A 57,671-nucleotide genomic window follows, 5' to 3' on the forward strand; every position below is an offset into this window, starting at 1 on the left:
ATCATGTTGTTGCGGCTAGCCAATAGGAAACTCGGATGTCAGATAATAATCACGCACTTAAACAAGCAGGCTTAAAAGTTACGCTTCCGCGTCTTAAGATTCTGGAAGTATTACAACAGCCTGACTGTCAACACATTAGTGCTGAAGACTTGTATAAGAAACTAATCGATATTGGTGAAGAGATTGGCCTGGCAACGGTTTACCGCGTTCTAAACCAATTTGATGATGCCGGCATTGTTACCCGTCACCACTTTGAAGGTGGCAAGTCAGTCTTTGAGCTTGCAACTCAGCACCACCATGATCATCTAGTTTGTCTTGATTGCGGTAAAGTTATCGAGTTTTCGGATGAGGTGATTGAACAGCGTCAAAAAGAGATCGCCGCCAGTTTCAATGTCCGCCTGACAAACCACAGTCTATACCTATATGGTCACTGCATGGAAGGTAACTGCAGCGAAGACTCAAGTTTGCACGATCGCAAATAATATAACGATAAGCCTTCACAGAATTAACGACTTAGTCGCTCAACACTAAGTAAAAAAAACCAGCCAATTGGCTGGTTTTTTTACATCTATGGCTTGCCAACACTGAGTTGGCTAAGGACATTTAGTCGCCAATTTTGGCCCAAGTATCACGTAGGCCAACCGTACGGTTGAACACTAGGCTTTCAGCCGATGAATCTTTGCTGTCAGCACAGAAGTAACCGGTACGTTCAAACTGAAATGCTTTTTCCGCTTCTGCCATTTTTAGCGCCGGCTCAACAAAACCGTTCTTCACTGTCAGTGACTCAGGGTTGATCGTCGAAACGAAATCATCTGCCGCTGCTGGGTTAGGAACAGTAAACAGGCGATCGTATAGGCGGAATTCAGCTGGCAAACCTGCTTCTGCAGATACCCAGTGGATTACGCCCTTCACCTTACGACCGTCAGCAGGGTTCTTGCCAAGGGTGTCAGCATCATACGTACAGAAGATAGTAGTAATGTTGCCATCTTCATCTTTTTCGATGCGCTCAGCCTTGATCACGTAAGCTCCGCGTAAACGGACTTCTTTGCCTAACACCAGACGCTTGTACTTCTTGTTTGCTTCTTCGCGGAAGTCTTCACGCTCGATGTAAACTTCACGGCTAAACGGTACTTGGCGCTCACCCATTTCAGGGTCATTCGGGTGATTAGCAACAGTCAGCACTTCGGTATCACCAAAGTTTTCAATAACCACTTTCACCGGGTCTAAAACTGCCATCGCACGAGGGGCGTTGGTGTTTAGATCATCACGAATACAAGATTCAAGTGAGCCCATTTCAATCGTGTTATCTTGCTTAGTTACACCGATACGCTTACAGAATTCACGGATTGACGCTGACGTAAAGCCACGACGACGCAAACCAGAAATTGTCGGCATACGTGGATCATCCCAGCCCGATACTAGGTTATCTGTCACAAGCTGGTTCAGTTTACGCTTCGACATCACCGTGTATTCAAGATTCAGACGACTAAACTCGTACTGGTGAGGCTGGCAGTCAATGGTGATATTTTCCAATACCCAATCGTACAGACGACGATTGTCTTGGAATTCCAGCGTACAAATAGAGTGGGTAATGCCTTCCAACGCATCCGAGATACAGTGCGTGAAGTCATACATTGGGTAGATACACCACTTGTCACCCGTCTGGTGGTGATCAGCAAAGCGCACACGGTAGATAACCGGATCGCGCATTACCATAAATGGTGATGCCATATCGATCTTGGCGCGTAGGCACATCTTGCCTTCTTCAACCTCACCGTTCTTCATTTTCTCGAACAGTTCAAGGTTTTCTTCGACGCTGCGGTCACGGTACGGGCTTGGCTTGCCAGCCTCCACCAAGGTGCCGCGGTATTCTCGCATTTGCTCAGGACTTAGCTCATCAACGTATGCTAAGCCTTTATTAATTAATTCAATAGCAAACCCGTATAGCTTGTCAAAGTAGTTAGATGAGTAACAAATCTCACCGCTCCACTCGAAGCCCAACCAGTTAACATCGTTCTTAATAGACTCAACGTACTCGATGTCTTCTTTCTCAGGGTTGGTATCGTCGAAACGTAAGTTACATTGACCCTGATAGTCCTGAGCAATACCGAAGTTCAAACAAATAGATTTCGCATGACCGATGTGCAGGTAACCATTCGGCTCCGGCGGGAATCGGGTATGTACGCTTGTATGTTTGCCACTTGCTAAATCCGCATCAATGATCTGGCGGATAAAGTTAGTTGGACGAGCTTCAGATTCACTCATCAATTTGACCTCGTGTGCTTACAGGATTTTGGAACTCTCTATGATCCATAAATATGGGGCACGACTCAACAAATAGTATGCATTGTTTGTCGATATGTATAAAAAAACCCCGCTATTGCGGGGCAATATAATCTTATAGCCCCAAAATCAGGAGGCCAATAACAACATTCCACTCAGGAATCCACAACGGACGAAGGATTACCTGAACTGAAACTACCTGAGCAGCTTCTGAATATACTTCGGGGAAAGCATATTCAAAAACCGGCGAGAGCAAACTCCCGCCAGGTATCGTTATAGTGTCACGACGCGACTGTAGCGCTGGCCATCAGCACTCACGGCTCTTACAGAAACCACACCAGAAACAACTGGCTGGGCACTATCGTCATATGTCGACCAGTTCTCACCGTTATCCGTCGAATACTGAAGTTCAAGCCCCGGCATACTGATATTCATCTGCAGCTTGCCATTGGCCACCCTCGCCCCGGGTACAGGTACACGGTATCGAATACCGGCCGCATCCAACTTAACGAGTTCACGCTGGCCAAGCACATTAGCAAAGCGCTCCCACTCAGCCTGGATAGCTTGCTGGTTTACACGCTGGGTCTGCTGCGAATACTCGACACCCGGTTGATAATCCAATTCCCACTCAGCTTTGTGCCATGCACGCTCGGCAGCCGCCAGCACACGGGGGAAGACCATATACTCATACTGCTCGTCGGTACGTACAGTTTCGCTCCAAAGCTGGGCAGACAAACCATGGAAGCCGTTAAACTCGGCAGTGCCTTTGCTTGCAAAGCCATTACCATCACGGTCTAGCGAGGTTTCAGCATTCTGCGGCAAGTTTTCCGGTGCAAAACCAAACATCTTGCGGGTGTCGGTCGCACGGGTGGCCCAATAGTATCCGCGCTCTTGCGGATCCACTTCATACGGCATGTCCATGTAGACGTAGTCTGGATTAGAAACAATCAGATCAAAACCTTTCGCCGCCCAGTCATAGGCTGACGCACCACCGCCCCAGTACAGCACATCCCAGAAGTTCACACGTACGTTGTCAGTTGCAAACGCACTGGCATCTTCCGAGTACTTCAAACCGTCCTGCCATGCCTGAAAGTTAGCAATACCATGCTCATTGACAAGCTTGCTGACCTTCTCGGCAAAATAGCTTGGCAGGTGTTCATAGTCCGCCACAACGCCTTCAGAGATCGCCTGCTGACAGATTGGGGATTTGGCAAATGGCTTATCTTGCTGCGACAAGTCCAGATCGCCTTTCCATTCGACCTTATCGGTGGCATTGATGTCCTGAAAGCCTGCTCCCAGCTTGATGTTTTTCGCCTCATCGCCACCAAAGTGCCAAGTGTTCAGCGGCATCCCCGCCGCCTTGTGCATGGCTGCCATTTCGGTGATCACTTTGTCTACAAAGTTGAGGGATGAATCCATACACGGATTGATAAAGCTTCGTTTGTCATAGAACTGCACCGTAGTCACATTCGAGGTATCCTGCGGATCCATCAGACGATACTGGTTCGCTGCGGCCAGATCACCCGTTTCAGCCAGACGCTTATAACGCGCTTCCATCGCAACAACCGCCGCCCTGGAATGTGCTGGCATATCAATTTCCGGGATCACTTCAATGCCGCGCGCTTTAGCGTAGTTCAGGATATCGAGGTAATCTTGTTTGCTATAGAAACCCGAGCCGAAGTTGTCTGACTCAGGTCCTGAGCCCAACTGCGGCAGCAGACATTGGGTTTCGGACTCGTCGTGACAACGCTTGCCACCGATCTCTGTCAGTTCAGGCAGGCCAGGAATTTCCAGGCGCCAGCCTTCATCATCCGTCAGGTGAAAGTGGAACTTGTTCATCTTGTACGCCGCCATCTGATCTAGCGTACTTAAAATGGCCTCTTTCGAGTGGAAGTTCCGGCCGACATCAACCATCACCCCGCGGTAGTCAAAGCGGGGAGCATCAACCACTTTCAAGGTTGGAATACGCTGTTCGGCCCCCGAGCCAATCAGTGACACCAGTGACTGGAGGCCATAGAAGGCGCCGTGGTAGTCATAACCAACCACGGTGGTTTCACCATTGCGCACATCAAGTACATAAGCACCTGATACTTTGTTGCTTTTGCTAAAACGCTGCGGGTCAAGGATCAGCTTAACCGGGTACTGGCCCTGAATATTAATTCCCAGTGTTGCCATGCGCGTCGTTGCTGAATCAAGCATTGCCGTTGGGATCGCCTTGTTATCAATACTGATACCGTTCGCCAGTGACACTGAGTCACCTGTCAGTGTAGTGCTTTGCGGCGTAGGTACGATTGTTCCAGCCAATTCTTCTTTGGCAATCAGCTCGACATCGCTGTTCTTTTCAAAGCGAGACTGGGCCGTTGCCAGCACATTATTATCGGCTGGGGTACGCTTCCAGTTCTGCCCGGCAATGGGTGTCAGATAAGCCGACGGGTCTTCAGCATCGGTGCTAACGATCGTTTTAGGCTGAGCCTCCCCGGCAACCACATAGGCGCGAGGCATATAATCATTTTCAAACAGGGTCCAATATTCACCAATGTACGGAATGACAACCGTTTCGCCTTCAGCAAAACCGTCGAACTTTTCAGTCGGCTCAAGCGTGTGCAGATCCCCTGTTACGTGAGTCACTTTAAACTGATCGTTCTGAACATCGAGGATCATACGGATGCTATGAAAGTAAATCTTCCAGTCATTACTGGTGACTGCCGGGCCATCATTAACCAGTGTCAGGTTAATCAAATCACAGGATGCCCACTCCGCCTCAAGTTGCTGACACTTCAGCCCTTCATTGGCTCCATGGTTAGTAACCACCTCATAATTAAGATCAAGATTCGCAGCAAGGTTATCGACGACCTCCTGCTCCCCCATCGTCACCTGGTTTGACGTACAGCCTGTGGCAGCTAGAGCTACCAGCGAGGCTAGCAGTGTTAGCTTGAATTTCATGAAACGCATTCCTTGTCTCCCAAAACCCTATATCAAGGGTGAAAATACAAACAAAATATTAATCTGAACCGCTAGCAAGTAATTGAGCTAACTCAAACAGCTGACGCAACAGCCCCGTATCAGGTGAAATTTTAGCACCAGAAAAAATGACAGTTCGGGTTGGAGTGTTTGCCCTTGGGCTTTGCATGTCGACCGCTAACCGATGCAGATGATTATCCAGTCAAATCCGGGAAGGTAACCGGCCTCACTTGGAGGCCGGTTGTATTGCAATAACTTAACGGTTAAGTCATTAAGGCAATTTTACAGAAGATAGGTCTTCTGAAGCTGGGATTTTTTTCATTTCGCCAGCAACGATTTCAGCTAGTGGGCCTAGGATAACCTGCAGGTTGTTTGAACCAAGCTTAACCACACCCATTGCACCTAGCGCTTTCAGTGTCTTCTCATCAGCCAGGCTGCTGTCTTTCAGAGTCAGACGTAGACGCGTGATACATGCATCGATGTTTTCAAGGTTACCGTGACCGCCAAGCGCCTTCAGGTACTGCTTCGCCAGCTCACCCGTTTCCGCAGAACCTGACACAGCTGAACCTTCATCTGCTTCGTCGTCTTCGCGACCAGGCGTTTTCAGGTTGAACTTAACGATAACCGTACGGAAGATCGCGTAGTAAAGGCCGAAGAATACCAGACCCTGTACAATCAGCATGTACCAATTAACAGCTAGTGGGTTACGAGTAGACAGAACCATATCGACCAGACCCGCAGAGAAACCGAAACCCGCAATCCACTGCATTGACGCTGCAATGTATACCGATAGGCCAGCAAGTGCTGCATGTACTACGTATAACGCAGGCGCCAGGAACATGAATGCAAATTCTAGTGGCTCTGTCACACCAGTGAAGAATGATGCGAAACCTGCAGCGATCATGATAGATGCTACTTTTTCTTTGTTCTTCGCTTTAGCGGTGTGGTACATCGCAAGTGCTGCACCAGGTAGACCGAACATCATGATAGGGAAGAAACCAGCCTGGTACATACCTGTAACACCTACAGTCGCTGTACCTTCAGCAATTGATTTCGCGCCGCCAAGGAAGTTAGGAATATCGTTAATGCCCGCAACATCAAACCAGAATACAGAGTTCAGTGCGTGGTGAAGACCAACAGGGATAAGTAGACGGTTAAAGAACGCGTAAATACCAGCACCTAGCTCACCCAAGCCCTGGATTCCTTCACCAAAGTTCACAAGACCACCGTAAACGGCAGGCCAGATGTACATCAGTACGAAAGCAATAAAGATACCTGCGAAAGAAGTCAGGATAGGAACCAAACGCTTGCCCGAGAAGAATGCCAAGGCTTTGTGAAGCTCTACAGCAGAAAAACGATTGTAGATTTCGGCAGATACGATACCAACCAGGATACCTACAAATTGGTTATTGATTTTCGCGAAAGCTGCTGGAACAGCACTTGGGTCAATACCTTGAATTTGTGCAACAGCACCCGGAGAAAGCAGCGTTGTAACAACTAAGAAACCAACAAAACCAGAAAGTGCTGCTGCACCGTCTTTGTCTTTAGACATACCATACGCAACACCAATTGCGAACAGCACTGACATATTGTCAATAATAGCGGCACCAGCTTTAATCAAAAAGGCTGCCAGTGCGCTGTTTGCACCCCAACCATTCGGATCAATCCAGTAACCAATACCCATGAGAATTGCTGCGGCAGGCAGTGTGGCGACGGGCACCATCAATGCTTTACCTACTTTTTGAAAATATCCAAGAATATTCACCCTTAGTTCCCCCTATGGTTTTTCTTAGATGCAGTGCAGATAACTTATTTTAGCTATCCGATTAAGTTACCTGCAGTTTAAGAAATTAATTTCGCCCCGCAAATTAAAACCTCATCAATTGTGATCTTTATCACCTGATTAGCTAACAATAGAGCGATTTTGCTAGCTCGATCATAAAACTTATTTTATTATCCAAAACAAAGGCAATATGCCGCTAAGATTTTACTGTATTTACTACTTGGAATGAGGTGTCACCGTGAGACTAATCCCGCTGAACGAAGCTAAAGATGTAGGTTTGTGGTCTGCTCGCTATATTGCTGATCGTATTAACAAATTCCAGCCAACAGCAGACCGTCCTTTTGTATTAGGTTTACCAACAGGTGGCACTCCACTGGCAACATACAAACGCTTGATCGAGCTTTATGAAGCTGGAGAAGTAAGTTTCAAGCATGTTGTTACCTTCAACATGGATGAATACATCGGTATCCCTGCGGATCACCCTGAATCATACCGCAGTTTTATGTACAATAACTTCTTCAAATTCATTGATATTCAAGAAGAAAACATCAATTTGCTGAATGGCAACACCGATGACCACGAAGCGGAATGCCAACGTTACGAAGAAAAAATTAAGTCTTACGGCAAAATTAACCTGTTCATGGGGGGGGTTGGCAACGACGGTCACATCGCCTTTAATGAACCGGCATCATCGCTGTCTTCGCGTACTCGCATCAAAACACTGACTGAAGACACACGTATTGCCAACTCGCGTTTCTTTGAAGGTGATATGAATCAAGTACCAAAATACGCCCTGACCATTGGTGTTGGTACGCTGCTGGACTCTCATGAAATCATGATCCTCGTAACAGGCCACAACAAAGCCCTTGCTCTTGAAGCGGCGGTTGAAGGCTCAGTCAACCACCTATGGACCGTATCAGCTCTTCAGCTACATCCGAAGTCACTTATTGTTTGTGACGAACCATCGACTCAAGAGCTGAAAGTTAAGACGGTTAAGTACTTCCAGGAACTGGAAGCTGAAAACATTAAAAACCTTTAACAGAAGGACTTGTTCATGTACGCGCTTACCAATTGCCGCATTTTTACCGGTAGCGATGTGCTGAATAACCACGCCGTCATCATTGACGGCGTGAACATTCACGCTGTTTGCCCTGCTGCCGAATTGCCACAAACCATTAAAACCCTTGACTTGGATGGTGCTGACCTGACCCCAGGTTTCATTGACCTACAGCTCAACGGCTGTGGTGGTGTGATGCTCAATGATGAAATCAATGCCGATACCATTCATACCATGCACCGCGCTAACCTAAAATCGGGTTGTACAAGCTTCCTACCGACCCTGATCACCTCGTCTGACGAAGATATGAACGCTGCCATTGCCGCAGCTCGCGAATATCATGATAAATATCAGAATCACTCCCTCGGTCTGCACCTTGAAGGCCCTTACCTAAACGTGATGAAAAAAGGGATCCACTCTGTTGACCATATCCGCCGTTCTGATGATTCAATGATCAAAACGATCTGTGACAATGCAGATATTGTCACGAAAGTCACACTGGCCCCGGAACTAAACTCACACGAGCATATCGAGCAACTTGCCGAAGCCGGTATTGTTGTCTCTGCCGGGCACACCAACGCCACTTATGTCGAAGCGCGCAAAGGCTTTGAGGCGGGCATCAGTTTTGCCACTCACCTGTTCAATGCGATGACCCCGATTGCCGGCCGTGAGCCTGGAATGGTGGGGGCGATCTACGATACGCCTGAGGTTTATACCGGGATTATTGCTGACGGTTTCCACGTCGATTACGCCAATATTCGTATCGCACACCGCCTGAAAGGCGAAAAACTTGTTTTGGTTACCGATGCAACTGCACCTGCAGGAGCAGACATTGATCACTTTATTTTTGTCGGTAAGAAAGTATATTACCGTGATGGTAAGTGTGTTGATGAGAACGGCACACTTGGTGGTTCGGCATTGACGATGATTGAAGCAGTTCAAAACAGTGTCGAACATGCAGGTATCGCCCTGGACGAAGCGATTCGTATGGCTACCCTTTATCCTGCGCGCGCCATTGGCGTGGATAAGAAACTGGGAGCCATCAAAAAAGGCATGGTTGCTAACCTGGCTATTTTTGATCGTGAATACAATGTCCGGGCGACTGTTGTTAACGGTGAATACGAGCAGAACTAAATATGACAGGCGGACAAATTGGTAATGTAGATCTGGTTAAGCAGCTTAACAGTGCAGCTGTTTACAGACTCATAGACTTGCAAGGCCCTATTTCACGTATACAGGTTGCAGACGTAAGTCAGCTTGCTCCTGCAAGCGTTACTAAAATCACCCGCCAATTGCTTGAGCGCGGCCTAATTAAAGAGGTCGCGCAACAGGCTTCTACCGGTGGTCGACGTGCCATTTCGCTGACTACGGAGTCAGCTCCTTTTCATTCAATTGCCATCCGTCTTGGACGTAACTACATTGAATTGACCCTTTTCGACCTGAGCGGCAAGCATATTGCCAGCGCAGCACATCAGTTTAACTACACAAGCCAGCAAGAGCTGACCGATGGCCTGCTTGGCCATATCCGCCAGTTCATCGCTGAAAACCAAAACGTCATGCGCGAGTTGGTCGCATTCGGGATTACCCTACCGGGCTTGATTGACCCTGAAAACGGTATCATCGAATACATGCCGCATATTGAGGTTGATAATTTCCCACTGTCAGAAATCATTAGCGAAAAATTCGGCGTTTCCTGTTTTGTCGGCAACGATATCCGTGGCCTGGCCCTTGCAGAACACTATTTCGGAGCCAGCCAAGACTGCAGAGACTCTATTCTCGTCAGTGTCCATCATGGTACCGGTGCCGGGATCATTGTTAATGGTCAGGTATTCCTCGGCTTTAACCGTAACGTTGGCGAGATTGGCCATATCCAAATCGATCCACTCGGTGATAAGTGCCAGTGCGGCAACTTTGGCTGCCTGGAGACCGTCGCTGCCGATCCAGCTATCATCAAGCATGTTCAGGCGCTGCTTGACCAAGGTTACCCTAGCAGCTTGCTAGAGCTGGAAGAAGTCACCATGCCAGCCATCTGTGAAGCCGCTAACAAAGGGGACGAACTCGCGAGCCAGGCACTAATCAAGGTCGGTAACCAGCTAGGCAAAGCGCTGGCGATGACGATTAATTTATTTAATCCGCAAAAAATAGTCGTTGCTGGTGACATTACCCAAGCGAAGGACGTCGTCTTCCCGGCAATTCGTCGCTGTGTTGAAACCCAGTCATTGTCGACCTTCCATAAAGATCTTCCCATTGTTGAGTCGGAGCTATATAACCAGCCAACAATTGGTGCATTTTCAATGATTAAGCGCGCAATGCTTAACGGCGTATTACTGCAGCGTTTACTTGAAGACTAACTTAAGTATCGAATAAACAAATTTAATCACCGCTATAACTGATTAATTCATAAGACTTAAAAGGGGGCATGTACCAGACAGGTACATGCCCCTTGTGTTATATTGCGCGCAAAATTATACCGATCCCAACCACTATCTAACCATTCAGATAATTAGTGGATTAGGTATTAAGAATCCACTCCAAACGGCTACTCTATTGAGTATTTATAGAAAAGGATCGTTGGCCTCAGCATGGAACTCATTTTTATCATAGCCGCCTTTCTGGCCGGTTTTATCGCCTTGAGCTGTAAGCTACCACCATTGGTCGGCTTTCTCGTCGCAGGATTTGCCCTCAATACCGCAGGCTATCAGTCAACGGAAACCCTAACGGTTCTGGCCGATCTAGGTGTCACCCTGCTGCTTTTCTCGATTGGCCTCAAACTGGATGTTAAAACACTCCTCACCAAGGAGATCTGGGGCGGGGCAACTCTGCACAACTTGTTATCAACCGGCCTGTTTACTCTCGCCCTACTCGCCCTGAAGCAGCTTGGGCTCGGGATGCTCAGTGACCTTGATATCATGCAACTGGCGCTGCTTGCTTTTGCCCTCTCTTTTTCCAGTACCGTTTTTGCCATCAAAGCCCTGCAGGAAAAAGGCGAGCTCAATGCAACCTACGGTACGCTGGCGATCGGTATACTGGTGATGCAGGATATCTTTGCGGTGATCTTCCTGACCGTATCGACCGGCAAGATCCCCGAGATCACCGCGCTGGCATTATTCGCACTACCACTACTGCGCCCGTCGCTGTTTAAGATCCTCGACAAAGCCGGCCACGGCGAAATGCTGGTCCTGTATGGTATCTTCCTCGCACTGGTTGCCGGAGCCGGGCTGTTTGAAACTGTCGGAATGAAGGCTGATCTGGGCGCGCTTATTCTGGGAATGATGCTTGCCGCCCACCCTAAAGCCTCTGAGCTTTCCAAAGCTCTGTTTAACCTAAAAGAACTTCTGCTGGTCTGTTTTTTCCTTAACATTGGCCTCTCTGAAGAACCGACCCTCAATGGCTTCCTAATGGCAATCTTGCTCCTGCTCTTACTGCCGGTGAAAGGGATTCTGTACTACGTCATCTTCAACCTCTTCCGCTACCGGGTCCGTACCTCTTTGCTAGGTACCCTGACCTTGTTCAACTACAGTGAGTTTGGTCTGATTGTGGGTGGCCTTGCCTACAATATGGGCTTGCTGCCTGGTAACTTCCTGGTTGCGATTGCAATTGCCGTGTCTATCTCTTTTCTTATCGCAGCACCGCTGAACAATATCGGCCATCGCCTGTACAAGGACGCTTCCAAATGGCTGAAAGAGTTTGAACCGGAAAAACTTAATGCCAGTGACCAGTTAATCGACCTCGGTGATAAAAAAATCATGATCCTGGGCATGGGACGAATCGGCTCTGGCGCATACGATGAACTGGTTGATCGCTATGGCGAACAGGTTATCGGAATTGAAACCCGTGAAGATTCGGTACAAGGCCACCGAGCAGAAGGGCGTAATGTTATCCACGGTGATGCAACGGATCCCGACTTCTGGGCCCGTGTTATATCGCGCCATAGCACCGAACTCATTTTGTTGGCAATGCCGCACAGCCAGGCCAACACCTTTGCCCTTGAACAGATCCGTGAGCGCCACTATCAAGGCAAAATTGCAGCAATTGCAAAATACACCGATGATGAAGAGCTGCTAAATGAGCTCGGTGTCGATGCGGCCTTTAATATCTACAATGAAGCCGGAAGTGGTTTTGCCCGCCATGTTTGTGAACACCTAACCCCGTCAATCAAACCCAAATAGTCTCCTCTCTTCATCATTCTTCGATAACGGCAGCTAAGGCTGCCGTTTGTTTTTTTGTTTAAAAAAGTACCCAACATTAGATTTAATTCAGATAAACCCACTTTTATTAAATAATATTCACCGCCAAGCCTTTTCTTCAATTGAATGAGGATTTTTGGTTGCATTTAATTACTGAATACGCAATTTTAACAATTAAGAGCGGGATGACGAATAAATGAGCAGAAGATCTAGTTATCTAGGCACTAGATACCCATAGCTCGGTTTAGCCCCTAAATATTACAGATAGTAAAAAGTTGTTGGAGTGGAAGTATGTGTTCAGTATTCGGTATTTTAGACATCAAAAGTGATGCAGCGGCATTGCGTGAAACAGCGCTGGAAATGTCTAAAAAAATGCGTCATCGTGGTCCTGACTGGTCAGGTATCTATTCGTCAGACAAAGCTATTTTGGTGCACGAGCGCCTGGCTATTGTCGATCTAAACAGCGGTGAGCAACCTCTTTACAACGAGGACAAGACACATGCATTGGCAGTTAACGGTGAAATCTACAACCACAAAGAGCTAGAAGCTGAATTCGCACCTGACTACCCTTTTCAGACTCAATCTGACTGCGAAATCATTCTGGCACTTTACAAAGAAAAAGGCCCAGAGCTACTTGATTACCTAAACGGTATTTTTGGTTTCATCCTGTATGATGCCGAGGAAGATGCCTACCTGATCGGCCGTGACCATATCGGTATCATTCCGCTCTACCATGGCCATGACGAACACGGTAACTACTATGTCGCTTCAGAAATGAAGTCTTTGGTACCTGTTTGTAAAACTATCAGCGAGTTCCCTCCTGGCCACTTCCTATGGAGCAAGAAAGGCGAGCCTGTGCGTTACTACAAGCGTGACTGGATGGAGTTTGACTCGGTCGCCGAGGCAAAAACCGATAAAGTTGCCCTTAGCAACGCATTAGAAGGTGCCGTAAAACGTCAGCTAATGACCGATGTGCCATACGGTGTTCTACTATCTGGCGGCCTGGATTCCTCGGTTATTTCGGCTATTACCAAAAAGTTTGCAGCCCGCCGTATCGAGGATGACGAGCAATCTGAAGCCTGGTGGCCAACACTGCACTCATTTGCCATCGGCCTTGAAGGTGCCCCCGATCTAAAAGCAGCCAAAGTCGTCGCTGACAGCATCGGTACGGTTCACCACGAACTAACCTACACCGTACAGGAAGGCCTAGATGCCATCCGTGATGTGATTTACCACATCGAAACCTACGACGTCACCACCATTCGTGCTTCAACGCCAATGTACCTGATGTCACGTAAAATCCGTGCGATGGGAATCAAAATGGTTCTGTCTGGCGAAGGTGCTGATGAGGTATTTGGTGGTTATCTATACTTCCACAAGGCACCAAACGCCAAAGAATTCCATGAAGAAACCGTTCGTAAGCTACTGGCTCTGAACATGTTCGACTGTGCGCGTGCCAACAAGTCAATGGCCGCCTGGGGGATTGAGGCTCGCGTTCCGTTCCTGGATAAAGAGTTCCTGGAAGTGGCAATGCGCTTAAACCCTGAAGACAAAATGTGTGGCAACGGCAAAATGGAAAAACATATCGTTCGCGAATGTTTCGGTCACTACCTGCCAGAATCGGTTGCATGGCGTCAGAAAGAACAATTCTCTGATGGCGTTGGTTACAGCTGGATTGACTCGCTAAGAGACGTTGCGGAAGCAAAAGTTACTGAACAGCAGCTTGAAACCGCGAAGTTCCGTTTCCCGTACAACACGCCGACAACCAAAGAAGGCTATATGTACCGCGAGATCTTCGAAGAGCTGTTCCCATTGGCTGATGCAGCCAAATGTGTACCGGGCGGCCCGTCTATCGCCTGCTCAAGCGCCAAAGCCATTGAATGGGACGAAAGCTTCAAGAACAGCGCCGATCCATCAGGCCGTGCAGTTGCTGCCGTTCACAACGAAGCCTATGAGCAAAAAGCCTAACAGCGAAATTAACCACAGAGTGTAAATACCAAGCGAGAGCCATTAGCTCTCGCTTTTTTATATGTTCCGAAATAATCAGGCCCCTATTACCAACGCAACCTGACTTACCCTTCGATTAGCTTTCTCGCCCCCTGAGCATCACCATACAAGGAGAAGCTGGGAGGGAGTCAATCCCCCGAAAACAAAAAACCGCCTTTCGGCGGTTTTCTCTAATACAGGTTCACTTAATCGTTATTTTCAACACCAGTTCATTCAAAAGCTCTTTCGATACTGCTACTGGGCGAACTGACAAAGAAAATGAAGATTAACGCTCCCAGTATGCTTCTTCCAGGCTATCTTCACGCTCTGGCAGACCACGGGACAAACGTGGCGAGTGCTGTGCCAGCACCTCATAGCTCACGCGGTTTGAATACAGACAAACCTGAGAGAATGAGGAATAGGTCAAGAAGTTATGCTGATGCTTACTCGACTTAGGCACATTCTCTTTGTGGTAGCGGTTAGCCGACATATCGTGTAGCAATGCAGACAGTGCACCATCACCCGCACCATTCGTATTCTTGATTCGCTCTGGTCCACCCATGTACGGAGCAATATGAGAGTATACCTTCAGCGGATTCTCACAGTCGCTTTTCAGCATTGGACGGCTGAACTCGTAGCGGTTGAACTCTGGGATCTCGCCAGGTAGCAGCGGCAGACTCGTTTCGCGTTTCGCTTCGTCTTCGGTATAGCCCGCCGTATACAGACCAACTGGTCCGGCAGTACAAAGTACCAGGTCTACCCACTCCAGTGTTTTCTCTGAAGCAACAAGCGGATCAGCTTCGCCGGTCAGGGCTTCGGCTTCATCTTCATTCATCGCAACAACAGTAACGTGATCACGCAGGAAGTCACGCCACCACTGAGGATCATCCTCAATCACGAACTTGGTACCCAGGGTCAGAACAACTGGCACATCATGCTTTTTAGCATATTCAATTGCACGCATTGTTGCTTCAGGCATCGGGTCACCTTCTTTGCAACGCACAAGATATGCCGTCAAAACAAGCGCTGAGGCGTTCTTGAACACTGCCTCAGGAATGCTGCTCGGATCCAGCTGGTTCATACGGCCTTCGTTGATAGCGAAAGTACGCTCGCCCTCTTTCGAGATCAGTGCAAAGCAACGACCAATAGGACCGTGTACCGGCTGAAGGTGATTCATATCCATACGGCTAGAGGTATTGCAAAGATAACGGTATGCATAGCTACCAATCTCGATATCTTTACTCATGACACCAAGCAGTACAGATTTATCATCTGCAAGTACTGAATAGTTGTGCAGGGTGTTACCGATGGTACCACCAGCAAACTCATGGCTGATCAGATCATTTTCTTTCAGCTCTTGGTAAAGCGCTTCGGCTTTCTCGTCAGTAATCACCAACGAGTGGCCTTTACTTAGCTCATAGCGTTCCAGGAATTCATCATCGACACACGCTTCGATATCAACCAGAGTCTGGTCAATACCCACAACATGGGTACGTGTTAGACGCTTTTCTTGTTTAGCTTGACTCAGAAGGGGATCGCGCGCATGTACAGGAAAGTAATGCTTAGATTTTCGTTGGCCTGGAAATTTCATGTCAATGAGCTGTCTGTTGAGAAATTTTTGCGAATTCTATCACAGAATATAGAACATAAAAGAAAAAGCTCTCACACTTTTTGAGAGCTTCAACTTTTTTTTGAGGAAAGTTCTGATTACAGTCTTTACAGCTTTTACCAACCCTGGCTATGTTGGCTAACCAACTCGGCCATCATTTTGATATGGGTAGGGTTATCATTGAGACACGGGATCAAATTAAACTCTTGACCGCCAGCTTCAATAAATGTTTCCTTGCACTGCTCAGCAATTTCTTCCAGTGTTTCGAGGCAGTCAACAGAGAAAGCCGGACACATAACATCCAGGCGCTTCACCCCTTTCTTGGCCAATTCCGCAATTGTCTGCTCCGTGTAGGGCTTCAACCACTCTTCACGCCCGAAGATCGACTGGTAACTCATACTCATTTGTTCGCGAGGCATATCTAGCTTCTCGGCCAACAAAGCCGTTGTACCATTACAGTGCTGCGGGTACGGATCACCATTATCGGCGTAACGCTTGGGAATACCATGATAAGAACACAATAGGTAATCCGGTTTACCGTGTGTTTCCCAGAAATCAGTCACTGACTCAGCCAAAGCGCCAATATATTCCGGGTGATCAAAATACTGGTTAATAAAACGCAACTCCGGAATATCAGCCTGCTTTTTCAGTACCTTCGCGACTTTATCGAAAACCGCAGCGGTCGTCGTTCGGGAATATTGCGGGTAGAGCGGCAGCACCAAAACTTTATTGCAGCCCTGCTGTTTCAGGCGGTCCAAGCCAGAGAAAATACTTGGGTTGCCATAGGTCATTCCAAGCTCGACCGGCAATTTCAGTGTTTCAGCCAACTGCTGTTGCTGGCGGCGGGAATACACCATCAGCGGGGAGCCGTCCTCCATCCATACAGACTGATAGAGCTTAGCCACCTTGGGAGAGCGAATCGGTAAAATAATGCCATGCAAAATTGGGCACCACAGCCAGCGAGTCATATCGACTACCCGCTTGTCATGCAAGAACTCAGATAAAAAACGTTTGACTGCGGCTGGCGAGGCTTCATCCGGAGTACCAAGGTTTACCAGTAATACGCCATACTTATTGTTTTTTTCGCTCATACTTTCCTTCGCGTTTTTTGTAATGCGCCGACCTGTCAACTTTATCAGCTTTCAAAAAACATGCCTATAAAAAACGGGTTAGCCCGAAAGCTAACCCGTCATCATGTTTTTGCCGTATCTTTCAGCGATTAAGCCAGTGCTTTTTCCAGCTCTGCGCTCACTGCTGCAACAGGCTGAGTACCGTCAAACTTCAGGTACTTCGTGTTACCAGCTTCAGCTTCTTTACCATAGTAAGCAATCAGTGGAGCTGTTTGCTCATGGTAAACGCCTAGACGTGCACGTACGGTTTCTTCTTTGTCGTCATCACGAACAACTAGGTCTTCACCTGTTACGTCATCTTTACCTTCAACCTTTGGTGGGTTGTAAATATTGTGGTAAGTACGACCAGAAGCCAGGTGAGCACGACGGCCCGCCATACGTTCAACGATAACATCGTCAGCAACGTCGAATTCGATAACATAATCAACGGCAACACCAATTTCTTTCAGACCGTCAGCCTGAGGAATTGTGCGTGGGAAGCCATCTAGTAGGAAGCCTTTTGCACAATCTTCTTCAGCAATACGCTCTTTAACCAGGCCAAGGATGATATCGTCAGACACCAATTGACCAGCGTCAATAACTGATTTCGCTTGCTTACCTAGCTCAGTACCCGCTTTGATAGCAGCACGTAGCATGTCACCAGTTGAAATTTGTGGAATACCAAATTTCTCCATGATGAATTGTGCCTGAGTACCTTTACCTGCACCTGGAGCGCCCAGAAGGATGATGCGCATCTTGATCCCCTATTGAATAAAATGGAGTTTTGCAAAGAAGGTGAAAATACACTGATTAGCCCGCAGCCGCAAGCCCGGTACTCAACCGGGCTTAGATTACATGCTTTATCAGAATACTATTTGAAGCTGGGATAAGAATCGATTAGACCTTAGTCGTTTCTCATCCCGGCATTTTATGCCAGCAGCTTATTGACCGCAGCCAGGAACTGAGAAGGATCTTCCATCGAGCCTCGTTCAGCCAGCATTGCCTGACCTAGCAGCATCTCAACCCAGCGACCGAATGCTTCTTCATCAGCTTCGTCAGCCATCTTGTTAACAAGCGCATGTTCCGGGTTAAGTTCAAGAATATACTTCACTTCCGGCGCATCATGACCAGCAGCAGCCAGCAGTTTGGCCATTTGCGTCCCCATCTCGTTCTCGTCAGTCACGACTACGGCAGGGGTGTCTTGCAGCTTGAATGTAGTACGGACATCTTTGACGCGATCACCCAGATAGGTCTTTGTACGCTCAACCACCGACTTGAAAGCTTCTTCTGTTTCTTTGTGCTTCTCTTTCTCTTCTTCGTTTTCAAACTTAGACAGATCCAGATCCGCTTTCGTGATCGCCTGGAATTGCTTGCCGTCGAATTCCGACAGGTGACCCATCAACCATTCATCAATACGATCATGCATAAGGATCACTTCCAGGCCTTTGGCACGGAACTGCTCCAGGTGCGGGCTGTTCTTCGCGGCAACAAAGCTGTCTGCGGTCAGGAAGTAAATTTTATCCTGGCCTTCTTTCATTCGTTCGACATAGTCAGCCAGCGAGACTGATTGCTCAGCTGTATCGTTGTGCGTCGAGCTAAAGCGCAGAAGGTTAGCAACCTTTTCGCGGTTGGCAAAATCTTCCGCCGGGCCTTCTTTCAGTACCTGACCGAACTCGTTCCACAGCGTCTGGTATTTCTCAGCATCATTTTTCGCCATGCGGTCCATCATCGTCAAAGCACGCTTGGTACACGCTTTGCGAAGTGCCTGAGTCACCTTGTTATCCTGCAAAATTTCGCGGGATACATTCAGAGGCAGATCATTTGAATCGATCAGGCCGCGCATGAAACGCAGGTACGACGGCATAAACTGCTGGGCATCATCCATAATGAAAACACGCTGTACGTACAGCTTCAGGCCATGCTTGCTATCGCGATTATTAAGATCCCATGGTGCTTTCGACGGGATGTAAAGCAGGCTGGTGTAGTCCTGAGTACCTTCAACACGGTTATGGCTCCATGCCAACGGCTCAGCGAAATCATGAGAGACGTGGTTGTAGAACTCTTTATACTCCTCGTCAGTGATCTCTGACTTGTTTCGCGTCCAAAGTGCCTGGGCCTTGTTGATCTGCTCCCACTTAGAACCAGTTTCCTTTCCTTCCTCATCACGTACCGCTGTCAGGATATGAACAGGGATACCAATATGATCCGAATACTTACCGATGATATCGCGCAGGCGGTGCTCATTGAGGAACTCTTTCTCGTCTTCACGCAGGTGCAAGATAATTTCGGTGCCACGACTTGGCTTCTCAATATCTTCTACCGAGTAGTCACCTTCACCGCTCGAGTGCCAACAAACAGCCTGGTCTGCAGGGACGCCAGCTGCACGCGTGTTGACGGTAACAGAATCGGCCACAATGAATGCGGAATAGAAGCCGACACCAAACTGACCAATTAACTGAGAATCTTTCGACTGATCTTCGTTCAGCTTGGCAAAGAAATCTTTCGTGCCAGATTTCGCAATCGTACCCAGATGCTCAATCACATCATCACGGGTCATACCAATACCATTATCATGAATGGTCAGGGTACCCGCCGCTTCGTTGAATGACAGCTTTACGCCTAGCTCTGCATCATTCTCATATAAATCAGGCTGCGACAGCGCGCGGAAGCGTAACTTATCAGCAGCATCCGAGGCATTAGAAATCAACTCACGTAAAAAAATCTCTTTGTTAGAATACAGTGAGTGGATCATCAGATGTAAAAGTTGCTTTACTTCCGATTGAAAGCCACGTGTTTCCTTATTTTTATGGGTGTTTTGCTCGCTCATTTCAACTCCGTAACTCGTCGTATTACGTAATCCATAACAATTCAGTATATAGATATGGTCAAACCCCGTGTTTTCAACCTAAAATACGGCTTTTATATGCTTTAGATATTTTCAGCCTGTTCTTTTTATAATTTTATATTCAGATAGGATTCAGGGAATTTATGATATACAGACAGCTCAACTGTACCCTTGGTGCTAAAAATGAATAAAACATCAAATAAGTATTTGATAGGTCAAAGATTCCTTTTTGACCCCTATGACAATAGCCTAATCGACCAATTAGAAAGCGATGAGCTAACCCGCCTTGGCAGCAATGAAAGCCGAGCATTGAGCCTACTTATCGAAGAGCCAGGGGCTATCATCACTCGTACCCGCCTACATGATTATGTATGGCGCGAGCAAGGCTTTGAAGTAGATGATTCCAGCCTTACCCAAGCGATCTCAACGCTGCGTAAAGCTTTAAAGGATTCAACCAAATCACCAGAGTTTATCAAAACGGTACCCAAGCGCGGCTATCAAATGATTGCTGACGTAGATGAGTTTGCTGACAGTCCAACCGTTAGTGAAGAGCCTAAAAGCAGCCAGGATACTGATATCCTGGCGCCTGAGCCAAACAGCCCAGAACAAGGGTTGTCACAACAGAGCCTTGGCAAGATATCAAGCTCAGCCGCTCAACTTGAGACGAAAAACAAAGCGACTGGAAATCGTTCCAAGTCCAATATGACACTTTTTAGCGGGTTGGCGATCCTTTTAGCATGTTTGTTACCCATACTGGTCAGCATGACCTTTCCACCCAAATCAGCGGCTTTTGAACCATTACTGACCGTAGGCGGTGTGCAGGTGCTGACCCCAAAAAACCACCCTGCTATCGTGCAATGGAAACCGATGATTTCGAGCTGTGTAGAAACCTACCTTGAATATCACCAAGGCGATGCCCGTCCAATGGAAGTGATTACAACAGGCGGTCAAAGCAGCCAGTTATGGCTCAATTACATTCACGAAACCTCGATGCCGGGTGAAAACGTCACTCTACGTTTGCTTACTAGCCAAGAGGACAATAGCAAGCTATGTCAGTAAAAAACAATCACGCGAATATGCCTACATTCATCAGAAAATATTGGGCATTTATCGTGTTGGCAATATCCGTCATTTTCAGCACTTGGCTCTATTTTTCCAGCGACTACAAGCAAGAGCAGTTGCTGATGTCACGTGAATGGCAATCAACCTCTGTCAGCCGTATTGAGCCAATGCAGCTTGATCAGAGTCAGTTAGGGATGTTGCGCCGAGTAGAACAAAGCAGCCATGTGGTATATCTGCCGAATAAAACCTATTCCAGAATCACCTTGCTAAAACTGTTCAGTGATAACGAACAACCCCTAACACTACATATTTCTGAATCCGGCAAATGGGATATTAGTGGAGGCTATCTGCTGACAGAGCCGCTGGAATTCAAAGATATTACTTCGGGGCGAAATGAAGACTTTCAAAAACGTCACCTAACAATTGTTAAACAGGTGTTCCGCATGGATGCCCAGCAGAGTCGTCGTATTGACGTTATTAATGAGAAGTCACTGCTGCTCACCAGCCTGACCTACGGCTCGAATATTCTTTACTCGTTGTAGAGCGACAATTTGTTTAACAGCCTGCTTGAGATAAACCGCACTTTTAGGAGTGTGGTTTATTTTTTGAGGACGAGAAGAACCTGATTTCTAGGACAAGCTGAAAAGCGGTTCTAAATTTTAAGCTTCAACAAAGCAAACTTTCACAAGCCAAATTAACAAAGAATGCTCCTCCCTCTTTTCAAGGGGTGGGAAAAAAGCTGGCTTTCCTAGGAACAAGGCTCTAGCTCCCTGCTCTTAACAAAAAAAGGGGGGAAGCGTACCGCTTCCCCCAAAACAATGAACATTCCTATATATTCAAATAATTAGAAGTACACTCGCATACCGATAGTGAATGCACTGTCATCATTACCAGCCACTTCGTCATCGAAGCTCATGTCGGCATATTCAGCGTAAGAAACTACGCTGTCATTTAGCCAGTAATCGGCACCAATAGTGTACTGATTAAGCTTGTCATCTTGTGTGTCATAATCTACGTAGTCATACACACCGTACAGACCGAAACCTGATGGCAGATCGTAGCGAGCCATCGCACCGATACCGGTTTGCTCGTCACCAGCGAAGTCATAGTCAGAGTACATTGCAGCCAAAGATAGGCTCTGGATGTTATATGTTGCGTTCAATGTCCACGATGTATCATCATCGCCACCGTATGTGACATCTTGCTTGGTACGCTCTGAGTAGGTGTAAGTACCCGATAGACCTAAACCAAAGTCAGATTCCCAAGCCACACCCACAGCATATGCCTGATCAATTCCTAGCTCGCCGTTATCTGGGTTTGAAGCACCCGTTTGATCGATGCCTTCGTCACCAGTGTGGTATTGCGCCATCATGGTAAGGCCGTATGCCGCCATGTCGTACTTGTACTGAATACCGTTAGTCAGACGATCCGTTGCCGACCAGTCGTTCTTGATGTTAGCTGTACCACCGTATTCCCAAGTGATATCGTACTGGCCAGCAATGCTATCCTGTACTGCCGACATACGGCCCATACGGAACTCACCGAAGTCACCGCCGATAGCTACAGAACCGAACTTCAGGAAGCTGTCATCGTCATTGCCGTCACCGTCTTCAGGGATGATATTCAACTCTGTTAGAACATCACCATTGATGTACACATTGTTGTCTAGGAAGTAGGTGATGCCTAGGCCAAGCTCAGTACCTTCACCTGTAAACGTACTGTCTGCCCCCATGAAACCGTTATCAGTGGTTTCGTAACGAGCACGTAGGTTACCGTATGCGTTAACTGAAAGATCGTCTGATTTATAAACTTCTGCTGCCATCGCCGATGCGCTGGCAATTACTGAGCCGATTACGACTGCTACTACTGTCTTTTTCATGTCCACTCCTAATTACCTGAACACTCTCTTCATGAGAGATGTGTCAGGTGCTGGTATTTGTATTTTTTATCCCTTGCCCTGGTTATCTGACTACCTACCTTTACCCGCTATCATTAACGAAAAAGGGTTTATCGATAACGTCCCTGGCATTTCAACTCTATCCGAGATGGCAATATTAAATACCGAATAACAATGAGTTATGAAGAAAAACAGCCTTAAATATTATTTATATAGTTATTGTTAGAAAATAACCTGATATGAAAACTAAATGTATCTGCAAATTACTAAAACACCTAAAAACCAATACGTAAGCCACTGAATTAAAATGTTTAATAAATTAAAGGCAAAAAAATACCAACTTTCAGATAAAACTGTCAGTTGGTATTTTAATGAACTCAATTTATATCGGATCAGCTCGATAGGTTTAGTAGAGCTTATGGCGTCCAGCAATTGAATGGGATAATGTCGTCCCGTCAACCAGCTCCAACTCTCCCCCAACAGGTACACCGTGGGCAATACGAGTCGCAGGTACATCATATTCACTACAAAGCTCGGCAATATAATGAGCCGTTGCTTCTCCCTCGACAGTAGGGTTCGTTGCCAAGATAAGCTCGGCAATCTGCTCGTTTTGCAGCCGAAACTCCAACACGTCAAGGCCGATATCCGACGGACCAATCCCATCAAGCGGTGATAGGTGCCCCATCAAGACAAAATAACGCCCAGAAAACTGTCCCGTAGACTCTACTGCCACAATATCTGCCGGGCTTTCGACCACACAGATCTGGCCGTTTTCCTGACGACGAGGATTGGCGCAGATTGCGCAAATTTCCTCTTCCGTAAATGTACGGCAGCTCTCGCAATGACCGATTTCCGTCATCGCTTTGCTCAGGGCGTCTGCCAGTTGCAGGCCTCCCTGTCGATTACGCTGCAACAAATTGAAGGCCATACGCTGTGCCGACTTGGGGCCAACCCCAGGCAGACAACGTAAGGCCTCCATTAGTTGTTCCAGCAATAGACTGGTACGCATTGATTAGAATGGCATCTTGAAGCCAGCTGGTAGGTTCATACCACCTGTTACACCGGCCATTTTTTCTTTCTGAGCTTCTTCGATACGACGTGCTGCATCATTGAACGCCGCCGCGATCAAATCTTCCAGCATGTCTTTGTCGTCTTCCATCAAGCTATCATCAAGCTCTACACGACGAACACTGTGGCTACCAGTCAGAGTCACTTTAACCAGGCCAGCACCAGATTCACCGGTTACTTCCATGTTTGCGATCTCTTCTTGCATCTGTTGCATGCGCTCTTGCATCTGCTGCGCCTGCTTCATCATGTTCGCCATACCGCCTTTACCAAACATATACTCTCTCTCTATTGGTCTGGTTAATCTATAAGGGTCTCACGCTTTCTTCATCCAGCGCAGCAGCAAACCGCTGGCAGATAAAGTTCACGTTGGGATCACTCAACAAACTATGTTTTGCCTGATCCAGTTTTTGCTGATAAATCGCCTCTCGCCATTCTAATGGTGATCGGCCTTTATCATTAAATTCAATCATCAGCTCTATCTGTGTTTCAAATAATTCAGACAAAGCCTGTGCCAGCTGTTCGCGGGCTTTTGGCGTATCTAGATGCTTCTGCGACTGGCGTAAAAACAAAGTCACCTTGTCGTCATCGCGTTCCAGCGCTGAATTAAGAGCCAGCTGCTGAACCATACGCCCTACATTTAGCTTAGTTACTAAATCTGACCAACTATCCTGATTTGCCGCTTCTTTGACAAGTAATTTCGCCATCTCTGGCGTTTTTTCATGCTCCAAAGCCCGCTTTAACGTACCCGGCGCAACTTCCTGCTTCGCATCTTCTGCCTTAGGTTGAGCCATCGGCTTCCACTGATATTCTTCATCTCTCGGCTTGGTTGCCTGTGAAGCAGTGATTCCCGGCGCTGGCATCGCTGATACTCCATGATCTGAAGCAGACTGACCGGTATGCTTGGTGGCAATTCGGTCTAGTACATTGGTTGCGACTTTTTTAGCTGGCGCCGATTCAATCTTTTTTGCTGAGGATGATCCCTCACTGCCGCGCTTATTCTGACTTCGCAGCTTGTTTCTGGCAGCCAACAAGCCGGACGCTGCCGACGCAGGTTGCGACGGTGCGGCTGGTTGAGCAGCTGGCATCTGCTGTTGCTGCACTGGAGCCGGCGTGTCATAGCCTGCCGGTACCTGCTGGGGCATTTCAGACGGTGTCATCGGCATCGAGGGTGCAGCAGGCTGCTGGTAATGTGGCTGAGAATAGTTCCCTTGCTGCGGTTGCGCCTGCGGCATTGACTGCGAAGCCGGTTGTTGTTGCTGTACAGGAGCAACTTGCTGAGGCGGAACCGAGGCCTGCTGTTGTCCATTGCTCATCTGAGCTTTCAGCGCCTGCACGCGTTGCATGCCTTGTTGGCCTTGCTGCCCTTGCTGCCCTTGCAACGAGCGGCTTTGAGCGGCAGGCTCTGTTGCCGGTATTGCAACAGCCTGTGGTGTGATCCCCTGTCCCGAAAGCGGACGGAATGCCAGCATTCTCAGTAATACCATTTCAAGGCCAGTACGACCATCCGGCGCAAAGGCCAGGTCCTGCCGACCTTGCAGGGCAATTTGATAGCACAGCTGAACTTCCTGCGGAACCATTTCTTTGCTCAGTGCGATCACGCGTTCGGCATCGGGTGCGGTCTCGTCTAATGAGGCCGACAACGCCTGATACATAGCAACCCGGTGCAACTGAGCTGCAAGTTCCCGTAGCAAACTATCCCACTCAACGCCCACACCGGCCAGCTCTTCTAGGCATGCCATTGCAGACTGGGCTTCGCCCTGCGCCATCGCTTCCAGCAGATAAAGTGCTTGTTCGGTATTCAGTGTGCCAAGCATCGCTGAGACAGTATCGGCAACAACCTGGCCATTACCCAAAGCAATAGCCTGATCGGCCAAACTAAGCGCATCACGCATACTGCCTTCTGCCGCTCTCGCCAATAAGCTCAATGCCCTTGGCTCGTGTTCGACCTGCTCCTGGGTCAATACGTTCTCAAGCTGAGACTGAATTTGCGTGTTATCTAGGTGCTTCAGGTGAAACTGCAGGCAGCGCGACAGAATAGTCACCGGCAGCTTTTGCGGATCCGTGGTTGCCAGAATAAATTTGACGTATTCCGGTGGCTCTTCCAGCGTTTTAAGCAGGGCATTAAAGCTATGACGAGACAGCATGTGTACTTCGTCAATCAGGTAGACCTTAAAACGGCCACGGGCAGGCTTATACTGAACGTTATCAAGCAACTCACGGGTATCTTCAACTTTGGTCCGCGACGCCGCATCGATCTCCAGCAAATCAACAAAACGCCCTTCATCAATTTCTCGGCAAGTCTCACACTGTCCGCATGGCGTTGCCGTGACCCCCTGCTCACAATTTAGCCCTTTGGCAAAGATACGGGCAATGGTGGTTTTGCCCACCCCTCGGGTGCCACTAAACAGATAGGCGTGATGAAGACGGTTATGGGCAAGCGCATTGGCCAGTGCCGTTAATACATGGGACTGTCCAACAACATCGTCGAATTGATGCGGTCGCCATTTCCGAGCCAGAACCTGATAACTCATGTTTACAAACCTTACAGAATCAAGAGCTCAATGCTAGCACAGGGAGGAAATTTGAGCGAGAGGGCGCCACCATGAGCGCCCAATCATTAGCCAGATAGAACTAGCTAAGAGAATTAGTGACCGTCGAAGTCACAAATGCTGTAAACATTCAGGCCGATAGCTTCCAGACGGTCAGCACCGCCAAGCTCAGGCAGATTGATCACAAATGCCGCATCTTCAACAACACCACCAAGGCGGCGAACCAACTTAGTCGTTGCTTCAATCGTCCCGCCGGTTGCCAGCAAATCGTCAACCAGAAGAACGTTATCGCCTTCGGCGATCGCATCGGTATGGATCTCTAGCGTATCCTGACCGTATTCAAGCTCATAGTCTTCGCCAATCACTTCACGCGGCAGTTTGCCCGGCTTGCGCACTGGCACAAAACCAACACCCAGCTCTAGGGCTAGCGGCGCACCGAACAGAAAGCCACGAGCTTCGGTACCAATCACCTTGGTAATGCCTTTGTCACGATATTGCTCTAGCAGAACCTGCATGGTTGCACGATAGGCTGATGGGTCTTCCATCAGGCTGGTTACATCGCGAAATAAAATGCCAGGCTTTGGGTAGTCCGGGATAGATTTAATACTGCTCTTGATCAAAGCTAGTTTTTCTTGAGTCATAATCGTTTTCCGTGCACCAGTTTACGCAAGTGCTGTAGAGCTAATCAAAAAAGCCTGCTTACAAACGCTGTCAGCAGGCCATAAATTCCAATAGCAAATAGTATTGATTTTCACCGACTGGAGCAACTAATACCACGGGATCTTTGTCATGAATCAAAAGATCCCATCACCAGAAAAACCAGGAAAGGCCTTATACCAAACTAAATAATTATCTGGCCTATCAGCGAGATTGTTCAGTTTGGTATTACAACAACTACTTACTCGACGGTAAGTTTGAGGTAGTCGATACCGAGGGTAATTCAATGACTGGCAGGCGGTTAAACCAAAACAATAAAATGCTTGCAATCACAATCAACATAACTTTGTGCCAAAGCAGCGGTACTAAGTAGATAGAGAGCAGAAAACTGAGGACAATAGTGCAGTTTGCTCGGCGCTTTACGGTCGATGAGACCCCGCCATGTTGGTGCCAGTTTTGTAAAATAGGACCAAAGTGAGGGTGATGATGAAGCCAGCGGCTGATGCGAGGAGAACCCCGCATAAAACAGGCACTGGCTAATAACAAGAAAGGGGTCGTCGGTAGCAAAGGTAAAAATATACCTATGACGCCGAGGGTGACACATAGCCAACCACAACCTAACAGTAGGACTCGCTTAATGAAGATGTTACTCTCCCCCTTTCATTGAACTAGGGATAACATACCACTAATAGTTGGAACATCAACTAGTGCGCGATGATCCCCAACCAAGTTAAACTTGCCGGTAGTGTTGGTAATGCAAGTGCTATCAGAAAACCAACAAAATACTTAACGTTGTACGGGTCTTTAAAACCGTGCTCCATGGTATGCTTCCTTTATAGGGCGTGTAAACGACTGACTGTTTGAAGCTTCATTGGCTCCAAATCATGATACCAAGCTGAGCAATTATCTGTTCCAATCAGAGCGATGCTAGCCGCTTGAGAGCAACCCAAAGTGATGAAGATATAGTCGTTCTACATCAAAGCAATTTGGGGTAGGTATCGAGCGGCTAGCACGCTCCCGAAGGGCGAGTTGTAAAAGCACAGCTACTGTGTTGCTTGATTTTGATGGATATGAACACACCTGCAATCAAGCGCCTTGTATCTGAGCCTTTTCAATCTCGCTGATAGGCCAGATAATTACTCAGTTTGGTATTACACCCACTATATAGGATTAAGAATGCGACAAAAACCGATGGAAATTATGGGTATTAAGCCTATTACTCTATAAAGGTTTGATTCAAATCACAATCAAACAACGAAACCGTTTTAGACTAAAATTATCACCAATAAAGATAATATAGAGATATGACAACGTCAGAGATTACTTACCAGCAACTAAAGACGCATTTAGAGCAAGAGCACGGCCAGCTAGCCAAAGAGCTTAAGCACGAAATGTTGCTCAATACCCTTGTTCCTTCAGCAACGGCAATAGAACAGGCCGATCTCAATGAGCTGATCATGATGGCAAAATCTTCATTTATTCCAAACTTGTTTGATTTAGCGATGAGAGTGGAAAAAGTGGATGCCGCCGTTTGCTCAATTAAGCTGGGTATGTATGGCCTGTGCGTTGACTGCGACGAAGAAATTGAGCTTAACGAACTGCAGGCAGATCCGGCACAGCCGCGCTGTCATTCTTGCCGTGAACACAGCCGTTATCATCATGACTGATTATTTCATCTAACGCGGGACAAATCTCTGTAGATTACTCATTGCCCCGCATTAACTCCGGATTGGTGATACCGGATGATCGCCGATCATTGCGCGTCTTGAGCTTTTGTCCACTGATGAAACGCTGCTTTTTCTTCCGCATTCGCCTTGCTATACCAAAGCTTAAGTTGTGCTAAGGCATCACCGGTTATTTTCACTTCGCCCTGCTGGGTAACTTCAACAGCCGCCTGTTTCAGATCAACGGCATAGCCTTGCTCAAACGTAATGCCCTGCTGGCGGTTATAGTCTGCGACTAAGGCTTCCATATCGCTAAATGCGGCAAAGCCCTTCCCCTGAAGTTCAACATACTCAAGTTTACGAGAAGCCCCACTGGCCAATTCAAGCATCCATTCAGGGTTGCGTTCAAAGTACGCCTTGGCCTGAGTCAATGTCGATAGACGTGGCAATACAATGGTGGCATCTTCACTGGGTACATCAAGCTCAAACAAGTATGGGCGGGTGGTATACATTTTCGTCTTTGAACCACTTTTCAGCTCACCCTCATAGCGCACAACCACCTGGTGTTTACCTTCAGCCAAATCCAGGCTTTCGGTTGGTGACCAAAATGACGACTCGACTTTCTTACCATCGACAACAAGCAGCTTGATATTCTCGCCAGTCGACAGAACCGCAGCCTGAAGGCTCAACGGCATTGCAAGCAAACCTGCAATCACTAACTTGTTCATTCTCTTCCCTATTCAATAATAAATCCAAAGTCTAAAATAACAAAAAGCCGCCCAAAAGGCGGCTTTTTCAAGAAGAATTCTTAGATTAAGTCAATCTTAGAATAGTACTTCCATACCAACTAGGTAACCTACATCTAGGTCAGTTGCATCGCTATCAGCCCAACCTAGCTCACCGTATACTTTCACGTTGCTGTGTAGCTTGTGAGTAACGTTAGCGTAAACGTTGTCAACAGTGTTGTCATCGTCGTCAGCACGGTTGTAACCTAGAGCAAATGTGTTTTTACCCATGGTGTAAGAACCAGCAAGTTCGATTAGGTCAACATCAGTAAGAGTCGCGCCAGCAACTTTCTGCTCAACGTTACCGTAAGATGCAGCGAATGCGAATGCACCCATTACGTACTCACCTTCAAGGTTGAAACCATCAATTTCAACTTTGTTAGCTACAGTTGATGCGCTCTCAGCTGTGTAGTAGTAACCACGTACGTCGAAATCAGCAAAACGAGCACCTAGGCGCGCATCTGTGATTGTACCGTTCGTGTTTAGGAAATCTGAAGCTGGCTCAGCACCTTCAGCATCTAGGTCGTGAGAAACACCGAAGTAGAACTGACCGTTATCGAATACGTACTTGATAGTTTCAGAACCTTCAGTACCCGCTAGGAAGTCTAGCTGCTCGAAGCCTAGCTCGTAGTCTTTACCGATACCTGCATCATCAGAGATAAGTAGCTGACGACCGAAAGTTAGCGTACCGAAATCAGCGCTGCCAAGACCAACCCATAGTTCGTCGTTTGTTACTTCACTTTTTTCGAACGCAAAACCAATACCACCAACAGCGTTTAGCTGGCTAGTAACTGCGATAGTTGTATTTAGCTGTAGGTCACCATCATCTAGGTGAATACCTGCATCGTCGTTTGACTTGTCACTTTGGATTGGCTGTAGGTATTGAACTTCAGCTGCTGCTGAAAGGTCAACAATTACGCCGTCTGCATCATATAGGTTGATACCTGCTTGTGCAGAACCTGCTGCTAGAACTGATAGTGCTAGAAGAGTCTTTTTCATGATATCCACTGCCTTTTCTTATTTAGATTGGAAATCCTATTCCGGAATTCCTTTTCTTTATAACCCCTCCGACTGTTATCCCTTTAAAACATAAAGAAAGATAAAAATCGCAGGTAAGTAATTTATGGACTCATCCTGACAGAATATTTATCTGCATGTCAAATTAGCTAAAAGAGAGCTCAAAAAACCTCAAACAAATTACCTTTCAACAACTTAGGTAAACAGCAGAACAAATAACCACCACAAAAAACATCGCAAATGACATTCATTCTCAAAAAGCCACTACCAACAAACCAACACAAAAAACTAAAAAAAAAGCAAAAAAACACAAGTACCAGCATAAAACACTATTACCCATGGGGTTGCGTGGTTAATCCCTTGTTTATAAACAACTCATTATACCTCTGGTGCAAGGTTCAATTTAGTTTCGTGACCAACATCTCATTTTTTTTAATTAATTCATCAGAACACGCTACCGCTCACATTTAGATGTTCGTGCTATAATGCCCAGCCTTGTCCTTACGAAGTTTCAGATATGTTACACAGTCAGATAAAAAGTGATATCAAACAATGCTATGAGAACTTGGGAAACCAACTAGATAACTTCATTCCCAGACGAGCACAGAACTATCTTGTAGCAGAGATCGCCAAAACTCTGGCTGGTGAATACCACCCAAAACACCGTATGCTGGTCGCAGAAGCAGGTACCGGGATCGGCAAATCACTTTCCTATCTACTCGGCGGGATCCCGTTCGCGTTGTTCAATAACAAAAAAATCCTAATATCGACTGCGACCGTAGCGCTGCAAGAACAGCTGATCAACAAGGACCTACCGCTGTTCAACCGAATTTTCCCTAAAGAGTTCAGCTTTATCTTAGCCAAAGGCCGGCAACGATACTGCTGTACCCATAAACTGGAAGCTTGCTGTATTACCGATACAGATCAACAGGTTGCACTTTGGGAAGAAAAACCTAAAAAGTCCGATTTAGATCTTTTGAAGCGAATGCTTAAAGCCAGCGAAGCCCAAAAATGGGACGGAGACCGTGACAGCTGGCCAACATCGATACCTGATCGTGTCTGGCAACAAATCGTGGCAGACAAGCACAGCTGCCATGCCGGATTGCCTAAACACCGTAGCTGTCCATTCGCCAAGGCACGTGAACACCTTGAAAAAGCCGACGTGATTATTGCCAATCATGCATTGCTAATGGCCGACATCGAGCTTGGTGGTGGAATTATCCTGCCGGAGCCCGAGCAAACCATCTACATTATTGATGAGGCACACCACCTTCCTCAGGTTGCACGGGATTTCTCATCCGCTGCAGCAAGCCTGAAAGGCGCGGCCAACTGGCTGGAAAAACTCAATCAATCCGTCAGTAAACTGGCAGAACTGGCTGACTACAAAAAAGCCGGCCGTTTTCAGACCACGCTCAGCGAAACCATTACCCACCTGATACCGTCACTGCGCCAAATCGCAGCCAGTGTCGACCCTGCACAGTTTAGCCAGGATGGTATATACCGCTTTGAGCATGGTGAACTCCCCGACTGGTTGGTTGAGGAAGCTAAAGGCTGCAAAGAAGCCAGCAAAAAGGCTCTACAGTCACTCGGTAAGATTCATGATTTGATTTCAGAGCGAATTAAAGAAAACGAAATCATTCCACGGCTGGGTGAGCAGGCCCTTGCCGAGTCCGGTTTCTATTTACAGCGACTAGAAAATCTCGAAAAAGTCTGGACATTAATGGCCCAGCCAAACAACGACAAAGGCGCCCCGCTTGCCCGGTGGATAGAAAAAAATCCTGACCGAGAAGGCGACTATATTGTTGAAGTATCTCCACTGGAAGTTGGCTACCGGTTGGATCAACTGCTCTGGAGTCGTTCTGCCGGCTCGATTTTAGTTTCGGCGACTCTACGAGCACTGAACCAATTTGACTATTTCTGCCGTCAGGCCGGTATCTTTGAGAAAGACAGTACACGCTTTTTGGCGCTGGCCTCACCGTTTGATTATCAGAATAATGCCCGGTTGGTTATTCCGGCAATGCCGCTTGAACCTCAAGCCGATAAGTTCACCGATCTGCTGATTGACACACTACCCGAATATCTGGAGGGCGAAAAATCCAGCCTCGTGTTGTTCTCTTCCTACTGGCAGATGAATAAGGTTGCCGATGAAATACGCCCGCTAGCAAAGAAAAACAAGTGGGAACTGCTGGTTCAAGGTGATGAATCTAGAAATATCACTCTAAAAAAACATAAAGAGAACTGTCAAAAAGGTAAAACGAGCATCCTTTTTGGTACAGGAAGCTTCTCTGAAGGTCTTGATCTACCTGGTGACTTACTCACCAACCTGATCATCACCAAAATTCCGTTTGCCGTTCCGACATCTCCAGTAGAAGAAGCACATGCCGAATATATCGAAAGCCGTGGCGGTAATCCCTTCCTTCAGATATCCGTCCCGGAGGCCAGTAAAAAACTGATCCAATCCGCTGGGCGATTACTGCGTAAAGAGCAAGATTCTGGTAGAGTCGTGCTGCTTGACCGTCGGGTGATCAGCCGCCGTTACGGTAAAGCACTACTTGACTCACTGCCACCTTTTAAACGTGTCATTGAATACCCTTAATTAAGAAAAACGATTAATGATAGAAATGATTGAACCAAGTATGTTGATCGTACTTGGTCTTGTTGCTTTTGCTGCTGGATTTATTGATGCCGTTGCCGGTGGCGGAGGGATGCTTACCGTCCCTACCCTGCTGTCTATCGGTCTACCGCCACATATTGCCCTGGGTACCAACAAATTAGCAGCTACATTTGCTTCTTCGACGGCAGCTTGGACTTATTATCGTAAGCAGCTGTTTTCTCCATCGTTCTGGCGCGCTTCATTTATCGCAACCTTAATTGGTGCCATTACCGGAACCCTTGTTGTAGATCTGATCAGTACTGATTGGCTGGAAAAAGTATTGCCGCTAATCATATTGGCTGTCGCGATATACACCGTCTGGCATCCCCACCCTAAAGGCAACTCACATAAACTGCCCAAGCCTTGCCGTCGGCTGACACGTAAACAGTGGTTACAGGGGACGTCATTAGGATTTTACGATGGGCTGGCCGGGCCGGGCACCGGCGCTTTCTGGACGGTTTCAAATATGGCGCTTTATCGACTCGATATCCTGATGGCATCGGGGCTTTCCAAAGCAATGAATTTTACCAGTAATCTGACATCGCTGATCACTTTTGCCGTTCTCGGCCACATCAACTTTGCCTTAGGCTTAACGATGGGCGTATGCTTAATGCTCGGCGCTTTTATTGGTGCCCATTCCGCGATTCGCTTTGGTGCCAAATTTATCCGTCCAGTCTTTGTTACTGTCGTCATTGTGCTTGCCGTCAAACTCGCGTGGCAAGCCTGGTTCTGATCTGAGATAAACCGATACCGGATTTGATAACGATGCCCGATCTCAAACGTTTAGAAAATATCCTTGACCAACTGGCCACCGATGCAGCCCAAACAGACCGCAAGCGCGGCGAGGCTGCTCGGCCACTGTTCGACGAGCAGCTTTTCTTCTGCCGCAGTAAATTACTTACCCCCTGCGTGGCAGAAATACGCGGTGAAATCAGCGCACTCAGAAACGAACGCAAAGCCGGAAAACTTCAGGCATCGCGAACCCAACACATCTGCGAGAAAATCATCGCGCAAATACAGGCCATTCAACGCGAGCTAGCTACCCAGCAAATCCGTAAGAATGAGCCCAAGCGAAAGCAGGGCTGGAAGCGGCCAATTCATGAGATGTATCAAGATTTGGCTCAGCATCAAGACTGGGAAAGACGTCTGGCAGCCATGCAACGCGATAAGGAAATGATGATCAATCGCTGTACAACATTAGTCGAACAGCAAAATCTGCAAAAAGAAGTATTGGCACTCGAAGGAAGATTGTCTCGCTGCCGTACTGCACTGGCCAAAATTGAAAAAGAGATCAGCCTTCGAGAGCGAAAAGGATAACGGATGCTGCCACTGGTTTATCACCCAATTTATTCTCAGTTGGATTTACCGGCGGATCACCGCTACCCCATTTCCAAGTACCGACGATTGTATCAACACCTCACAGAGGTTTTAAAGATAGAGCAGCAAGCCGATGCCTTGTTCTATCAACCAGAAGCGATAACCGCTGCAGACTTAAAAAGCCTCCACCAGCCTGATTATATTGACGCGCTGTTTAGTAATACCCTGCCCGCAGCAAAAATGCGTCGTATTGGTTTTCCGTGGAGCCAACAACTTATAGACCGTACGCTGACATCCGCAGCAGGTACCCGCCTGGCCGTAGACCTTGCCTACGAGCATGGGATCGGACTCCATCTTAGTGGGGGATACCACCATGCGCATCACGATTTTGGCAGTGGCTTCTGTTTAGTCAACGACCTTGCTTTCGCAGCCAGACATGCCCTTACCCTTGACGGTATCGACAAAGTGATGATCATTGACTGTGATGTTCACCAGGGTGACGGTACAGCAACCCTGCTGAGCGACGATGACGACATCATTACCTTCTCGGTTCATTGCGATAAGAATTTTCCGGCCCGTAAGCCCGATTCCGATATTGATCTGGCACTGCCTAAACAGACGACGACAGAAGATTACCTAACGGCATTTGAAGCGATCCTTAATCTGGCCCTGGCTCAACACCAACCCGACTTCATTCTCTATGATGCCGGTGTCGATATTCACCAAAACGACGAACTGGGTTATTTTAATGTATGCAAAGACGGTATCTTTAAACGTGATCACTTAGTGCTCAATCACTGCCAGCAGGCTGAAATACCTGTTGCTGCAGTTGTCGGGGGCGGATACCGAAAAGATCACCAGCAACTGGTCGAACTGCATACCCAACTGTTCCATGCGGCTATCGCGGTTTATCCCCCCCAGCAATGTAAGACACGAGCTCAATGACACATAGCTTACCAAGTTCTAATTTGTGCTAAGCTCGTGAGAACAGGCAGTATTGTGGCTAACCCACCGTAAATCCACTCAATCATTAAAGAGCACTATGACAGATAAAAAGACACCAACGCCATTAGATGAAGCTCCAGAAGATATTAAGCTTGCTGTTGATCTGATTTACCTGCTGGAAAGCAATGAAATTTCACCCGAGATTGCTCTTTCAGCCCTAGAGATCGTCACTCAGGATCTCAAAGCGAAGCTCAATAAATCATAATATCTTTCCCTGATATTAAACCAGACACTTACCAGCAGTTTGATTATTCAAACTGCTGGATATATTTATAAATGGCAATTCATTTTAATAACCAACCTCATTGCTATTGTGAATTTTACCATTGCCCAAGCCGTCAATAAAATGACGACAAATATAGCTTAAGCGCCAGACAAATATCACTTTTGCCCCTCTATAAAAAATATTCAATATAATTTATCGATACGATTTATCTTGTATATAAATATAATTAGAATACACGTTGCTTAAATAATAATTAGATCGTTAACTGCTTTTACTTATATTCATTGTTAATTCCATCATCAAGGAGTGCCTCATGAAGAGGGATTTTAAAATTGCTGCAATTGCTGTAGCCATTACACTTTCAGGTTGTGCATCTGATTCTGATTCAACAGCAAGCCTTCCACTGGAGACCAACCAGTCACAAGCCGCTGTTCAAATCGATAGCTTTGTACAGTCTCTCGAGAATGCTGAAAAAACACTTGCAGCAACAAAAAGCACAGAACTGGATTGGTTTGCATCAATTCAAATGCGCGATGCTAAAAAAGCACTGGCAGAAGCTAAAGAATATTACGCGGAATTTGAACTAGACCCATCACAAGCCAATAGCAGCAGTGGATTCTTTAGTTCAAAAACGAACCTGCAAGCAGCCGAAGAGAGCATTGCGGCATTTAATACCCATGTAACTAAAGCAGAAACCATTCGTGCTGAAGCATTAACAATATTAGAAGATGCCTTCAGTTACCGTGACCAACTAGAAACTATCAATGCCGCTAAATATTATCCAAAAACAGCCAAGCAGCTAGAACAAAAACTCAAAAGACTCGTTGATAATATTGCCAGTGACAACGCAGATAAAGCAGTGAGTGCACAGCCAGAATTAGTTCGTAAACAACGAGCTCTGGAAGTCAGAACGGTTACCCGCATCTATCTGTCTGACGCTCAAAAAGAACTTAAGCGTCTAAAAACCGCCCGTATTGGTATGCACGCACCTGAAACTCTTGCTCAGGCCGCAGCAGCCGTCACTGCTGCGGAAGCCTTTATTACAGCAGAGCCACGAGCTACACAGCAAATCATCAATAAAGCCGATGAAGCAATGTTCTCGCTGAACCACGCCCAGCAAATCGCTATCGTGGTGAAAAAACTAAAAGCAATGCCAGAGAAAGATTACGAGCGCCACGTTCTGAGCTACGAAAAAATCTTGCTAAATATCTCGCTGGCACTGGGCGCAGAAGACATGCGTGATCAGGCGATCAGCAAGCAAGGTAAAAACCTCGTAAAGCATATCAAAGACAACCTGCAGGGTGAGCAAGAGACATTGATTGCCCAACAGAAAGTTCAGAGTGAACTGGCTGATGAGAAAATGCGTGTTACGATCCTTGAGCAAAAAATCGCCCAGCTATCAGCCCAACTTCTTGCAGCCGAACAGGCACCTTCAGTCGCTCCTTTGAAGGAAGTTGTACCAGTAAAACCTGTCTCCCCTGTTAAAAGTGCAGCAGTGACTCAAGAAAAAGCGCCTGTGGTATCAGAACCAGCAGCGCAGCCGGTCGAAGTCAACAGCGAAGTACAAGCAGTCCCAACGGAAAGTGAACAAAGCTAACCCGTTCTCTTCGGCAGCTTGCTAGCCTCAGCTAAAGCGTCTCTCTTCCACTAAGAGAGACGCTTTATCAAGCACAGTCCTTATTTGCACAGACTCCCCTAGCAGATCACTATGCTCTCTGCATTTCAGCCTTTCTCATTTTCTACTGCAAGTTGCATTATTGAAACAATCTCACGCTACATTACCACTTAAAATTATTGTTCATATTCAATAATGAAGCACTTGACCTTCCCCCAAGGGAAAGGTTTAAAGTTTCGCATAACCTCAGTAGAGTAGTAATCGTGGTAATGACATACCGAAGTCGCACAGACAATCTGTTCGCTATAATTCTGGTTCTGATGATCAGCCTGATCACCAGACCGGTTTTTGGTATGTCTGCTCATCACCAGGCAAATATGGTTGCGGCCCCGGTGTCCTACCATCACGTAATGCCTCCCGCAACAACGACGAACACAGACTGTCATCATCCGAAGCAGCAACTATCTTCGCCTCAAAGCGAATGCTGCTCAGAGGCAGACATGTCACAATGTTCTGACTGCGATTCCGCGCACTGCCAATCTTACAGTAACTATTTGCCTATCGGGACAGGGACTATTACCGATCTCCCGAACGACCGCCTAATCCCTATATTAACTTCCGCCCAAACGGTTTCCCGAACGGAAACTCTGTTCCGCCCACCAATACACTAAATACATCCAATAAATTAAAAACGCCGTTTTATAGCAAGGAGGGTCAGGCTATCCATAGCCACTCTCTACCTGTAATGCAGCCTCTTATTCTGACTCTTTGTAGTGGATGTATTTATGCAAAAAAGCATACTAGCCCGTGTGCTGGGTTTCGCGCTGGTTACTGCCGTGGCACAACCAGCAGCCGCAACCCCAGAGCTAAACAGCCTGATCAACTGGGCTATCGAGCACGATGCAGGAAGACAACAAATTCAATACCAGGCCAACTCTATGGTCGATATGAGCGTGGCCTCCGGTCAATGGATGGATCCCAAGCTCAAGGTTGGTGTTGGCGGCCTACCGGTTGATAGCTTTTCTTTCAACGATGATCCCATGACCAAGATATCTGTTGGCCTGATGCAGCAGTTCGGACGTGGCGATACCCTGGAGCTGAAACAAAAGCAAAATAACCAGAAAGCGAGCAGCCAGCGCGAGAAGCTTGGGGTACGCGAACTGGATATAAAAAGTGCTATCACAAATCTATGGATAGAACTCACCTACCAGCAGCAGGCCCACCAACTCCTGGTTAAGAACCAGACCCTGTATAGGGAGTTGGAGCATTACCTTGGCACCAACTACGGTGTGGGGGCCAACCAGGCACAGGATATTATCCAAGCTCAGCTGCAAATCAGTAGGATGGACGAAAAGCTCCAGGCTAATGAACAAATGCAGCAACGTTTACGCGCCCAGCTATCAGAATGGCTAGGCAGCCGGGCGGCCTCGGTGACAGCCGGTAAATATCCACAATGGTCTGCACTTTCTGCTTACCTGTCAGCTGCACAAGACGATAACTACCAAGCTCTGGCCTCCCATCCATCAATTCGAGTTGTTGATGAGCAGATCAAAAGCAGCCAGACCGGAATCGATATTGCCCAAGAGTCCTATCAACCTCAGTTTAGTGTGGAAGTCATGTATGACTACCGCCAGGCAAACGGGATGAACGGTCAACCGGCATCAGATCTGGTCAGTGCATTCCTAACGATGGATCTCCCCCTATTCACCGACAAGCGTCAGGACAAAACACTATCCTCGGCGCAGCATCAACTAGGGGCTGAAAAGTCGCAGCGAGATCTGATGCTCAGGCAGATGAATGCCAAGGTGAATGCCCTGCTAATAGACCGAAGCAATACTCAACAACGCCTGACAAGGTACAACGACTCTCTGTTGCGTCGCGCCAGCGAGAAAACTCAAGCAATCGAGCGGGGCTATCAGAACAATACCAGCCAGCTGGATGAATACATCCGAGCCGCCAGCGAAGAGCTCACGATCGAACTGGAGCAGCTACGTCTTACTGCTGATTTGCAGCTGGTTAACAGCAACCTTGCCTACATGCTGAACAAATTTTAGGGAATATTATGAAACAATCACTAACTGTTACCATATTGGCTCTGGCCGTTGGCGGCGCTTTGGGTTACTTCGCGGCAATACAGACCGGTTCACAAGACAGCCAAGCGACAAGCTCCGGCAGCAACGAGCCCCTTTACTGGGTTGCACCGATGGATCCGAACTACAAACGAGACAAGCCTGGCAAATCCCCGATGGGCATGGACTTAATTCCTGTATATGAAGAAGACTTGGCTGGCGGAGATCAGGACCAGGCCGGCACAATATCGGTGTCACCTGCGGTTGAAAATAGCCTCGGAGTCAAAACAGCAAAAGTTAGCCAACAGCAACTCATGCCAGAAATTGATACCGTTGGCTATGTCACCTTTGACGAAAGCCGCCTGTGGCAAATCAATAGCCGGGTCAGTGGCTGGATTCAGAAACTGAATGTCAGTGCTATTGGTGAAAAAGTCAAAAAGGACGAGGTACTGTTTGAAATTTACTCGCCAGATTTGGTCAGAGCCCAGGAAGAGCTGCTCAATGCCAAGCGTATCGGCAAGGCCGTTCTGGTCAAGGGCGCCAAAGAACGACTGGCTTCTCTGGGCGTTGACCGGAGTCAAACCAATGAAGTCCTACGCCGTGGCAAAGCCAAGCAAAACATCGCTATCAAGGCACCAGCTGATGGTATTATTGCCAGCCTGAACGTCCGAAACGGAGCTTTCCTGTCACCACAGCAGACAGTGATCAGTGGCGGTTCGCTAGACAATATCTGGGTAGATGCAGAGATCTTTGAGCGTCAGGCACACTGGATCAAACAAGGCACCAATGCCGATATGAGAATTGATGCCCTGCCAGGGAAATCGTGGCAAGGTACAGTGGATTATGTCTACCCGATCCTCGATCCCAAAACCCGCACGCTTCGGGTACGGCTAAAATTTGCCAACCCGAATGGCGCCCTAAAGCCTAACATGTTCGCTAATTTAACTATGATACCGCGCAGCAATGAAGCTGTTCTTGCCGTACCAGATCAGGCAGTGATCCGAGCCGGTAATATGACTCGCGTAGTATTGGCACTTGGTGACGGCAAGTTCCGTTCAACGCGAGTTGAAACAGGGCGCGTCGCTGGTGGCATGGTGGAAATCACCCAAGGGCTGTCAGCACAAGATACCGTAGTGACTTCGGCTCACTTCATGTTGGACTCCGAGTCCAGCCAGAGTGCCGATCTGAGTCGAATTGCAGGCCCCCAGACAACAACACCCGCAAACACAGCCATCGCAACCGGTACGGTGCGTGGCATCATGCTTGATCACAACATGCTGACAATCGAGCATGCCCCAGTTGAGGCATGGGGCTGGCCAACCATGACTATGAACTTCACGGTGAGTGACGACAGTGATCTATCCCAGCTTGTCGGCGGTCAGGCGATCCGCTTTCTGATTGAAAAAACCAACGACAACCAGTACACCATCAGTGAAGTAACTGCTGATGGACAAGCCAGCCCGTCAGCCCAGGTCAATAGCGTACCGGCAACAGGAGTGATCCGTGGGATCATGACTGACCACAACATGCTGACCATTGAACACGCCCCGGTTGATGCCTGGGGCTGGCCGGCGATGACCATGAATTTTACGGTCAGTGACGACAGCGATTTAACGCAATTTAACAATGGCCAGTCAATTCGCTTTACTCTCGAGAAAAGTAGCGATAGCCAGTATAGCGTTAGCCAAATTAAATCGGCACAGACTTCTGATACCAAGGAAGGTGCACAATGATCGGAGCAATTATCCGCTGGTCGATTAAAAACCGTTTCCTGGTTTTGATCGCTACCGTCTTCCTGGTCGCCGCTGGCCTGTATAGCGTCAAGAAAACCCCGATTGATGCCATTCCGGATCTATCGGATGTACAGGTGATCATCAAAACCAGCTACCCGGGACAGGCTCCTCAGGTAGTGGAAGATCAGGTCACCTATCCGCTGACTACTGCGATGCTGGCAGTACCAGGAGCGGAAACCGTCCGTGGCTACTCTTTCTTTGGTGATTCCTATGTCTACATTATCTTCAATGACGATACCGACATGTACTGGGCCCGCTCGCGGGTACTGGAATACCTGAGCCAGGTCGCCCCGAACCTTCCTCCTAGCGCCAAGCCGACGCTGGGTCCAGATGCCACGGGTGTAGGCTGGGTTTACAGCTACGTTCTGACAGACAAAACCGGCCAGCATGATCTGAGCGAGCTGCGCAGCCTGCAGGACTGGTTCCTGAAGTATGAGTTGCAGACTGTCGATGGTGTCTCGGAAATCGCTACAGTCGGCGGTATGGTCAAGCAATATCAAGTACAGATCGATCCGGCCAAGCTACGTGCCTATAACCTGACATTGCAGCAGATCAATATGGCCATCCAGGCTGGTAACCAGGAAGCTGGCGCCTCGGTAGTAGAAGTTGCCGAAGCCGAGCATATGGTTCGCGCAACGGGTTATGTCTCTGATGTTGACGACCTGAAGAACCTGCCGCTTAAGGTGACAGAAAAAGGTACCCCGCTACTACTGGGTGATATCGCAGACATCAACCTCGGCCCGCAGATGCGCCGTGGTATTTCGGAATTTAACGGCGAGGGAGAAGCCGTCGGCGGGGTGATCGTGATGCGATTTGGCGAGAATGCCCGCGATGTTATTGAGAACGTCAAAACCAAGCTGGCCGAACTCCAACGCAGCCTGCCTGAAGGCGTGGAGATAGTCCCGACCTATGATCGCTCCGGCCTGATCGACCGTGCCGTAGAAAACCTGTATGAAAAGCTGCTGGAAGAATTCATTGTGGTCGCCGTGGTGTGCGCCCTGTTCCTGTTCCACTTCCGCTCTTCACTGGTCGTGATGATCAGCCTGCCAATCGGCATTCTCAGCGCGTTCATCGTCATGCACTGGCAAGGGATCAATGCCAACATCATGTCACTGGGCGGCATCGCCATTGCCATCGGTGCTATGGTCGACGGTGCCATCGTAATGATCGAAAACGTCCACAAGCATATTGAGCGAACACCGCTGACTGACAAAAACCGCTGGCAGGTGATCGGAGAAGCAGCTGAAGAAGTCGGCACACCGCTGTTCTTCTCGCTGATCATCATCACCCTGAGCTTCGTCCCGGTATTTGCCCTTGAAGGACAGGAAGGCAAAATGTTCTCGCCGCTGGCCTTTACCAAGACTTACGCCATGGCGGCCTCTGCCGGGCTGGCGATCACCCTGGTACCGGTGCTGATGGGCTACTTTATCCGTGGCAAGGTACTGCCTGAGCATAAAAACCCGGTTAACCGCATCGTGGTTGGCCTGTACCGCCCGCTCCTTAACCTGAGCATGCGGTTCCCGAAAACTATCATAGTGATCGCCATCGCCTTAATGGCTTCTGCCTATTACCCGATGCAAAAAATGGGCAGTGAGTTCATTCCGCCGCTGGATGAAGGCGATCTGATGTATATGCCAACCACCTACCCGGGAATTTCAATTGGTAAAGCTCGTGAGTTGCTGCAACAGACTGATAAATTGATCAAAACGATCCCTGAAGTGAAAACGGTTTGGGGCAAGATTGGACGCGCTGAAACAGCAACCGATCCGGCTCCCCTGACGATGATTGAAACCTTTATTCAGCTTAAACCGCAGGAAGAATGGCGTGAAGGCGTGACCAGCGCAAGCCTGCACCGTGAACTGGACCAGCTTATTCAGTTCCCAGGCCTGACCAATGCGTGGGTAATGCCGATCAAGACCCGTATCGATATGCTGGCAACGGGGATCAAGACCCCTATCGGGATCAAGATTGCCGGACCTGAACTCAAGCAGATCGAAGGGATCGGTGCCCAGCTGGAAACTATCCTCAATGACGTTGAAGGCACCGCCTCTGTATATGCCGAACGTGTTGCCGGCGGCCGCTATATCACTATGGATATCAAGCGCCGTGAAGCAGCGCGCTACGGACTAAGTATCAAAGATATCCAGCAGGTGATCAGCACCGCGATTGGCGGAATGAATGTCGGGGAGTCGATCGAAGGGCTGGAACGCTACCCAATCAATGTCCGCTACCCGCAAAGCTACCGTGACTCGCTGGTCAAGCTGCAAAATCTGCCACTGGTCACCCCTAACGGTGCCCGGATAGCCCTGGCTGATGTCGCCGATGTCCGCTTCGAAGACGGCCCTCCGATGATCAAAACCGAAAACGCCCGTCCTAACGGCTGGGTGTTCATCGATATCGATGGCCGCGATCTGGGCTCCTATGTCCGCGATGCACAGCAGAAAGTGGCACAAGAGCTATCTCTGCCAGCCGGATACTCGCTGGTCTGGTCAGGACAATACGAGTATATGGAACGAGCGAAAGCACGGCTGAGCGTCGTGGTACCTGCCACTATCGCCATCATCATGATGCTGCTGTACATGAGCTTCCGTCGGTTTGGTGAGGTCTTGATGATTATGGGCACCCTACCGCTGGCCATGGTCGGTGGTCTGTGGCTAATGGAAATATTAGGCTACAACTTCTCGATTGCCGTCGGGGTCGGCTTCATTGCCCTGGCAGGGGTCGCTGTCGAGATCGGTGTGATCATGCTGGTGTACCTCAACCAGGCCTGGCACTACAAACAGTTCGATGCCGAGCAACAGCAAACTGCGCTGACCCAGGCCGATCTGGCAGAGGCAATCAAAGAAGGCGCGGGGATGCGTGTACGTCCGGTAATGATGACAGTGGCAACAGTGATCATCGGCCTGATCCCAATCATGTATGGTTCAGGTACCGGTTCGGAAGTCATGCAGCGTATCGCGGCACCGATGATCGGCGGTATGGCCTCGGCCCTGCTATTAACGCTGGTCGTGTTACCTGCAGTCTTCAAACTATGGAAAGAAGTCAGCCATAAGCTAAATAAATAAAACATAACTGGGCGGTGCATACGCTAAGGTGCACCGCCACTGGAGCGCATCATCGCAAGCTATTGCATGAATATAATCAAAACAAAGGGATACAATATGAAGAAATATCAAATTCTACCTATGGGATTACTGCTTGCTTCTACAGCTGTATTTGCCGCAGGCCAACACGCGGGGATGGATCACAGCGAGATGGACCACAGCAAAATGGTCTCCAGCACAATAGATCACAGCAACATGCAACATCATGGCCAAATGGCCTCGGCAGTAGGCATGCCGGCACCGGTAGAACAGGCCACAAAGACTTTCGAGGTTAGCCTTACCGACGATATGAAAATGCACTTTTCACCGGCACTAAATATCAAACAGGGTGAAATAGTCCGCTTTGTGATCTCCAACAATGGCAAAATGCCCCATGAGTTTTCGGTCGGCAGCCTTGATGAGCAAGACAAGCACCGAGCCATGATGCGCTCAATGCCCGATATGGTACATTCCGACGGCAGTACGATTACCCTGCAGGCAGGCGAAAATGCCGAGCTGGGCTGGCACTTTATGGGGACAAGCTTCGTCGAGTTCTCATGCAATATTCCCGGCCATGCCGAGGCCGGCATGAAGATGAATACGATCCTGCGCTAGGACTTTGCACACTAAAAACCAACAGCACATCAACCAGACGATATATAACTAAGGGGCACAATTTGTGCCCCTGTCACTACCATCTTCGTTTCTGACTTTCTTCCTGCAATTATGACTTAATGTCGAGATCATACCGATCATTTTATCCTGCCAAGATTATCTCGTAATAAATTTACCTTGATATTCAAACTATATAATGAAATTATAGTTTGAATATCAAACTATAATAACTTCAAACTATTAACACGGGACATTGCAGTGCATTCACAAACTCTCAGCCAGTGGCAACATTCGCATAATTTTGTATCAACCAATCCCAAGGGAGAAAAGCGCACTCTATGGGTATTGTGGCTAACCGTCATCACTATGGTTGCGGAAATCACTGCCGGTAGTCTTTATGGCTCAATGGCACTACTTGCCGATGGGTGGCATATGGGAACCCATGCTGCGGCCTTCATGATCACTATTTATGCTTACCGTTATGCCCGCAAGCATACCGACAACAAAGCCTTCTCATTCGGTACCGGCAAAGTGAGCGTCCTTGGCGGTTTCACCAGTGCTATCGCTCTCGGATTAGTCGCCCTGTTGATGATGGTCGAATCGGTACAGCGACTGTTCTCGCCCGAAGCTATTCAGTTCAATGAGGCGATTATGGTTGCCATCATTGGCCTTAGCGTCAATGTCATCAGTGTGTTCCTGCTGAAAGATGACCACCACCATGATCATCATGGTCACGACCATACACACCACCACGGTCATGATCACCACCATCATGATCACAATTTAAAAGCGGCTTATTTTCATGTGCTTGCCGATGCTTTAACCTCATTGCTGGCCATCGTCGCACTACTATTCGGTAAGTACTACGGCCTGAACTGGCTTGATGCCATTATGGGGATCGTGGGAGCCGTGATTATTTCCCGCTGGGCATGGGGATTGATGAAACAAACCAGCCCAATTTTACTGGATGGTAATATTGATACCGCTTACCAGCAAAAGATCATCGACACCCTAGAAACAGGCACGGATGACCGAGTCAGTGATATTCATATCTGGAAAGTCAGCGCCAATCACTATGCAGCAATGATTTCTCTGGTTACCCATACACCGAAACCTGCACAGGATTACAAGCAATTACTGACAAATTTCGATAAACTCAGTCACCTGACCATTGAAGTGAACAGGTGTCAGGAATTGCACTGACAACGGATATTTAATGAAAGAGATTGAACAGTTAAACCATACCATTATCGAATTTTACGAAAAGCTATCATCCTGGGAGCAATCTGTCGTGCGTGGCAAAGGCTTTACCCTGCCCCAGGTTCATATCGTTGAAATTCTCGGAGTACACGGCGCCATGCGAATGAAAGAGCTGGCAGACAAGATTGGCGTCACTACCGGTACTCTAACTGTTCAGGTCGACAAAATGGTTCAGGCCGAGCTGATCCAGCGCCGCCCACATGAATCAGACCGCCGCTCGATTCTCGTTGAGCTAACGGAAAAAGGGATTGAGATGTATCAGGAGCACGACAACCTGCACCTTTCCCTGACCCAGGATATCACTGCCGGGCTAGACGAAGCTGAACGTCGGAACCTGCTCAGTTACCTTGTAAAAATGAATCAGGAATTCTGATCAAAAAAGCGCAGGCAAAACCTGCGCTTTATTCTTATTGACTCACAGTATTACGCCGCACTGACTGCCAACTCTCCCTTCTGGCGACGCTTGACCACCAGCAAGATAGCGGCACATATCATACCTGCAGCAGAAACAGCCAAACCAATCCCAAAGATCATCTGATAGGCAGCCACTTTCTCAAAGCTATCAATAATCCAACCGTTTAGCGCGTAAGCCCAAAAGACTGATGCATAAGCCGCAAATGAACCGACACTCATCGCCGCGCCGCTGCATTGCTCGGGCACGCCCGCTTCAGCAATAGGTGCAAGGATGATCCCCTTGGCCAGAAAGATTGAAAACGAGAATGCCATTAGCAATACCATATTCATAACCAGCATATCAGGGGTTTTAGGCAGTAAAATAGTACCTAGCAGGCACAACCCGGTCAACCCAAGGGCGAACAGCATCATCTTAATTGACGATTTAAACACAAAGTCAGACAGTGAGCCGGCAACCAGGCCAGCCACAACGCCCATTGCACCAGTATTAATAATACCGAACAGTGCCGCCTGAGAGGTTGTTAAGCCAAACACCGCCTGCAGGTAAGGGACGGTATAGATCAAGGTTATATAGGTCCAGTACACGGTAAGAGAGGTCAATGCCGCCAGCCATACCGTTGGCATCTTCAGTACGTGAATCAAACCTTGCAGCGCTGCCTTATTCTTGTTTTCACCCTCTTTCACTTCCAGTTTGTTTTCCGGCACAAATTTCCATACGCAGAAAATCATTGGAATAATCAATAAGGTGTAGAATAAAATTGCCCCTTTGAAGATAAGAATTGAGCCGCTCACCAGCGCCATCACACCGACAATCAAAGCATTCATGCTCATTTCTGTTGCACGGCGGAGCGATTCCAGCAGACCAAACGCCATCCCCTTGTTGTTCTCACCCGACATCAGGTTGACGCCATTGACCACCGCTGGCCAGAAAATCGCATCAGTAAGGCCCCAGATCCCGGCAATCACTGCCAATATCGCAAATTCCGGCTGGAACAGAATGATATACATCATGCTAACCAAGCGTACCACCAGGCTGGTCATCAAAATCGATTTCACTGAAAAGCGGTTATTCACCCAGCCTGCCGGAATGTAGAAAAACATCGCCGAGCCAATCAGAGTAAACAGAATACCCATCTGGGTATTATCAATACTCAAAACATCGAGCAACAGGTTATAGAAGGTACCCTTAAAGGCTTCAAAAGCCGAATAAATGATCTGTCCGGACATCACTACAGACAAGAAACCATAAAACTTCTTATTGGAATCGAAGCCAATTTTCCCTATCAATTTGTTCATAAAAGACCTTTGTTGTTTTTTATTGTTTTGGTGCTGGTATTAACGTTGCTTATATTTAGAAGGAAAACGGTGGGCAATATCGGTAAAGACGCCGTCGACCCCCCAATTGAACAGTTGATTCGCACGGGCCAAATCATTCACTGTATACACATTGATCTTGTAACCGGCAGCCTTGAACTGCTTAATCATGGCCTGGGTCAGGTTCTTGTCTTCCGGGTGGATATATTCGGCTTCACAGGCCTGCAATATAGACTCCCAGTCATCCCACAAATTGGCGCTTTCAAAAAGGCAAGCAACCGCCGTTTGCGGACGACGTCGTTTAAACTCGGCAAGCGCCAGATGATTGAAACTAGAAACAATCAATTCACGACCAGCATCCAATTTCTCCAGGGTGGAAATCACCGTCGTCAATAATTTATCTGTCATCTCCCACCCGGCAGTACATGACTTGATCTCAACGTTGATATTCAGCTCATGCTGATTAACTAACTCTATTAACTGCTCAAAAGTCGGAATAGGTTCGCCAATAAAGTCATCATGGAACCAACTGCCAGCATCAATACTGGCGAGGTCGGCATGTGTTAGTTCGTACAAGCTTCCACTGCGGTCTGTACATCGATCCAGCGTATCGTCATGGGAAACCACGACAGTTCCATCTGCCAGAATATCTACATCACACTCGATCCATTTAATCCCATACTCCTTACACTTAGAAAATGCAGCCAGAGTATTTTCTGGTGCAAGTGTCGAGATGCCACGGTGAGCGAATACATTTTTCATGAGGGTACCTGTTTGTTTTCGAACGAACATTAAACGCTCGGAAATATACATGCAGTTATACGTAAAGTATGTGACAGAACAGTGATATGGCTATCAGATAGTGTGATACTGACAGCATAAATGCTAATTAATAGCGACTTTGTAGAATTAACGCACAGATAAAAACATAACAAAATCAATGATATATACACACATGCATAAGTGGCATCAATGTATATCTGAAGACAGGTGCTGATTTCTCAACCAGTAAAAACTTGATTCCACTCATATAAGATTTACAATCCTGAACCAAGACTTAATGAATATTCTTTCAATACGCCCAAAGTAACCTTGCACTTTCTACGGCTGATGTTTGGATGATTACAGTCAGACTTAAACATTTGGTTTAAGTTTAACGGATTACACTTCGCTGGTTACAACCCAGCATCTTTGGATTTATCAGCATGAGCAACAAAACGTACGGCGAATACAACCCAGTTTTCACCCCATCATTCCTGCATCCCAAGTATTGGTTAACCTGGCTAGCAATACCGTTGGCAATCCTGCTGGCACTGTTGCCACACCGTGTCAGGGTGTCTATAGCAAGTCGTCTTGCTAAGTACTTTATTTCCAAAAACAATGGTGCCAGACGACGCGCGCTGATCAATATCAAGATGTGCTTTCCTGAGTTGACAGAAGAACAACAGATGGGATTGCTGGAGCGCTCTTACGCAACAGCAGGAACTGTAATGCTTGGTTTTGCCCAGCCGCTCGTCAAAGGACGAAAGTTCGTCATCAACAGCCATGACATAACCGGCGAGCATTACCTGCACGAGCTACAAAAGCAGAACAAGAATATCATCATGTTGGTACCGCATAACTGGGCAATTGACTTTAGTGCTCTGTATTTTGCGGCCAAGGACATGCCGATGGTCGCCATGATCCGCCCGCAGAAGAACCCGATCGTCGACTGGCTAATGAACGTGCAAAGAAAACAGTTTGGTGGCCGGATCTACCAACGAAGCCAGGGGATCAAGCCCTACCTCAAATCTATCAAGGAAGGTTATCTCGCATATTACCTACCTGATGAAGATCACGGCGTACGTCAAAGTGTCTATGCTCCATTCTTTGGTCACGAAAAAGCCACAGTGAAAGGTGTCGGTAAACTAGCAAAACTATCCAATGCCGCTGTGCTTCCTGTTTTTCCATCCTTTGACATGGAAACAGGCCGATATAAAATTAACATACAAGCACCACTGACCGACTTTCCATCCGGTGATGAATACAATGATGCTTGTTTTATGAATCAAGTGCTTGAAGAAATGATCAGAGAGCAGCCGGAGCAGTATATGTGGATCATGCGCATTCTGCGTACCCGCGCCGATGGCAGCAAACGCTACTAATAGAGAATCTCGCTAAAATAGTCGCCCAAAAATCACGAAGCCTCTTGTGAGCAACCACTAGAGGCTTTTGTTTGTATTCAAGTAGCGGTAGCCGAATCAAAAGCCGGACCGGCAGTCCAAATAGGATCACTCGACCACATTCACCCGCATGCCGTCTTCTACCTGCTGAACAGCCTCAAGTAACTGCTCAACATTCACTTCACTCGGTACATTGACCATCAATTCTGCAAAGAACAGTGTCTGGCCCAGATCGGGGACTCCTACCCGGTGGTTTTCAATATTGACAATATCGACACCGATATCATCAAGGATATTAGTAATATCATTCACGATCCCCGGACGATCACTAGACTCGACTTTCAGTGTCAAAGGCTTAAGTTTATCTAATGGGATCGGCAGAGGAACATCAATAATACGAGGGTTTAAATCGGTCAGTTTGCTAAACGCCAACTTGAGCTGGGCTGCCGTTTCATTCGGAATATCCACTTTGATAATGCCAACAATTTGGTTATCTAAACGGTGAATTTTACTGATCAGCCATTTACCTCCCAGCTCGTGGGTTTTTGCCGCAAGCTGATTGATCAATTGAGGATGATCCTGACCCGCAATGGTTATTGTCAACTGAGTGTTCATAAGCCGTCCCCTCTGTAAATACATCATGTATTAACGCATTGTAACCAGACGAAAAAAAGCAGGTCACCTATTCAGACTAGCAAGCAACACGCATTTCTGCAGTGACTCAGTTCATACAAACCATGCATAAAACCTGACTAAAAGCATGGTTAAAAGGAATATTACTGGCTATGTAGCCAACGATTTCAGAATACGCATTTGGATATATCAATAAAAATGCCAGTCAATATTCACTGACTGGCATTATTTCTATGGCATTAGATGCTTATTATCGGCTTAATTCGCTGTGCGGTATTTTTCCAAAATACGCCCCAGTGCCTGTGAAGTATCAGATAGCTCATGTACGCTAGCCACTGACTGCTCAGTTGCAGAGCGGATCACATTCGACTGGTTACGGATATCATGAAGCTCAGAGGCAATATCATTGGCAACGGACGTCTGCTGCTCTGCAGCAGTCGCGATCTGGGCACTCATATCCATTACCATCTTGGATGACTCGGCAATGTAATTTACGTCTGTACCAATTTCGGTGATCATTTCACGGCTCTGGTAGGCCTGCTCTAAAGTCTCAGCCGTGATCTGCGAAATGCCATTGGTTTCAGCCTGCAGCTTGTCAATCATAGCCTGAATTTCAACCGTCGCCTGCTGAGTGCGTCCAGCCAGGGTACGTACCTCATCGGCAACTACCGCAAAGCCTCGGCCTTGCTCGCCAGCTCGTGCCGCCTCTATTGCTGCATTCAACGCCAATAGATTGGTCTGCTCGGAAATCGCATTAATGGTCGTGATCACATCGTTGATTTCCGTCGCTTTCTCGTTCAGGCTATTTACCGTTGCCGATGCCGCATCCGACTGCTCAGATAACTTGGTGACCACCACAATGGCATTCTGCACCTTCTCGTTGCTCTGCTGCAACTTGGCAGAATCAGCATCAAACTGATCGGTTGTCTGCACCGCAATACTGGCAATGTCCTTGGCTGAAGCTGTCATCTCTTCCATTGCCGTCGCGACAGAGTCTACCGATGCATACTGCTGGCTGATCTGCTGCTCGGCATTCTGGGCTTCCTGACCGAAAGTGGAAGCTGTTGTATGCAATGTAGCCGAACTGGTTTTAACCGTTTCAACCAGTTCACTGATAGTATCCATCGTACGATCCAGCTCATGGCCGATAATACCGAACTCATCACGGCCAACATGGAAGCCAAGACGTGACGTCAAATCACCATCGGCAATACGACGTGTTGCCTGGTGCATCACCCATAGGGCTCCACCCAGGAAGGTCGCTAACCAATAACAAATCAGCGCCATCGGTGCCAAGGTCAACAAAGAATACATAAAATGATAAAAGGCCTGCTGCTTGGCATCTTTTTCCACTTTGCCTGCTGGTTGAGTCAGCAGTGCATACCCTTGCCCACCCTGCATAGGCATCGATACCGTAAGCACATCATTCTGACGTGATGACTCTACTGAATAAGAAACTAACTGAATATTCTTTTTGTCCAGTACCTGTCGCTGAATGTCACCGCTCAGCCCTGCAGCAGCAACCGTACTGACCGTTGCCTCTAACTGTGCCTCAGCCCGCTGCATACTCGTCGCTTCAATACGATCCAGTGCCGAGTAATAATGACTACCCGATACACCCGTAACAATAGCGGCAATGGCGATAAACAATACCCATAATTTGTCGTTGATCGACATTTTAATAAACAGGCGATCTACGGTTCTGAACTCAACTTCTCTCATCGTGCTTCCATGTAATAAGCCGAAAACCCCATGGTAACAGTTGCGAATAATTGTTGTGATATGTAACCGGTATTTTAACAAAGACAAAAATGACATTTTCAATAAATATTGACGTCGGTCACACGAATGCAGTCCGATATAGGGAGGAAGAATAATAGGAACAATGACCTATTTCCGACAAGAACATAAAAAACAATGCACATACTGGCATATGATTTCCATGTCGAGCCTATGCGAAATAGCGCGGTATAGCACCACTGCTATGCATTCAATTGCAACCTTTGCCGTGAAGAAGTAAGTAACGTCTTGAAGGTCGTCAATGGTACAGGCTTAGACAAATAATAACCTTGGGCATAATGGCAACCAAACTCCGTCACTAGCTCTAACTGCTCAAGGGTCTCGACACCTTCAGCAACTGTTTGTAGTTCAAAAATACGAGCTAGTTCGACAATGATATCTGCCATTGGTCTTTTCTCTAAATTCGAACGGTTTAGCAAACTGATAAATGACCGATCAATTTTTAGCGTGTCGACCGGATAGCTGTTTAGCTGGTTAAATGCCGTATACCCGGTACCAAAATCGTCTAGCGCAACCGTCACTCCAATGGCTTTAAGCCGACGTAAAACGTCAATACTCTGCTGGTCATTATCAATCAGGGAAGTTTCTGTCACTTCCATCTCGATTAAGTTGGGCTCTATTTGATAACAATCAATCAACTGCTTGACTGATTCGGGGAACACGTCATTGTGTAGTTCCAGGGCGGAAAAGTTAATATAGATCCGGATACCGTCTCCATACTCCGCCTGAAGTTCGGAGAGACTTTTCAGGGCGCTGTTGATCACCCAAAGATCTATCTGCTTAATCAATCCACTGGACTCGGCGACAGGAATAAATTTTTCGGGGCCAACTTCATTTAGCAAAGGGTGATCGCATCGCAATAAGACTTCAGCCCCAACAATCTTGCGAGATACCGTTTCAAAAACCGGCATAAACACCAGATAGAAACTTCCCTCACTCTGAATCGATTGCCTAAGCGCATTTTCAATACTCATCCTTTCTTCAAGCTGGCGGGCAATCGACTGCGAGAAAAAAGTAAACTTCCCTTTCCCTTCCTGCTTCGAGCAATACATGGCGGCATCAGCATTATGGATTAACGTTGTACTATCTAGCCCGTCACTCGGTGCCATCGCTATACCGATACTGGCGTTGACGTCATGAGTAATACCATTAACTTCAAAGCCATCTTCGAAGATTTGTAATAAGCGGCAAGCAATATTTCTAACCGCTCCAATATGTGGGATATCATTTAAAATAATTGCGAACTCATCACCTGCCAGCCTGGCAACCTGCTTATTTCGTAACTGATAAATTGAGTCTGTTTTGCGGACGAGTGATTGTATACATAGACTAAATTCGCAAAGCACTTTGTCTCCCATATCATGCCCGTGTGTATCATTGACTTGCTTGAAATTATCCAAATCAATATACAACAGCGCTAATTGATGATTCTTTTCGGTACATTGCGCTAGGCATTGTTCAAGAGAAAAAAGGAAACTTCGGCGGTTAGCGAGCCCCGTCAATGAGTCATAAGAAGCAAGACGATGTACATCCGAAATTAACTCAACATAAGCATTATTAAGTATCGCAATTTCATCATTGCTGGGTAACGCTTCTAAGCGATCCGATCTCAGCTTACGTGCTATTTCTACTTTATTGGTTAACTTTAAAACAGGTTTGATCACTTGATAATCAATCAATATCCGAATAAATAGATAACTCAAGAGTGTTAATATAACTGTGATGAAAGCGGCGACAGGGTATAACTCCAGAACAGCTTGGCTAATGGCACTCCATGGAAGGCTCAGCGTTGCCGTATAAAGATCTGTTTGTGATACGGCCTGAATCTGGCGCTCACTGCCCGTATTGTTAGCTTGCAATCTATTTATGGCGACACCTTGCTCACCAACAGGCTCTATCAGCAGTTGGTAATCCATACCGAGCTCATTCCGCAGCCTGCCTATTAATTCCCGCTCCTCATAAATTTCTAGAGTAATCGTGGCATACAACAACCTCTCAGGCTCCACCTTGCGCAAGTCATCGAGCATCAATAATTGATGTGAAAAAGGCTGAATAGCACCAAGTAATAAACTATTGCCCTCACCTCGCTTGATAAAAGGCCTTGATTGAGAAGGGGTAATGGTTGATTTATTGACCCACCATTGCATATCGGCAGGAATGTGCTCAGCCTCCTGCTCAACAAAAGGATCGGTACCACTTGCTGAAACCAGCAGTTTACCTTGGGCGTCCAAAATTTGGATGGCATGAAGTGATGGCAGCACAGTGCTGGCTTTTACTCGAGCACGTTCTATCAGATCCTGAAGTGCTAGGTTTTGTACAACACTATGATTTCGGTTTACAAAGTCGATAAGCTCCTGGCTGTTAAGAATCTGATCCAAATTACTCTGAAGCAGGTGCTGGCGATGTAATAGATCATTATTGAAACCATGAAGTTCAATATCCAATCTTCGCTGAAGGTAATCTCCAGCGAGATCCTCGGCGGCTTCTAATGCAAGCCAAGCCGCAAGACTAAAAAAAAGCGTAATAATGGGTAGAAGAATCCAATCAATTCGCTGTGATAACTTCATTAACTATCACCCGTTAGTCCAGTTTCAGAGCTGACACCATTTTTCGGCGCAGGCTAAATCCAGATTTCGTTAGCGTCTGGAAAGTATGGCTACGTACCATGACCTCTTTCGGAGGATATAGCTCTGTATCATTCTGAATTTCAGCGGGTAGCTGCTGGTACGCTGCAGGAATTGGTGTCGAAATCCATGTCAGTTCGGCATTTTTTGCGGCTATATCCGGCCGGGCAATAAAATCAAGAAAAGCGAGTGTGGCCGGCTTCGGCTCTCGGCCTAATGGCATGGCGAAGCAGTCAACCCATATCATAGTCCCCTCTTGAGGAACGACATATTCCCAGTCTTTCTGACCTGTTTGGTTGATAATCTCTTCAAGGTCAGCCGAATACGCCATTGTCATGCTCATTCGGCTATTTGGGCCATGGTCGATGGCATATGACATTCCGTATTCATACGCCAGCACATACTCTTGTTGCTGCTGCATCAGGCGAAAAGCTTGCTTCAGTTCTTGCGGCTCCGAACTGTTTGGTAATTGCTTATTTGCCAGCAAAGCTATCGCCGGCAAATCTTCAACGGCCCGGTGTAAAACTAAACGCTTGCGATGTTCGCTTGGAGGGGAAAAAAATTGCTTCCATGATGAGATAGGAACATCACTTATCGAACCGCGCACCGCTATACCAATCGTCCCCCAGCTATATGGAAAACCATAGTCGCCACAACTTTTCCGCCATCGCTCAGCATTATTGTCGATGTTTTTTAGAGGAAGACTAGATAAAGGCCGCAATAACTTTTCTTGGCTAAACAAATCAAGGCTTACCGCATCAATCATCACAAGATCAAACTGGTTACCGCGACCACTAGTAATAATTGAGTTACGGTAAGTATCATCATCAAAATAAACTTGATATACCGTGTGCCCTGTTTCTTCCGTAAAGGTATCAATTACCTCTTCCGCCAAGTAGGCCTCCCAATTATATATGGTGATTTCGTCTGCCGTTGCAGTATTTAATACTGCAAGGATTGAAAACCCAGCCACCAATATATAATTACGCATACCTTCATCCTTAAGGTTATTGTCAGTCCGTGAATTAAGAGGCTACCTTTGATAGCAATATCGATTAATAACTTCAGTATAGACTTAGTATGCAATTAGGCTAAGAGCAATTAGGTTATAAGCGATTAAGGTCGTAATGTGGCTGGAACAACAGGAAATGTGCATTGGCCGAAATGTAGACCACGATTTGGAGTAGTGGCGAGATAAACCGCGACTACTCGCAATGGAATTGACGCCCTACGCGACGTAGCCATGTAAGAAACACTTCACGGCATAAGTAACATGCTGCTTCATTTCCTGCTCGGGTGGAGTGTCTATACCGACCAAAGCTTCATGGAAATAATCTCCCTTCAGCGCGCCAAGTAACTGCGAGCATGCTGCTTTGGGATCTTCAATTTTCAGCTTTCCCTGCTCAACCTGGCTTTGCAGGTAATCAACCAGCAAGTGGTGCATATGCTGAGGGCCTCGCGATAAGAAATATTCAGCTAGCTCTTTGTCATGACGTGATTCGGTAACGATAATACGGTACATATTAAGCAGTTCCGGACTGCATAATGCTTTGAGATATTCGTAGCCAAACTGGTTTAGTTTCTCCTCCAGCGAAATTTCGCTGGTGGAATCAAACTGAAAAGCTGCTTCCATCTCTTCAGTACAGTGGGTGATCACCTCAACGAGGATGCCTTTCTTGTCACCAAAATAACGATAGAGCGTCTGCTTAGAGCCTCCACATTGTTCAATAATTTGATCCAGGCTGGTTTCCGAGTAGCCTTGCTCGAAAAACAATTTGGTGGCTGTTTCAATGATCTTTTTCTGTTTTTTCAGGGTTGATGGACGCATTTCTATACCTCATTTCAGACCTTCATTAGACCAGCTCATGCCACGCTATGCAATTTTCAGTTCGGCTTATCTATCGTTTTATAAAACAAGATGTTACACCTCACTTTCCTCTTTCGGGTGATGGAAATCATGTTTTAGTTTTAAAAACAGCTTGAATTATTAGTATCAGATCACTTATCGTACCGTCCAGTACAGTACGATGACTTGTGGGAAGATACGATATGAATACCAAATTAAAAGCAGGCATTATCTGCTTAACTCTCGCGGTTTCAGGGTGTGCAATCTATGGAACCTTTGCAGCCAAAGCCGGCCAGGTTAAAACAGACAATGCCTACACCCACAGCGAAATCACCCAGATCAGTGCCGAAGCCTCGGGCCGGGTAACCAAAGTATTCGTCTCTGACAACCAACTGGTCGAAGCCGGACAGTTACTGGCTACCATTGATGACCGCGACTACATTGCCCGTCGCGATCAGGCTCAAGGTGCCCTGGCGATGGCATTGGCCGCGATAGATAACAACTCGGCTCGGATTGAGTTGCAGCAAGTCAAGATCCAGGAAGTGATGGCCTACCTCAATGTCGCGAAGGCCGAAAACGATCTTCAGCAAAGAGAGCTCAAGCGCTATTCCAAGTTGGTGCGTACCGGTGCCGTCAGCAAAACGAAATTTGATCTGCAAAAAAACAAAGCGATCAATGCAAAGGCTAATCTAGAGGCAGTCAGGCTCCAGCTGGCAGCAGCCC

45 protein-coding genes (1 of these 45 only partly in view) are annotated in these 57,671 nt (G+C 47.4%); 23 read left to right on the top strand and 22 right to left on the bottom strand.

The genetic code is table 11. The annotated features are described in order from the left end of the window. Positions 1–35: 35 nt before the first annotated feature. Positions 36–482, top strand: a complete 447-nt coding sequence (fur, locus tag MD588_RS02010) for a ferric iron uptake transcriptional regulator (RefSeq protein ID WP_265695095.1) — start codon at positions 36–38, stop codon at positions 480–482. A gap of 121 nt (positions 483–603) precedes the next feature. On the opposite strand, the gene glnS is transcribed toward fur, so the two are convergent. The 3 genes from glnS to nagE all read right to left on the bottom strand — a co-directional run bounded on the left by glnS (position 604) and on the right by nagE (position 7,009). Further along, on the bottom strand, positions 604–2,265 hold the full coding sequence (gene glnS, locus MD588_RS02015) for a glutamine--tRNA ligase (protein WP_265695096.1): 1,662 nt from the start codon (positions 2,263–2,265) through the stop codon (positions 604–606). A gap of 291 nt (positions 2,266–2,556) precedes the next feature. Further along, positions 2,557–5,226 carry a beta-N-acetylhexosaminidase gene (locus MD588_RS02020; RefSeq protein WP_265695097.1) on the bottom strand — a complete coding sequence of 890 codons (2,670 nt, stop codon included), beginning with the start codon at positions 5,224–5,226 and terminating at the stop codon, positions 2,557–2,559. Between the two features lie 289 nt (positions 5,227–5,515). After that, positions 5,516–7,009, bottom strand: coding sequence for an N-acetylglucosamine-specific PTS transporter subunit IIBC (nagE, locus tag MD588_RS02025; protein WP_265695099.1), 1,494 nt, complete (start codon positions 7,007–7,009; stop codon positions 5,516–5,518). A 256-nt stretch (positions 7,010–7,265) separates the two neighbouring features. Here nagE and nagB point away from each other — a divergent pair, with 256 nt between their 5' ends. The 5 genes from nagB to asnB all read left to right on the top strand — a co-directional run bounded on the left by nagB (position 7,266) and on the right by asnB (position 14,239). Next, positions 7,266–8,066, top strand: a complete 801-nt coding sequence (nagB, locus tag MD588_RS02030) for a glucosamine-6-phosphate deaminase (RefSeq protein WP_265695100.1) — start codon at positions 7,266–7,268, stop codon at positions 8,064–8,066. 15 nt (positions 8,067–8,081) lie between these two features. Further along, entirely contained in the window at positions 8,082–9,218 is a 1,137-nt protein-coding gene (nagA, locus tag MD588_RS02035) for an N-acetylglucosamine-6-phosphate deacetylase (protein WP_265695101.1), read from the top strand. Between the two features lie 2 nt (positions 9,219–9,220). Next, positions 9,221–10,435: a DNA-binding transcriptional regulator NagC gene (gene nagC / locus MD588_RS02040; RefSeq protein ID WP_265695102.1), complete on the top strand. Its 1,215-nt coding sequence runs from the start codon at positions 9,221–9,223 to the stop codon at positions 10,433–10,435. A gap of 231 nt (positions 10,436–10,666) precedes the next feature. Then, positions 10,667–12,253, top strand: a complete 1,587-nt coding sequence (locus MD588_RS02045) for a cation:proton antiporter family protein (protein WP_265695103.1) — start codon at positions 10,667–10,669, stop codon at positions 12,251–12,253. Positions 12,254–12,562: 309 nt separating this feature from the next. Then, positions 12,563–14,239 (top strand): asparagine synthase B, encoded by a 1,677-nt coding sequence (gene asnB / locus MD588_RS02050; RefSeq protein WP_265695104.1) that lies wholly within the window; start codon positions 12,563–12,565, stop codon positions 14,237–14,239. A gap of 304 nt (positions 14,240–14,543) precedes the next feature. Here the strand turns inward: asnB and MD588_RS02055 are convergent, their stop codons facing one another. The 4 genes from MD588_RS02055 to htpG form a co-directional block, all read right to left on the bottom strand. Beyond that, a complete protein-coding gene (locus tag MD588_RS02055; RefSeq protein WP_265695105.1) occupies positions 14,544–15,848 on the bottom strand; it encodes an inosine/guanosine kinase in 1,305 nt (434 codons plus the stop codon). 134 nt (positions 15,849–15,982) lie between these two features. Continuing rightward, positions 15,983–16,957, bottom strand: a complete 975-nt coding sequence (hemH, locus tag MD588_RS02060) for a ferrochelatase (RefSeq protein ID WP_265695107.1) — start codon at positions 16,955–16,957, stop codon at positions 15,983–15,985. Between the two features lie 128 nt (positions 16,958–17,085). Next, positions 17,086–17,730 carry an adenylate kinase gene (gene adk / locus MD588_RS02065; protein ID WP_265695109.1) on the bottom strand — a complete coding sequence of 215 codons (645 nt, stop codon included), beginning with the start codon at positions 17,728–17,730 and terminating at the stop codon, positions 17,086–17,088. Positions 17,731–17,903: 173 nt separating this feature from the next. Beyond that, complete coding sequence (gene htpG / locus MD588_RS02070) at positions 17,904–19,802, bottom strand: molecular chaperone HtpG (protein WP_265695110.1); 1,899 nt, start codon at positions 19,800–19,802, stop codon at positions 17,904–17,906. A 201-nt stretch (positions 19,803–20,003) separates the two neighbouring features. Here htpG and MD588_RS02075 point away from each other — a divergent pair, with 201 nt between their 5' ends. Both MD588_RS02075 and MD588_RS02080 read left to right on the top strand, forming a co-directional pair. After that, on the top strand, positions 20,004–20,879 hold the full coding sequence (locus MD588_RS02075; RefSeq protein WP_265695111.1) for a transcriptional regulator: 876 nt from the start codon (positions 20,004–20,006) through the stop codon (positions 20,877–20,879). Continuing rightward, positions 20,870–21,424 carry a regulatory protein ToxS gene (locus MD588_RS02080; protein ID WP_322784217.1) on the top strand — a complete coding sequence of 185 codons (555 nt, stop codon included), beginning with the start codon at positions 20,870–20,872 and terminating at the stop codon, positions 21,422–21,424. The genes MD588_RS02075 and MD588_RS02080 overlap by 10 nt, the downstream gene beginning before the upstream one ends. A 302-nt stretch (positions 21,425–21,726) precedes the next feature. Here MD588_RS02080 and MD588_RS02085 read toward each other — a convergent pair whose 3' ends face one another. The 6 genes from MD588_RS02085 to MD588_RS02110 all read right to left on the bottom strand — a co-directional run bounded on the left by MD588_RS02085 (position 21,727) and on the right by MD588_RS02110 (position 27,698). Further along, positions 21,727–22,761: a porin gene (locus MD588_RS02085; protein WP_265695112.1), complete on the bottom strand. Its 1,035-nt coding sequence runs from the start codon at positions 22,759–22,761 to the stop codon at positions 21,727–21,729. 424 nt (positions 22,762–23,185) lie between these two features. After that, positions 23,186–23,788 carry a recombination mediator RecR gene (gene recR, locus MD588_RS02090; protein ID WP_265695113.1) on the bottom strand — a complete coding sequence of 201 codons (603 nt, stop codon included), beginning with the start codon at positions 23,786–23,788 and terminating at the stop codon, positions 23,186–23,188. 3 nt (positions 23,789–23,791) lie between these two features. Beyond that, complete coding sequence (locus MD588_RS02095; protein ID WP_265695114.1) at positions 23,792–24,121, bottom strand: YbaB/EbfC family nucleoid-associated protein; 330 nt, start codon at positions 24,119–24,121, stop codon at positions 23,792–23,794. A 28-nt stretch (positions 24,122–24,149) separates the two neighbouring features. Beyond that, a complete protein-coding gene (dnaX, locus tag MD588_RS02100; RefSeq protein WP_265695115.1) occupies positions 24,150–26,378 on the bottom strand; it encodes a DNA polymerase III subunit gamma/tau in 2,229 nt (742 codons plus the stop codon). Between the two features lie 113 nt (positions 26,379–26,491). Further along, on the bottom strand, positions 26,492–27,037 hold the full coding sequence (gene apt / locus MD588_RS02105; RefSeq protein ID WP_265695116.1) for an adenine phosphoribosyltransferase: 546 nt from the start codon (positions 27,035–27,037) through the stop codon (positions 26,492–26,494). A 253-nt stretch (positions 27,038–27,290) separates the two neighbouring features. After that, complete coding sequence (locus MD588_RS02110; protein ID WP_265695182.1) at positions 27,291–27,698, bottom strand: YbaN family protein; 408 nt, start codon at positions 27,696–27,698, stop codon at positions 27,291–27,293. A 659-nt stretch (positions 27,699–28,357) separates the two neighbouring features. Here MD588_RS02110 and MD588_RS02115 point away from each other — a divergent pair. Beyond that, positions 28,358–28,720: a TraR/DksA family transcriptional regulator gene (locus MD588_RS02115; protein WP_265695117.1), complete on the top strand. Its 363-nt coding sequence runs from the start codon at positions 28,358–28,360 to the stop codon at positions 28,718–28,720. A gap of 86 nt (positions 28,721–28,806) precedes the next feature. Here MD588_RS02115 and MD588_RS02120 read toward each other — a convergent pair whose 3' ends face one another. Then, a complete protein-coding gene (locus MD588_RS02120) occupies positions 28,807–29,445 on the bottom strand; it encodes a YccT family protein (protein WP_265695118.1) in 639 nt (212 codons plus the stop codon). A gap of 96 nt (positions 29,446–29,541) precedes the next feature. Next, positions 29,542–30,501, bottom strand: coding sequence for a porin (locus MD588_RS02125; RefSeq protein ID WP_265695119.1), 960 nt, complete (start codon positions 30,499–30,501; stop codon positions 29,542–29,544). Positions 30,502–31,036: 535 nt separating this feature from the next. Here MD588_RS02125 and dinG point away from each other — a divergent pair. The 12 genes from dinG to MD588_RS02185 all read left to right on the top strand — a co-directional run bounded on the left by dinG (position 31,037) and on the right by MD588_RS02185 (position 46,528). Continuing rightward, entirely contained in the window at positions 31,037–33,115 is a 2,079-nt protein-coding gene (gene dinG, locus MD588_RS02130) for an ATP-dependent DNA helicase DinG (protein WP_265695120.1), read from the top strand. Between the two features lie 16 nt (positions 33,116–33,131). Then, positions 33,132–33,905, top strand: coding sequence for a sulfite exporter TauE/SafE family protein (locus MD588_RS02135; RefSeq protein ID WP_265695121.1), 774 nt, complete (start codon positions 33,132–33,134; stop codon positions 33,903–33,905). Between the two features lie 32 nt (positions 33,906–33,937). Further along, positions 33,938–34,489: a primosomal replication protein gene (gene priC / locus MD588_RS02140; RefSeq protein WP_265695122.1), complete on the top strand. Its 552-nt coding sequence runs from the start codon at positions 33,938–33,940 to the stop codon at positions 34,487–34,489. Positions 34,490–34,492: 3 nt separating this feature from the next. Continuing rightward, a complete protein-coding gene (locus tag MD588_RS02145; RefSeq protein WP_265695124.1) occupies positions 34,493–35,434 on the top strand; it encodes a histone deacetylase family protein in 942 nt (313 codons plus the stop codon). Between the two features lie 97 nt (positions 35,435–35,531). Then, entirely contained in the window at positions 35,532–35,699 is a 168-nt protein-coding gene (rsmS, locus tag MD588_RS02150) for a pleiotropic regulatory protein RsmS (RefSeq protein ID WP_265695126.1), read from the top strand. Positions 35,700–36,033: 334 nt separating this feature from the next. Beyond that, positions 36,034–37,317: a hypothetical protein gene (locus tag MD588_RS02155; protein WP_265695127.1), complete on the top strand. Its 1,284-nt coding sequence runs from the start codon at positions 36,034–36,036 to the stop codon at positions 37,315–37,317. Positions 37,318–38,120: 803 nt separating this feature from the next. Next, a complete protein-coding gene (locus tag MD588_RS02160; protein ID WP_265695128.1) occupies positions 38,121–39,389 on the top strand; it encodes a TolC family protein in 1,269 nt (422 codons plus the stop codon). A gap of 8 nt (positions 39,390–39,397) precedes the next feature. Continuing rightward, the gene (locus MD588_RS02165) at positions 39,398–41,137 is read left to right on the top strand and encodes an efflux RND transporter periplasmic adaptor subunit (protein ID WP_265695129.1); all 1,740 of its coding nucleotides are present in this window, start codon (positions 39,398–39,400) and stop codon (positions 41,135–41,137) included. Further along, positions 41,134–44,262, top strand: coding sequence for an efflux RND transporter permease subunit (locus MD588_RS02170; protein WP_265695130.1), 3,129 nt, complete (start codon positions 41,134–41,136; stop codon positions 44,260–44,262). Before MD588_RS02165 ends, MD588_RS02170 begins: the two co-directional genes overlap by 4 nt. A 96-nt stretch (positions 44,263–44,358) precedes the next feature. After that, complete coding sequence (locus MD588_RS02175) at positions 44,359–44,895, top strand: cupredoxin domain-containing protein (RefSeq protein ID WP_265695131.1); 537 nt, start codon at positions 44,359–44,361, stop codon at positions 44,893–44,895. A 258-nt stretch (positions 44,896–45,153) separates the two neighbouring features. After that, a complete protein-coding gene (dmeF, locus tag MD588_RS02180) occupies positions 45,154–46,098 on the top strand; it encodes a CDF family Co(II)/Ni(II) efflux transporter DmeF (protein ID WP_265695132.1) in 945 nt (314 codons plus the stop codon). Positions 46,099–46,111: 13 nt separating this feature from the next. Beyond that, positions 46,112–46,528, top strand: coding sequence for a MarR family winged helix-turn-helix transcriptional regulator (locus MD588_RS02185; protein WP_265695133.1), 417 nt, complete (start codon positions 46,112–46,114; stop codon positions 46,526–46,528). 50 nt (positions 46,529–46,578) lie between these two features. Here MD588_RS02185 and MD588_RS02190 read toward each other — a convergent pair whose 3' ends face one another. Both MD588_RS02190 and MD588_RS02195 read right to left on the bottom strand, forming a co-directional pair. Continuing rightward, positions 46,579–47,865, bottom strand: coding sequence for an MFS transporter (locus tag MD588_RS02190; protein ID WP_265695134.1), 1,287 nt, complete (start codon positions 47,863–47,865; stop codon positions 46,579–46,581). 39 nt (positions 47,866–47,904) lie between these two features. Beyond that, positions 47,905–48,645 (bottom strand): glycerophosphoryl diester phosphodiesterase, encoded by a 741-nt coding sequence (locus MD588_RS02195; RefSeq protein WP_265695135.1) that lies wholly within the window; start codon positions 48,643–48,645, stop codon positions 47,905–47,907. 443 nt (positions 48,646–49,088) lie between these two features. Here MD588_RS02195 and lpxM point away from each other — a divergent pair, with 443 nt between their 5' ends. Then, positions 49,089–50,027, top strand: a complete 939-nt coding sequence (gene lpxM / locus MD588_RS02200; RefSeq protein WP_265695136.1) for a lauroyl-Kdo(2)-lipid IV(A) myristoyltransferase — start codon at positions 49,089–49,091, stop codon at positions 50,025–50,027. A 126-nt stretch (positions 50,028–50,153) separates the two neighbouring features. On the opposite strand, the gene MD588_RS02205 is transcribed toward lpxM, so the two are convergent. The 5 genes from MD588_RS02205 to MD588_RS02225 all read right to left on the bottom strand — a co-directional run bounded on the left by MD588_RS02205 (position 50,154) and on the right by MD588_RS02225 (position 56,930). Then, complete coding sequence (locus tag MD588_RS02205) at positions 50,154–50,660, bottom strand: glycine cleavage system protein R (protein ID WP_265695137.1); 507 nt, start codon at positions 50,658–50,660, stop codon at positions 50,154–50,156. Between the two features lie 276 nt (positions 50,661–50,936). After that, complete coding sequence (locus tag MD588_RS02210; protein WP_265695138.1) at positions 50,937–52,400, bottom strand: methyl-accepting chemotaxis protein; 1,464 nt, start codon at positions 52,398–52,400, stop codon at positions 50,937–50,939. Positions 52,401–52,660: 260 nt separating this feature from the next. Then, positions 52,661–55,045, bottom strand: a complete 2,385-nt coding sequence (locus tag MD588_RS02215) for a putative bifunctional diguanylate cyclase/phosphodiesterase (protein WP_265695139.1) — start codon at positions 55,043–55,045, stop codon at positions 52,661–52,663. Between the two features lie 13 nt (positions 55,046–55,058). After that, positions 55,059–56,093 carry a polyamine ABC transporter substrate-binding protein gene (locus tag MD588_RS02220; protein WP_265695140.1) on the bottom strand — a complete coding sequence of 345 codons (1,035 nt, stop codon included), beginning with the start codon at positions 56,091–56,093 and terminating at the stop codon, positions 55,059–55,061. Positions 56,094–56,330: 237 nt separating this feature from the next. Further along, positions 56,331–56,930, bottom strand: coding sequence for a TetR/AcrR family transcriptional regulator (locus MD588_RS02225; protein ID WP_265695142.1), 600 nt, complete (start codon positions 56,928–56,930; stop codon positions 56,331–56,333). A 221-nt stretch (positions 56,931–57,151) separates the two neighbouring features. Between MD588_RS02225 and MD588_RS02230 the strand changes: the two genes are divergently transcribed. Then, positions 57,152–57,671: the 5' end (the start) of an HlyD family secretion protein gene (locus MD588_RS02230; RefSeq protein ID WP_265695144.1), read on the top strand. 530 nt of this gene lie beyond the right edge of the window; the window shows 520 of its 1,050 coding nt (coding positions 1–520); it begins with the start codon at positions 57,152–57,154; its stop codon lies beyond the right edge, outside the window.

Source organism: Photobacterium obscurum, from assembly GCF_026191635.1.
Taxonomy (GTDB): Bacteria; Pseudomonadota; Gammaproteobacteria; order Enterobacterales; family Vibrionaceae; genus Photobacterium; species Photobacterium obscurum.

Coding starts and splice junctions, on each gene's coding strand:
- fur (WP_265695095.1), top strand. CDS start 36: ATGTCAGATAATAATCACGCACTTAAACAAGCAGGCTTAAAAGTTACG.
- glnS (WP_265695096.1), bottom strand. CDS start 2,265: ATGAGTGAATCTGAAGCTCGTCCAACTAACTTTATCCGCCAGATCATT.
- MD588_RS02020 (WP_265695097.1), bottom strand. CDS start 5,226: ATGAAATTCAAGCTAACACTGCTAGCCTCGCTGGTAGCTCTAGCTGCC.
- nagA (WP_265695101.1), top strand. CDS start 8,082: ATGTACGCGCTTACCAATTGCCGCATTTTTACCGGTAGCGATGTGCTG.
- nagC (WP_265695102.1), top strand. CDS start 9,221: ATGACAGGCGGACAAATTGGTAATGTAGATCTGGTTAAGCAGCTTAAC.
- MD588_RS02045 (WP_265695103.1), top strand. CDS start 10,667: ATGGAACTCATTTTTATCATAGCCGCCTTTCTGGCCGGTTTTATCGCC.
- asnB (WP_265695104.1), top strand. CDS start 12,563: ATGTGTTCAGTATTCGGTATTTTAGACATCAAAAGTGATGCAGCGGCA.
- MD588_RS02055 (WP_265695105.1), bottom strand. CDS start 15,848: ATGAAATTTCCAGGCCAACGAAAATCTAAGCATTACTTTCCTGTACAT.
- hemH (WP_265695107.1), bottom strand. CDS start 16,957: ATGAGCGAAAAAAACAATAAGTATGGCGTATTACTGGTAAACCTTGGT.
- adk (WP_265695109.1), bottom strand. CDS start 17,730: ATGCGCATCATCCTTCTGGGCGCTCCAGGTGCAGGTAAAGGTACTCAG.
- htpG (WP_265695110.1), bottom strand. CDS start 19,802: ATGAGCGAGCAAAACACCCATAAAAATAAGGAAACACGTGGCTTTCAA.
- MD588_RS02075 (WP_265695111.1), top strand. CDS start 20,004: ATGAATAAAACATCAAATAAGTATTTGATAGGTCAAAGATTCCTTTTT.
- MD588_RS02080 (WP_322784217.1), top strand. CDS start 20,870: ATGTCAGTAAAAAACAATCACGCGAATATGCCTACATTCATCAGAAAA.
- MD588_RS02085 (WP_265695112.1), bottom strand. CDS start 22,761: ATGAAAAAGACAGTAGTAGCAGTCGTAATCGGCTCAGTAATTGCCAGC.
- recR (WP_265695113.1), bottom strand. CDS start 23,788: ATGCGTACCAGTCTATTGCTGGAACAACTAATGGAGGCCTTACGTTGT.
- MD588_RS02095 (WP_265695114.1), bottom strand. CDS start 24,121: ATGTTTGGTAAAGGCGGTATGGCGAACATGATGAAGCAGGCGCAGCAG.
- dnaX (WP_265695115.1), bottom strand. CDS start 26,378: ATGAGTTATCAGGTTCTGGCTCGGAAATGGCGACCGCATCAATTCGAC.
- apt (WP_265695116.1), bottom strand. CDS start 27,037: ATGACTCAAGAAAAACTAGCTTTGATCAAGAGCAGTATTAAATCTATC.
- MD588_RS02115 (WP_265695117.1), top strand. CDS start 28,358: ATGACAACGTCAGAGATTACTTACCAGCAACTAAAGACGCATTTAGAG.
- MD588_RS02120 (WP_265695118.1), bottom strand. CDS start 29,445: ATGAACAAGTTAGTGATTGCAGGTTTGCTTGCAATGCCGTTGAGCCTT.
- MD588_RS02125 (WP_265695119.1), bottom strand. CDS start 30,501: ATGAAAAAGACTCTTCTAGCACTATCAGTTCTAGCAGCAGGTTCTGCA.
- dinG (WP_265695120.1), top strand. CDS start 31,037: ATGTTACACAGTCAGATAAAAAGTGATATCAAACAATGCTATGAGAAC.
- MD588_RS02135 (WP_265695121.1), top strand. CDS start 33,132: ATGATAGAAATGATTGAACCAAGTATGTTGATCGTACTTGGTCTTGTT.
- priC (WP_265695122.1), top strand. CDS start 33,938: ATGCCCGATCTCAAACGTTTAGAAAATATCCTTGACCAACTGGCCACC.
- MD588_RS02145 (WP_265695124.1), top strand. CDS start 34,493: ATGCTGCCACTGGTTTATCACCCAATTTATTCTCAGTTGGATTTACCG.
- rsmS (WP_265695126.1), top strand. CDS start 35,532: ATGACAGATAAAAAGACACCAACGCCATTAGATGAAGCTCCAGAAGAT.
- MD588_RS02155 (WP_265695127.1), top strand. CDS start 36,034: ATGAAGAGGGATTTTAAAATTGCTGCAATTGCTGTAGCCATTACACTT.
- MD588_RS02160 (WP_265695128.1), top strand. CDS start 38,121: ATGCAAAAAAGCATACTAGCCCGTGTGCTGGGTTTCGCGCTGGTTACT.
- MD588_RS02165 (WP_265695129.1), top strand. CDS start 39,398: ATGAAACAATCACTAACTGTTACCATATTGGCTCTGGCCGTTGGCGGC.
- MD588_RS02170 (WP_265695130.1), top strand. CDS start 41,134: ATGATCGGAGCAATTATCCGCTGGTCGATTAAAAACCGTTTCCTGGTT.
- MD588_RS02175 (WP_265695131.1), top strand. CDS start 44,359: ATGAAGAAATATCAAATTCTACCTATGGGATTACTGCTTGCTTCTACA.
- MD588_RS02185 (WP_265695133.1), top strand. CDS start 46,112: ATGAAAGAGATTGAACAGTTAAACCATACCATTATCGAATTTTACGAA.
- MD588_RS02190 (WP_265695134.1), bottom strand. CDS start 47,865: ATGAACAAATTGATAGGGAAAATTGGCTTCGATTCCAATAAGAAGTTT.
- MD588_RS02195 (WP_265695135.1), bottom strand. CDS start 48,645: ATGAAAAATGTATTCGCTCACCGTGGCATCTCGACACTTGCACCAGAA.
- lpxM (WP_265695136.1), top strand. CDS start 49,089: ATGAGCAACAAAACGTACGGCGAATACAACCCAGTTTTCACCCCATCA.
- MD588_RS02205 (WP_265695137.1), bottom strand. CDS start 50,660: ATGAACACTCAGTTGACAATAACCATTGCGGGTCAGGATCATCCTCAA.
- MD588_RS02210 (WP_265695138.1), bottom strand. CDS start 52,400: ATGAGAGAAGTTGAGTTCAGAACCGTAGATCGCCTGTTTATTAAAATG.
- MD588_RS02215 (WP_265695139.1), bottom strand. CDS start 55,045: ATGAAGTTATCACAGCGAATTGATTGGATTCTTCTACCCATTATTACG.
- MD588_RS02220 (WP_265695140.1), bottom strand. CDS start 56,093: ATGCGTAATTATATATTGGTGGCTGGGTTTTCAATCCTTGCAGTATTA.
- MD588_RS02225 (WP_265695142.1), bottom strand. CDS start 56,930: ATGCGTCCATCAACCCTGAAAAAACAGAAAAAGATCATTGAAACAGCC.